General features: G+C 64.2%; 49 protein-coding genes (2 of these 49 cut by a window edge). 27 read left to right on the top strand and 22 right to left on the bottom strand.

The genetic code is table 11. The features are described 5' to 3' along the window. The 3 genes in view from PI93_RS15710 to PI93_RS15720 are tightly spaced (each overlapping or abutting the next) and all read left to right on the top strand, a layout consistent with a single transcriptional unit that may run on beyond the window. Positions 1-1,525, top strand: the 3' portion of a protein-coding gene (locus PI93_RS15710) for an FAD-dependent oxidoreductase (protein ID WP_039366029.1). The gene continues 155 nt to the left of window position 1, outside the view; the window shows 1,525 of its 1,680 coding nt (coding positions 156-1,680); the start codon falls outside the window, past its left edge; the stop codon is at positions 1,523-1,525. Then, positions 1,522-1,851 (top strand): 4Fe-4S dicluster domain-containing protein, encoded by a 330-nt coding sequence (locus tag PI93_RS15715; protein ID WP_039365594.1) that lies wholly within the window; start codon positions 1,522-1,524, stop codon positions 1,849-1,851. The genes PI93_RS15710 and PI93_RS15715 overlap by 4 nt, the downstream gene beginning before the upstream one ends. Beyond that, positions 1,851-2,831: an ABC transporter substrate-binding protein gene (locus PI93_RS15720; protein ID WP_039365592.1), complete on the top strand. Its 981-nt coding sequence runs from the start codon at positions 1,851-1,853 to the stop codon at positions 2,829-2,831. Before PI93_RS15715 ends, PI93_RS15720 begins: the two co-directional genes overlap by 1 nt. A gap of 63 nt (positions 2,832-2,894) precedes the next feature. Here the strand turns inward: PI93_RS15720 and PI93_RS15725 are convergent, their stop codons facing one another. Beyond that, positions 2,895-3,920: an alpha/beta fold hydrolase gene (locus tag PI93_RS15725; protein WP_039365590.1), complete on the bottom strand. Its 1,026-nt coding sequence runs from the start codon at positions 3,918-3,920 to the stop codon at positions 2,895-2,897. Positions 3,921-4,250: 330 nt separating this feature from the next. Between PI93_RS15725 and PI93_RS15730 the strand changes: the two genes are divergently transcribed. Beyond that, complete coding sequence (locus PI93_RS15730; RefSeq protein ID WP_052240344.1) at positions 4,251-4,679, top strand: DUF2946 domain-containing protein; 429 nt, start codon at positions 4,251-4,253, stop codon at positions 4,677-4,679. An 8-nt stretch (positions 4,680-4,687) separates the two neighbouring features. Here PI93_RS15730 and PI93_RS15735 read toward each other — a convergent pair whose 3' ends face one another. Beyond that, positions 4,688-4,843, bottom strand: coding sequence for a hypothetical protein (locus PI93_RS15735; RefSeq protein WP_158453313.1), 156 nt, complete (start codon positions 4,841-4,843; stop codon positions 4,688-4,690). Here PI93_RS15735 and PI93_RS15740 point away from each other — a divergent pair. Continuing rightward, positions 4,842-6,395, top strand: a complete 1,554-nt coding sequence (locus tag PI93_RS15740; protein WP_039365588.1) for a PepSY-associated TM helix domain-containing protein — start codon at positions 4,842-4,844, stop codon at positions 6,393-6,395. The genes PI93_RS15735 and PI93_RS15740 overlap by 2 nt on opposite strands. A 43-nt stretch (positions 6,396-6,438) precedes the next feature. On the opposite strand, the gene PI93_RS15745 is transcribed toward PI93_RS15740, so the two are convergent. After that, the gene (locus PI93_RS15745) at positions 6,439-7,644 is read right to left on the bottom strand and encodes a citrate synthase family protein (RefSeq protein ID WP_039365586.1); all 1,206 of its coding nucleotides are present in this window, start codon (positions 7,642-7,644) and stop codon (positions 6,439-6,441) included. 157 nt (positions 7,645-7,801) lie between these two features. Between PI93_RS15745 and PI93_RS15750 the strand changes: the two genes are divergently transcribed. Continuing rightward, positions 7,802-9,277, top strand: coding sequence for a CoA transferase (locus PI93_RS15750; protein WP_236105810.1), 1,476 nt, complete (start codon positions 7,802-7,804; stop codon positions 9,275-9,277). A 7-nt stretch (positions 9,278-9,284) separates the two neighbouring features. On the opposite strand, the gene PI93_RS15755 is transcribed toward PI93_RS15750, so the two are convergent. Both PI93_RS15755 and PI93_RS15760 read right to left on the bottom strand, forming a co-directional pair. Then, on the bottom strand, positions 9,285-11,060 hold the full coding sequence (locus PI93_RS15755; RefSeq protein ID WP_052240343.1) for a GGDEF domain-containing protein: 1,776 nt from the start codon (positions 11,058-11,060) through the stop codon (positions 9,285-9,287). 213 nt (positions 11,061-11,273) lie between these two features. Then, a complete protein-coding gene (locus PI93_RS15760) occupies positions 11,274-13,295 on the bottom strand; it encodes an NADPH-dependent 2,4-dienoyl-CoA reductase (protein ID WP_039365584.1) in 2,022 nt (673 codons plus the stop codon). 185 nt (positions 13,296-13,480) lie between these two features. On the opposite strand from PI93_RS15760, the gene PI93_RS15765 reads away from it, so the two are divergent. From PI93_RS15765 to PI93_RS15775, 3 genes are all read left to right on the top strand, one after another. Next, positions 13,481-14,050: a PadR family transcriptional regulator gene (locus PI93_RS15765; protein ID WP_039365582.1), complete on the top strand. Its 570-nt coding sequence runs from the start codon at positions 13,481-13,483 to the stop codon at positions 14,048-14,050. A 175-nt stretch (positions 14,051-14,225) separates the two neighbouring features. Then, entirely contained in the window at positions 14,226-15,257 is a 1,032-nt protein-coding gene (locus tag PI93_RS15770) for a YVTN family beta-propeller repeat protein (RefSeq protein WP_052240342.1), read from the top strand. A gap of 12 nt (positions 15,258-15,269) precedes the next feature. Continuing rightward, complete coding sequence (locus tag PI93_RS15775) at positions 15,270-16,262, top strand: sterol desaturase family protein (RefSeq protein WP_039365580.1); 993 nt, start codon at positions 15,270-15,272, stop codon at positions 16,260-16,262. Positions 16,263-16,333: 71 nt separating this feature from the next. On the opposite strand, the gene PI93_RS15780 is transcribed toward PI93_RS15775, so the two are convergent. Continuing rightward, the gene (locus tag PI93_RS15780) at positions 16,334-17,035 is read right to left on the bottom strand and encodes a hypothetical protein (protein ID WP_236105809.1); all 702 of its coding nucleotides are present in this window, start codon (positions 17,033-17,035) and stop codon (positions 16,334-16,336) included. 250 nt (positions 17,036-17,285) lie between these two features. Between PI93_RS15780 and PI93_RS15785 the strand changes: the two genes are divergently transcribed. After that, positions 17,286-18,359, top strand: coding sequence for an Lnb N-terminal periplasmic domain-containing protein (locus PI93_RS15785; protein ID WP_052240398.1), 1,074 nt, complete (start codon positions 17,286-17,288; stop codon positions 18,357-18,359). Next, complete coding sequence (locus PI93_RS24725) at positions 18,356-20,551, top strand: lipase family alpha/beta hydrolase (RefSeq protein ID WP_236105808.1); 2,196 nt, start codon at positions 18,356-18,358, stop codon at positions 20,549-20,551. Before PI93_RS15785 ends, PI93_RS24725 begins: the two co-directional genes overlap by 4 nt. A gap of 70 nt (positions 20,552-20,621) precedes the next feature. Here the strand turns inward: PI93_RS24725 and PI93_RS15795 are convergent, their stop codons facing one another. Both PI93_RS15795 and PI93_RS15800 read right to left on the bottom strand, forming a co-directional pair. Further along, positions 20,622-22,055 carry a DEAD/DEAH box helicase gene (locus tag PI93_RS15795; protein WP_039365578.1) on the bottom strand — a complete coding sequence of 478 codons (1,434 nt, stop codon included), beginning with the start codon at positions 22,053-22,055 and terminating at the stop codon, positions 20,622-20,624. A gap of 96 nt (positions 22,056-22,151) precedes the next feature. Continuing rightward, the gene (locus PI93_RS15800) at positions 22,152-22,742 is read right to left on the bottom strand and encodes a molybdopterin-dependent oxidoreductase (protein ID WP_039365576.1); all 591 of its coding nucleotides are present in this window, start codon (positions 22,740-22,742) and stop codon (positions 22,152-22,154) included. Between the two features lie 359 nt (positions 22,743-23,101). Here PI93_RS15800 and PI93_RS15805 point away from each other — a divergent pair, with 359 nt between their 5' ends. The 3 genes from PI93_RS15805 to PI93_RS15815 are packed head-to-tail and all read left to right on the top strand — an operon-like array spanning position 23,102 to position 26,895. Further along, entirely contained in the window at positions 23,102-23,761 is a 660-nt protein-coding gene (locus PI93_RS15805) for a response regulator transcription factor (RefSeq protein ID WP_039365574.1), read from the top strand. Next, positions 23,758-25,119, top strand: coding sequence for a sensor histidine kinase (locus tag PI93_RS15810; RefSeq protein ID WP_052240341.1), 1,362 nt, complete (start codon positions 23,758-23,760; stop codon positions 25,117-25,119). The genes PI93_RS15805 and PI93_RS15810 overlap by 4 nt, the downstream gene beginning before the upstream one ends. Before the next feature lie 60 nt (positions 25,120-25,179). After that, positions 25,180-26,895, top strand: coding sequence for a glycosyltransferase family 39 protein (locus PI93_RS15815; RefSeq protein ID WP_039365569.1), 1,716 nt, complete (start codon positions 25,180-25,182; stop codon positions 26,893-26,895). Between the two features lie 94 nt (positions 26,896-26,989). Here PI93_RS15815 and PI93_RS15820 read toward each other — a convergent pair whose 3' ends face one another. Together PI93_RS15820 and PI93_RS15825 are read right to left on the bottom strand one after the other, a co-directional pair. Then, positions 26,990-27,820 (bottom strand): family 1 encapsulin nanocompartment shell protein, encoded by an 831-nt coding sequence (locus PI93_RS15820; RefSeq protein WP_039375700.1) that lies wholly within the window; start codon positions 27,818-27,820, stop codon positions 26,990-26,992. Next, the gene (locus PI93_RS15825; protein WP_039375698.1) at positions 27,817-28,938 is read right to left on the bottom strand and encodes a Dyp-type peroxidase; all 1,122 of its coding nucleotides are present in this window, start codon (positions 28,936-28,938) and stop codon (positions 27,817-27,819) included. Before PI93_RS15825 ends, PI93_RS15820 begins: the two co-directional genes overlap by 4 nt. A gap of 345 nt (positions 28,939-29,283) precedes the next feature. On the opposite strand from PI93_RS15825, the gene PI93_RS15830 reads away from it, so the two are divergent. The 5 genes from PI93_RS15830 to PI93_RS15850 all read left to right on the top strand — a co-directional run bounded on the left by PI93_RS15830 (position 29,284) and on the right by PI93_RS15850 (position 37,411). Next, complete coding sequence (locus tag PI93_RS15830; RefSeq protein ID WP_039375696.1) at positions 29,284-32,466, top strand: efflux RND transporter permease subunit; 3,183 nt, start codon at positions 29,284-29,286, stop codon at positions 32,464-32,466. A gap of 65 nt (positions 32,467-32,531) precedes the next feature. Next, a complete protein-coding gene (locus PI93_RS15835) occupies positions 32,532-33,779 on the top strand; it encodes an efflux RND transporter periplasmic adaptor subunit (protein WP_039375695.1) in 1,248 nt (415 codons plus the stop codon). Continuing rightward, positions 33,776-35,245: an efflux transporter outer membrane subunit gene (locus PI93_RS15840; RefSeq protein WP_039375693.1), complete on the top strand. Its 1,470-nt coding sequence runs from the start codon at positions 33,776-33,778 to the stop codon at positions 35,243-35,245. Before PI93_RS15835 ends, PI93_RS15840 begins: the two co-directional genes overlap by 4 nt. Positions 35,246-35,254: 9 nt before the next feature. After that, positions 35,255-35,929 (top strand): heavy metal response regulator transcription factor, encoded by a 675-nt coding sequence (locus PI93_RS15845; RefSeq protein ID WP_039375692.1) that lies wholly within the window; start codon positions 35,255-35,257, stop codon positions 35,927-35,929. Between the two features lie 21 nt (positions 35,930-35,950). After that, on the top strand, positions 35,951-37,411 hold the full coding sequence (locus PI93_RS15850) for a heavy metal sensor histidine kinase (protein WP_080759518.1): 1,461 nt from the start codon (positions 35,951-35,953) through the stop codon (positions 37,409-37,411). Here the strand turns inward: PI93_RS15850 and PI93_RS15855 are convergent. Beyond that, the gene (locus PI93_RS15855; RefSeq protein WP_052241137.1) at positions 37,399-37,986 is read right to left on the bottom strand and encodes a hypothetical protein; all 588 of its coding nucleotides are present in this window, start codon (positions 37,984-37,986) and stop codon (positions 37,399-37,401) included. The two genes, PI93_RS15850 and PI93_RS15855, sit on opposite strands and share 13 nt — an antisense overlap. Positions 37,987-38,103: 117 nt before the next feature. After that, positions 38,104-38,715 (bottom strand): hypothetical protein, encoded by a 612-nt coding sequence (locus PI93_RS15860; protein WP_052245655.1) that lies wholly within the window; start codon positions 38,713-38,715, stop codon positions 38,104-38,106. Between the two features lie 592 nt (positions 38,716-39,307). Here PI93_RS15860 and PI93_RS15865 point away from each other — a divergent pair. From PI93_RS15865 to PI93_RS15895, 7 genes are all read left to right on the top strand, one after another. Then, positions 39,308-40,093, top strand: coding sequence for a DUF2092 domain-containing protein (locus tag PI93_RS15865; protein WP_052241135.1), 786 nt, complete (start codon positions 39,308-39,310; stop codon positions 40,091-40,093). A gap of 569 nt (positions 40,094-40,662) precedes the next feature. Further along, entirely contained in the window at positions 40,663-40,848 is a 186-nt protein-coding gene (locus PI93_RS15870; protein ID WP_039375691.1) for a hypothetical protein, read from the top strand. 101 nt (positions 40,849-40,949) lie between these two features. Next, on the top strand, positions 40,950-41,366 hold the full coding sequence (arfB, locus tag PI93_RS15875; protein WP_039375690.1) for an alternative ribosome rescue aminoacyl-tRNA hydrolase ArfB: 417 nt from the start codon (positions 40,950-40,952) through the stop codon (positions 41,364-41,366). A gap of 114 nt (positions 41,367-41,480) precedes the next feature. Then, complete coding sequence (locus tag PI93_RS15880) at positions 41,481-41,777, top strand: helix-turn-helix transcriptional regulator (RefSeq protein ID WP_039375688.1); 297 nt, start codon at positions 41,481-41,483, stop codon at positions 41,775-41,777. A gap of 35 nt (positions 41,778-41,812) precedes the next feature. Further along, positions 41,813-43,108: a type II toxin-antitoxin system HipA family toxin gene (locus PI93_RS15885; protein WP_039375686.1), complete on the top strand. Its 1,296-nt coding sequence runs from the start codon at positions 41,813-41,815 to the stop codon at positions 43,106-43,108. Between the two features lie 159 nt (positions 43,109-43,267). Then, entirely contained in the window at positions 43,268-43,834 is a 567-nt protein-coding gene (locus tag PI93_RS15890; protein ID WP_052241006.1) for a DUF2239 family protein, read from the top strand. Positions 43,835-44,024: 190 nt separating this feature from the next. Next, on the top strand, positions 44,025-45,455 hold the full coding sequence (locus PI93_RS15895; RefSeq protein WP_080759425.1) for an MATE family efflux transporter: 1,431 nt from the start codon (positions 44,025-44,027) through the stop codon (positions 45,453-45,455). On the opposite strand, the gene PI93_RS15900 is transcribed toward PI93_RS15895, so the two are convergent. The 9 genes from PI93_RS15900 to PI93_RS15940 form a co-directional block, all read right to left on the bottom strand. Then, positions 45,353-46,567 carry an MFS transporter gene (locus PI93_RS15900; protein ID WP_039374452.1) on the bottom strand — a complete coding sequence of 405 codons (1,215 nt, stop codon included), beginning with the start codon at positions 46,565-46,567 and terminating at the stop codon, positions 45,353-45,355. The genes PI93_RS15895 and PI93_RS15900 overlap by 103 nt on opposite strands. Positions 46,568-47,023: 456 nt before the next feature. Further along, entirely contained in the window at positions 47,024-47,266 is a 243-nt protein-coding gene (locus tag PI93_RS15905; protein WP_039374451.1) for a ChaB family protein, read from the bottom strand. Between the two features lie 98 nt (positions 47,267-47,364). Beyond that, entirely contained in the window at positions 47,365-47,520 is a 156-nt protein-coding gene (locus PI93_RS15910; RefSeq protein ID WP_039374450.1) for a DUF3309 family protein, read from the bottom strand. A 312-nt stretch (positions 47,521-47,832) separates the two neighbouring features. Next, entirely contained in the window at positions 47,833-48,264 is a 432-nt protein-coding gene (locus PI93_RS15915; protein WP_039374449.1) for a PRC-barrel domain-containing protein, read from the bottom strand. A 67-nt stretch (positions 48,265-48,331) separates the two neighbouring features. Then, a complete protein-coding gene (locus tag PI93_RS15920) occupies positions 48,332-48,691 on the bottom strand; it encodes a BON domain-containing protein (RefSeq protein ID WP_039374448.1) in 360 nt (119 codons plus the stop codon). Positions 48,692-48,916: 225 nt separating this feature from the next. Continuing rightward, positions 48,917-49,873 (bottom strand): BON domain-containing protein, encoded by a 957-nt coding sequence (locus PI93_RS15925; RefSeq protein ID WP_158453295.1) that lies wholly within the window; start codon positions 49,871-49,873, stop codon positions 48,917-48,919. Positions 49,874-50,159: 286 nt separating this feature from the next. Continuing rightward, complete coding sequence (locus tag PI93_RS15930; protein ID WP_052241005.1) at positions 50,160-51,704, bottom strand: sensor domain-containing diguanylate cyclase; 1,545 nt, start codon at positions 51,702-51,704, stop codon at positions 50,160-50,162. 47 nt (positions 51,705-51,751) lie between these two features. After that, positions 51,752-53,248, bottom strand: coding sequence for a DUF2252 domain-containing protein (locus tag PI93_RS15935; protein ID WP_080759423.1), 1,497 nt, complete (start codon positions 53,246-53,248; stop codon positions 51,752-51,754). After that, complete coding sequence (locus tag PI93_RS15940; RefSeq protein ID WP_052241004.1) at positions 53,238-55,001, bottom strand: mechanosensitive ion channel family protein; 1,764 nt, start codon at positions 54,999-55,001, stop codon at positions 53,238-53,240. The genes PI93_RS15935 and PI93_RS15940 overlap by 11 nt, the downstream gene beginning before the upstream one ends. A gap of 405 nt (positions 55,002-55,406) precedes the next feature. Here PI93_RS15940 and PI93_RS15945 point away from each other — a divergent pair, with 405 nt between their 5' ends. Next, on the top strand, positions 55,407-57,527 hold the full coding sequence (locus PI93_RS15945) for a putative bifunctional diguanylate cyclase/phosphodiesterase (RefSeq protein ID WP_039374446.1): 2,121 nt from the start codon (positions 55,407-55,409) through the stop codon (positions 57,525-57,527). A gap of 47 nt (positions 57,528-57,574) precedes the next feature. Here the strand turns inward: PI93_RS15945 and PI93_RS15950 are convergent, their stop codons facing one another. Further along, positions 57,575-57,671 carry the final stretch of a winged helix-turn-helix transcriptional regulator gene (locus PI93_RS15950; RefSeq protein ID WP_039374445.1) on the bottom strand. It continues 476 nt past the right edge of the window, so 97 of the gene's 573 nt are visible here — the last part of the coding sequence; its start codon lies off the right edge, out of view; it ends in the stop codon at positions 57,575-57,577.

Raw genomic sequence — 57,671 nt, forward strand, 5'->3', positions numbered from 1 at the left:
GGGGTACTGCGGCACTTCGGGGGCGACCGCGCCCTCGGGCACGGCCGTCTGGTACGTGCCGGACGACGGCGACACGCGCGAACGCGCCAAGGCAAGCCGTTTCGAGATGGGTGGCCGTCTGGCCGAACACGAATGGATGGACCGCGTGCTGGCGCAGACATGGGACAACGTTCAACAATTGGCCGATTGGGGCTATCCGTTCCCGGTCGACGAGTTCGGGCAATCGCAGCGCACCTCGGTTCAGGGGCCGGAGTACATGCGCCTGATGCGCAAGCGCGTCAAGGAAAGCGGCGCGCGCATTCTCGATCACAGTCCGGCGCTCGAACTGCTCGTCGATGGTGACGGTGCGGTGGCAGGCGCGGCCGGGGTGAATCGTCAGACGGGCGAGACTTGGCAGGTGCGTGCGAACGCCGTGGTGATCGCCACGGGCGGCTGCGCCTTCCTCAGCCGCGCACTCGGCTGCAACGTGCTCACGGGCGACGGGCAACTCATGGCCGCCGAGGTCGGTGCGGAATTGTCCGGCATGGAGTTCTCGAACGCTTACGGACTCGGGCCGGCATTCGCGTCCGTGACCAAGTCGATGTTCTACAAATGGGCCACCTTTTACGACGAAGACGGCCAGAAGATCGAGGGCGCCGGATCGGCTCGCGGACGCGGCGTGATCGCGCGTGAACTGGCATCGCGCAAGGTTTTCGGCTGCCTCGATCTGGCAGACGACCAGATCCGCGCCTGGATGCGCACGGCGCAGCCGAACTTCTTCCTGCCATTCGACCGGCTTGGCATCGACCCCTTCACGCAGCACTTCCCCGTCACCTTGCGCCTGGAAGGGACCGTGCGCGGTACGGGCGGGCTAAACGTGACTGGGCGCGACTGCGCGACATCGGTGCACGGCCTCTATGCGGCAGGCGACGCCGCCACGCGCGAATTGATTTGCGGCGGCTTTACCGGCGGTGGCAGCCACAACGCCGCGTGGGCAATGTCGACGGGATTCTGGGCAGGCGCCGGTGCCGCCACGTTCGCGCGCGCCAATCGGCGCGCGGCATCGGCGGCGCGATATCACACGGGAGGCGTGGCGTTGCAGGAGGCTGCGACCCACGACGGTATCGACAGCGCACAGATCGTTCGCGCCGTTCAGGACGAGGTGTTTCCTTACGAGCGCAACTGGTGGCGCAGTGCGGATCTGCTGGCAGATTCGCTCGGCCGTCTCGACGCCCTATGGGGACAACTGCGCGCGAGCGCCCCCACACGGAACGCGCAGGAGGCAGTACGTGCACGCGAAGCGGCGGCGATGCTCGCCACGGCCCGCTGGATGTATCGCAGCGCACAGGCCCGCACGGAAACGCGCGGCATGCATCGCCGGGTCGAGTACACCACGACCGACGACTCGCAGCATCACCGGCTGCTCAGCGGCGGGCTCGATGACATCTGGGTGCGTCGCCATCCGGTCGCCGCACGTGTGCCGCACGCCGCTCCCGAGCGCGTGCCGGCAGCCGCCAACCTCGCAGTGACCGGAGCCCTCGCATGATCGAGATCGTGAACGATGCTCGCTGCACGGGTTGCAACATCTGTGTGAGGGCGTGCCCAACCAACGTGTTCGAAGCGGTGGACGGCGGTGCGCCACGTATTGCCCGGCAGGACGACTGCCAGACCTGCTTCATGTGCGAACTCTATTGCCCGGAGGACGCCCTGTTTGTCGCCCCGCAGGCCGACAGACCCGCGACTGCGGATGACGCGCAAATCTTGCGCGATGCCATGTGGGGCAGCTATCGCGACGCCGTGGGCTGGGGCCCCGGGCGCCGCTCCACCGCCGCACTCGATGCCAGTTATGTTTTATTGACGAAGGCCCATTGATGACGAAAGACACACGATTCGAGGTTTCCTCCACCCGCCGCGCATTGCTCAAGAGGGCCGCCGCCGGCGGTCTGTGGCTCGCGGGCAGCGGCGTGCGTGCCGCGAGCGGCAATGGCAAGACGTTGCGCTTTGGCGTGATCGGCCCGGCGCGGGCACCGGCCGCCCCGACCGGTTATGCGCTCTCACGCGGCTATCTGTTGCGCGAACTGGCGCCGCTCGGGTTCAAGGACGTTCGCTTCGACATGTTCCTGAACGGCCCCGACCTGAACGAAGCCTTCTTCTCGGGAACATTGGACGTCGGCATTTATGGCGACACCCCGGCGGTCGTGGCGCGTTCGCAAGGACTCAAGGGCCGTCTGATCGGCTTTGAAGAAATCGGTCTGGCTGCCTGGTTGCTGACGCCACGCGGCGGTGTTCGCAGCGTGAAGGAACTCGACGGCAAGACCGTGGGCGTGCCGCTCGGCTCGTACATCCATCGCTACCTGCTCGGTGTGCTCGACGGCGCGGGCCTCACGGGACGCACGAGGGTCGTCCATATGCTCGGGCGCGACGCGGGCGCCGCGCTCGAACATGGCGCCGTCGGCGCTTATGCCGCGCAATCGGATCTCGCGCCAACGCTGGCGGCATTGGGCTATCCCGTCATCGATCGAGCGACGCAACACCCCGAACTCCTCGGCTCGTCGGTCATCGTGGCGTCGGCGGATGTGCTGGCTCGGGCCCCGGACTTGCCGGCCGCATGGAACCGGGCACGCCGGGCCGCGTTGGCGGACATCGACCGCGACCCGGTGGCGTACTTCGACTTTCACCAACGCACGAGCGGTGTGACGCTCGACGCCATCAAGATCGCCCATCCGATCTCGAACTATCCGGCCGAGGCGCTGCCGCCGTCGGGCATTCAACTGCTCGACGGCGTGAAGCGCTTCCTGCTGAACGGACGCCTCATTCGCAACGACTTTGCCGTGCAGCAGTGGCAAACGTAGGCCGGGGCCACTCGCCCTCCCGATGCCGGTGGGCAAGTGGCCGCGCACGGCGCCCCGGCAGCGTCAGAGCGTCACGACTTCGAGAATGGCATCGGCAAACGCCTTCGGCGCCTCCTGCGGCAAGTTGTGCCCGATGCCGCCACCGATATCGCGATGCAGATACTTCCCGATGAACTTCTTCGCGTAAGCGGCCGGTGCGGGATGAGGTGCACCGTTCGCGTCGCCTTCCATCGTGATGGTCGGCACGGAGATCGCTGGCGCGCTCGCCAGACGTTGCTCCAGCGCATCGAAGCGCGACTCGCCTTGCGCCAGCCCCAGACGCCAGCGGTAATTGTGAATCACGATGGCCACGTGATCGGGGTTGTGGAACGCCCCGGCCGAGCGCGCGTAAGTCGCGTCGTCGAAATGCCACTGCGGCGAGGCAAGTTGCCAGATGAGCTTGTTGAAGGCGTCGGTGTTGGCGGCATAGCCTTTCGCCCCGCGCTCCGTCGCAAAGTAGAACTGATACCACCACTGCAACTCGGCCTGCGGCGGCAGCGGCTGACGATTCGCCTCCTGACTGCCGATGAGATAGCCGCTCACGCTGACCAGCGCCTTCACGCGCTCCGGCCAGATTGCCGCGAGAATATTCGCCGTGCGTGCCCCCCAATCGTAGCCGCCGAGAATCGCCTGATCGATCTTCAGCGCGTCCATCAGCGCGATGATGTCGGCCGCCACCACGGCCTGTTGACCGTTGCGCGGCGTCGCGGCCGAAAGCAAGCGGGTCGTACCGTAACCGCGCAGATAGGGCACGATGACCCGATAACCCGCCGCCGCCAGTTGCGGCGCCACGTCGACATAGCTGTAGATGTCGTAAGGCCAGCCGTGCAACAGAATGACCACCTCTCCGTCTTTCGGGCCAGCTTCGGCGTACCCGACATTCAGGTCGCCGGCCTCGATCTGACGAAGGGCTTCGAACGACGTGTGCCCGCCCACGGACGATGGCGAGGCGGCATGCGCCAGTTGCGACAGCCCGAGTTCGATAAGGGTAGCGCCCGCGAGTGTAGTACCAAGCAGGCGACGGCGACGAAGATTGACCGGTTCCGACATGACTGAGTCCTCTCTGAGTGATGTTCCGGCGCAGGTGCCGGGACGTTGTACCTGCACGCCCGAGGCCAATTCAGTGCCGACCGGACGCTTACCCAGCGTTATATCTGCGTGCTCGCTGCCGTTTATGTCCGAATGTATCCGCCCTGATAAATGACACATACGGATTCAAAAATCCTGTCTCGGCCAGTGCGTGCGGTTGGCCGCACCGGCCGCTCCGGCCCCTGCGCCTTATGTATCCCGGCGGGTTTGGTTATCTGAAATCCGTGATCTGCACGACCGGGCCGCGTGATAGCATTCCGGCTTGCCTCGCACGACTCTCGCCCCCGACACATGTCTTTCACCGCACGCAAACGCTTATTCGCATGGCTCGGCCTCGCCGCCATGTGGCTCGCGATTTGCATGCCGGCTGTCAGCCAGGTAATCGCTGCACATCGCGCGGAACAAGCGCGCGTGCTGGACGTGGCCTTCTGCACCGTCGACGGACTGACGTCTGCGACCGCGCTCGCCGCCTCGGCCTCGACCCACGACGCCCGCGATAGGCACGGCGCGTCCATGTCCCATGCCGCACATGACAGTCAGGGCGACGTCTGCGGCTACTGTTCGCTGCTTGCCAATCATCCGCCGCTCGTCATGCCCGCGCTCGCCGGTGCAGTGTCGTTCGCGTGGATTGCCCGTGCGGGGCCGGGCATCGAGACCCGCCCCACCAATACCGCCCTCGCCTTCACGCCGCCCGCGCGCGCGCCACCTGCCGTTTCCTGATCTCGCGTTCAGTCCGATGCCTCGCCGTTGCCGGTGAGCGCGTCGTCCATCACTCGCGCCTGATGCCCCCCACGGTTCACCATGACGGCATTCACGCGCTGTCGCTGCGATGGCTGCAATGCCTTGCATCCCAGCGGCAACACGAGACGGAATTGTTGTTCCATGCAGATCCCTTATTCGCAAACGCGCGACGCGCAACCTGCCACCACCGCCGGGCAGTATCGAACCCTCTGGCGCTGGCACTTCTACGCCGGGCTTTTCGTCATGCCGTGGCTCATGGTGCTCGCGATCACCGGCACGCTCTACGTCTTCCAGCCGCAAATCGAACCGTGGCTGTATCACGACCGGATGGTCGTCGCCGCGTCGACGTCGCCCCGGCTGAGCGATCAGGCCTTGATGGAACGCGCCGCGGCGTCGCTGCCCGCCGGGTCGCAGATCAGTTCCGTCGAAGTCAATCGTGACCCCGGGCGCAGCGCCGAATTCATCTTCCGTCTGCCCGATGGCGAGCGCGAAAGCGTCTACGTGAATCCATACACAGGCACAGTGCTTGGCACCCTGAGTGTCGAGCATCGCCTGATGAAGCAAGCCCGCGCCCTGCACCGCTCGCTCATGCTGGGCAAACCGGGCGAATGGCTCATGGAGCTGGCCGGTTGCTGGACACTCGTGATGCTCGCGACGGGGCTCGCCTTGTGGTGGCCACGTGCCGGCGCCACGTGGGCGGCGGCTTGGCGCCCGCGTCTGCAATTGCGCGGGCGCCCACTGCTGCGCAATCTGCACGGCGTGGCAGGCCTCTGGCTGGCCGCCGGCGGGCTGGCCTTCGTACTGACGGGATTGCCGTGGTCCGGTTTGTGGGGCACACAGTTCAAGGCGCTGGCGACGAAAGCCGGCATGGGATCGCCCGCCGGGGTTTGGGGGGAAGCCCCCGTGCGCTCGCAAATTCCGGCCAGGCCCATGAAGATGGACGACCTGCCCATCGCGCAGATTCCCTGGGCCGTCGGAAATACGACGGTGCCCGTCTCGACCCCGCCGGCATCGAACGCGCACGCCTCGCATGGAATGTCAGGCATGGCGGGGATGGAAAGCATGACGTCGATGCCCGGCACGACGCATGGCGGTGCCGGCGAACACAGCGAGCACGAGGGGCATGAAGGACACGAAGGCATGGGTAGCACGGGCATGTCTCCTGCCAGCCTGCGCGCCGGTGGGGCTCTGCCGGTCGACGACGTCATCGCCATTGCCGCGAAGCATGGCGTCGAGAGCGGCTACAGCCTTGTCGTGCCGTCGCGGCCGGACGGCGTCTACACGGTCTCATACTTCCCGGCAGATCCGCGCGACGAACGGACATTGCACATCGACCAGTACAGCGGCAAGGTCTTGCGCGACATCGACTACAGCGCTTACGGCGTGGTTGCGCAGGCGATTTCATACGGCACCTCGTTGCATATGGGCAAGTACTTCGGTGTCGCCAATCAGTGGCTGTGTGCGCTGATTTCGATGGGACTATTCGCGATGGCCACGACCGGTGCCGTCATGTGGTGGATGCGTCGTCCTGCACGTTCGCTCGGCGCCCCGACCCGACCGCAAGCTCGACCGCCGATGCGCGGCTGGACGATCGGCATGTTCGCGCTTGGCTGCTTCTTCCCGCTGATGGGTGCGACGATGGCACTCGTCTGGGCGGGCGACCGCCTCGTTTTCGGACAACGCGCGCGCGGATAACGATGTCGCGTATCGGGCGAGGATCGGGCGAGGATCGGGCGGGTCACGCCGGCGGGAATGCCGTCGGCTGCACGCCGACATACGCTGCGCGGGGGCGAATCAACTGCGTGCTGTCGCGCTGCTCCATCGCGTGCGCGATCCAGCCGATGGTGCGGCCCAGCGCAAACAGACCGAATGCCGCACCCACTGGCAAATTGAGGTGACGCCGCACCGCCACGAGTGCGAAATCGAGTGATGGCCGTTGTCCGACGAGGGCATCGGCAGCGTCGATCATCGTCTGCCACGCCGGATGCGCGGGCAACACCCGCGCAAGCATCGCGCTTGCACGCACATCTCCCGCCGGATACAGGTGATGCCCGAACCCAGGCAGCTTCTCGCCGCGCGCCAGTCGCTCTCGCATGTGCGCCGCGATGTCCGTTTCACCGACTTCGTCCCACATCGCCTCATTGCGGGCCGTGGTGCCACCGTGACGGCCGCCGGTCAAGGCGGAGAGTCCGGCGATGACCGCGGCGCGCAGACTCGCACCTGTCGACGCAACGCACCGTGCCGTAAAACTCGATGCATTCAACTCGTGATCGGCACATAGCACGAGTGCCATGCGAATCAGATCGGCACCATCGGCGCCTCGCACGCCCCAGGCTTGCGCACATTGATCGTGGATCGGCGCGTCGCTGGGCGACGTTCCCAGCAAACAGGCGGTCATCAACCGTAGCAGGGCCGCACTTCCCTGCGCCACTCGCACCGGATCGCGTTGCCAGATCGCGGTGGATGCGTCGTCGCTCGCCACAGTGAACGTGGGCAACAAAGCCTCTTCCGCGCGTCGGCCGCGGTAGCGTTCGAGCAACAGCACCGGCCAATCGGCCAGTGCATGACTGCGCCCGTCGAGCGTCGCGAACGCCGACGCCTCATCGCATTGCCACAGCCACGCCGCCGTCGCCTCGACCGAGGCAGTCTCGGCCATCGTGAGCGCATCGCGTCCGCGGTAGTAGCAACGGCCGTCTTCGATCAACGTAATCGAAGACTCCATCACCGGCATCCCCCAATCCAGGGCAGCCTTTGCCACCTCTTTCGGCTTGCGCCCTCGCGTGCGCTGAACGGCCAGTCGTTCCACGTCCGCCACCCGATAACGACGCTCGCGATGTGTTTTGCCGGGCTCCGCACGCAGCAACCCACGGCTCACATAGGCATAAAGGGTTTGCAGCGACACGCCGAGGTGCTCGGCAGCCTGCGCGGCAGTGAAGTAATCCATCGTATTCCGTGCCAATGGCCAAGGAGATATGGCTCAACAACTTGATTAAGTTAATCAATATTGACAATAAAATCCATCAGCATAAGCTTCAATGCGCCGGCAGTCTCGCATCGCGACGCATTGCGATGCACCGTATCGAATCGTCTAAGGATTTCTTATGCATTCCTCCGTTCCCGGGCAAGTCGTGCCGCTCGCCGAGGCTCCCGATTTTGTCGCCCCCTATTGGCACGATATGCGTCTGGCGATCACCGGGCAGGACGCCAGGCGCCAGACCGCCCCCGCCAACCTGACGGTCAGCGGCCATGGCGCGTTAGCGTGCGCCTTTCCCTTTACCGACTTCGCCACGGCAGCGATTGCCAGCGCAACGCTCGCCGTTGCCGGACTCACGACCGGCGCGGCCGGCGACTACGGGCTTGAGGATCATGCCGCGATCCCCGCGGTGAATGTCGACCGGCGGCTCGCGTCGTTCTGGTTTCTCTCGTCGTTGCGCCCTCAGGGATGGGCGTTGCCACCGATGTGGGACCCGTTGGCGGGTGACTACCGAACGGCCGACGGCTGGATTCGCTTGCATACGAATTCGCCGTCTCATCGCGCCGCCGCGCTTACCGTGCTTGATGTGCAAGCCGATCGCGACGCCATCGCACGTGTTGTCGCCAACTGGCAGGCGGATGCGCTGGAAACGGCCGTCGTGGCGAATGGAGGATGTGCCGCCGCCATGCGCACGCTCGCCCAATGGGACGCCCATCCGCAGGGCGAAGCCGTGGCCCGCGAACCTCTGTTGCATTGGGAGACGTTCGAGGTGGGATCGGCGGCTGGCGCGCGGCGCGACGTCGCCGAGTGGAAACCGATGCGCGAACGCCCCCTGAACGGCATTCGCGTGCTCGATCTCACGCGCATTCTCGCGGGACCGACGGCAACACGTTTTCTGGCCGGGTTCGGCGCACAAGTGCTGCGTATCGATCCGCCCGGCTGGGACGAACCCGGCACCGTGCCGGAAGTCGTACTCGGCAAGCGCTGTGCACGCCTCGATCTGAAACAGGCCGATGGCCGCGCAACCCTCGAAGCCCTGCTGCGCGACGCCGACATCGTTGTGCACGGCTACCGCCCCGATGCACTCGAACATCTCGGCCTCGGCACGGCGCGGCGCCGCGAACTCAATCCGATGCTGATCGATATCTCGCTCGACGCCTACGGGTGGCAAGGTCCGTGGCAGGCAAGACGCGGATACGACAGTCTTCTGCAGATGAGTACCGGGATCGCCGACGCCGGCATGCGGGCATTCGGTGCGCAGCGCCCGACGCCGCTACCAGGGCAAGGCATCGACTACGCCACGGGATATCTGATGGCGGCGGCGGCGGTTCATGCGCTGGCGCGTCGCCAGACGCAGCACGTGGGAAGCACCGTGCGGGCGTCGCTGGCCCGGACCGCCCGCCTGCTCGCGACGCATCGCACGCCTGAGCACGCCCCGCCGCCGCTCGCGGCCGAAACGCCTGACGATCTGTCCGCCCGAATCGAAGACACCTCGTGGGGACCGGTGCGGCGCGTGGCAACGCCGATGTCGATTGCGGGCACCCCCGTCGATTGGGCCTTGCCGGCAATGGCGCTGGGTACGGCCACGCCGCAGTGGCCCTGATCCCCGCTTACTCGATGACGTGACGCCGCGCCTGCCGCGCGGCGTTGAGTTGGCGTTCCGCCTGACTCAGGAGTGCCGACACGTCGGGCGGCTCGCCGGTCGTCTTGTCATTCGCGTCGAATGTCACGGCATCACCGATCGCAATACCGAAGCTCGCCGTGAGTGGCAATACGGTGCCCTGCGACAAGGTCAAGTCCGTGGCTTCGATGCGCCCGCGCAGCAGTTCCGCGAATTGCCGCGCGCGCGAGGCGTCGAGCACCCGGGCGAGGATCACGAATGCGTCTGCGCCCAGTCGCGCCACCACGTCGCCGGGCTGGCAGGTATTCAGGCAAACAGTCCCGACGCGACGCAGCACCTCGTCGCCCGCCGCATGCCCCCACGTCGCATTGATCTGGGAAAAGTTGTCGATGTCGAACTTGATCAGCGCCACCCGTCCCGGCGAGGGCATCGCGCACAGCACGCGCGCCTGTCGCTCGAATGCCCGCCAGTTCATCAGACGTGTCAACGGGTCGGTGTCGGCGCATATCTCCAGCTCGCCGACCAGACGCGTGCGCTCGCGTCGCAATTGCACCAACTCGATGGCATTCTGCTTGAGCACGTGCAACGCATCGAACACGGCACGCACCTGCGCACGCCGCATCGGCAATCCTTCGCCGGGCAACGGTGCGTTGAGCTCGCCTTGAGCGAGCGCATCGACGAAGCGCGTTGCCTCCTCGAATGGCTGCACCACGCTGCGACGGAAATTGCGTAATGCGAAGAAGATCAGTAGCACTAGCGCGACCTCGGTCAATGCGATGAAGATCAGCAACCTGAGCGCACTCGTGCGGCGCTCGTCGACCTGATGTGCTGCCAGCCGCAGCATGGTGTCGCGAAAGTCCGTGATCGCCCTCATCGTCGGCACATAGTTGCGCGCGAATTCGGCGGTCGTCACCGAGGTCGGCCGAGGTTGGCTTGCCAGCGTGCGCACGGTCGCCACGTAGTGCAGTCCGGCGGCGAAGTACTGTGCGTTGAGCGCCTTGAGCGTTTCAGGGCCAAGCTCCGGCGGCATGATCATGCGCGAGGCGATCATCTCGCGCAGTTGGTCGATGCGGCCGAGCGTGCGTTCCATGGTGCGCTGGTCCGCTTCCGTGAGGGTCCTGCCGGTCGTCAGCGGGGCGGTGAAGTTCGACCCCAGTTGGCCCGCGAACTCCCGTAAATCGGCTGCCAGACGCGCCAGAATGATGTAGTGCAGCGCGGCGGGTGCACCTCGCGAAATCACATCGATACGCGACGATGCCACGGGACTGAAATCGGCGATCACACGGACCATCCGGTCCACGGCGTCGCGCACGGCCGCGTCGCTGCGCATGTCGCGCGGGCGTTGCACCAGCAGATCGACGTTGGCACTCGCGGCAGCCAGATCGAGACGCGCACGTTCGACGGCACGCAAACCGCCCGCACATTGATCGCATGCGTTGACTGAGAGCGCGGAAAGCAATTCCTGGAGACGTGCGTTGGTCGCCTCGCGCGCATCGCGTAACGCCATGACGGCATCGTTCGGCAGGGGAAGATCGGCGCCCAGCACCGCATTGGCCGGGCCGCGTTCGGCAGACGCCTTCTCCATCGCCAGCAAGGTGGCACGCAGCGCATCGAGCGCCACAGACGCGTCATCGGCGCGCCGATAACTTCCCCAGGCCCAGGTCAGCAGACTGGTGCAAAGGATGACAACGACGGAGACGACGGCGAGGTTCTGCAACCGCAGACGGCCGTTGAGCGAAATGGCCGAGAGTAACTTGTGCTTCATTGACGATGACACCGTCGGCCACACGGTACAGGCTCCCACAACAGCCGCAACGGGTGCCGCCGCGATGGCAGCACGCCGCAGCGCGCTCCGACAAACGTTGTGCCCGGCACAAGACACGCACGCTTTGGCTTCGCTTCGGCGCGAGCAGGCTGTCCGGGCCGAAGCGGCGCCATTGTCGCACACCGCCTCGCCCGCCCATCACGCGCCGCATGCTCACAGGTCGATCGCCAGTTCCGTGCCCTGCTTGATCGCGCGCTTGGCGTCGAGTTCGGCCGCGACATCGGCTCCGCCGATCACATGCACACGCACGCCCGCGGCCTGCAACCCGTCGGCCAGTTCCCGCAACGGTTCCTGTCCGGTACACAAGACGATGTTATCGACCGGCAGCACGTGCGGCTGATCGTCGATGGTGACGTGCAGGCCGTCGTCGTCGATCCGGCGATACGTCACGCCGGGAATCATTTCCACGCCGCGATGCTTGAGCGAAGTCCGGTGAATCCAGCCGGTGGTCTTGCCCAGCCCGTCGCCGACCTTGGAGGTCTTGCGCTGCATCAGGTATACCTTGCGCGGCGATGTCTCGGGCACAGGCGCGCGCAGACCACCCGCGTGCGCATATGCCGGATCGATGCCCCACTCCGCATAAAACTTCTCGGGAACGAGCGTGGCGCTCTCGCCCGCCTGCGTCAGGAATTCGGCCACATCGAAGCCGATCCCGCCCGCGCCGATCACGGCCACGGTCTTGCCCACCGACGCTCCGCCGCGCAGCACATCGATGTAGCTGAGGACCTTGGGATGATCGATGCCGTCGATGGCCGGTGTGCGCGGGATCACGCCGGTGGCCAGCACGACATCGTCGTAGCCGCCTTCGACCAGCGACGCCACCGTGGCACGCTGATTCAGTTGCACATCGACGCCGGTGGCTTCGAGTTCATGACGGAAGTACCGCAGGGTCTCAAAAAACTCTTCCTTGCCCGGAATGCGCTTGGCCATGTTGAACTGGCCGCCGATCTCGGTATCCGCCTCGATGAGGGTGACGGTGTGTCCACGGCGTGCCGCCACAGTCGCCGCCGCCAGACCCGCCGGACCTGCACCGACGACCGCCACGCGACGCACGCGTCCTGCCGCTTCGATGCGCAATTCCGTCTCGTGACACGCGCGAGGGTTGACCAGGCAGGACGTGATCTTGCCGCTGAACGTGTGATCGAGACACGCCTGATTGCAGCCGATACAGGTGTTGATGGCGTCGGCACGCCCGGCAGCCGCCTTGTTCACGAAATCGGGGTCGGCCAGGAGCGGGCGGGCCATCGACACCATGTCGGCTTCGCCGTTGGCGAGAATGCGTTCGGCGACGTCCGGCATATTGATGCGATTCGTCGTGATGAGCGGAATGCCGACATGCCCTTTGAGTTTGCCGGTGACCCAGGCGAATGCGGCGCGCGGCACGCTGGTGGCAATCGTGGGAATGCGTGCTTCGTGCCAGCCGATGCCGGTATTGATGAGGGTTGCGCCCGCCGCCTCGATCGCGCGGGCCAGTTGGGCCACTTCGTCGAACGTGGAGCCGCCTTCGACCAGATCGAGCATTGACAGCCGATAGATGATGATGAACTCGCGCCCCACGCGCTCGCGCACACGCCGTACGATCTCCACCGGAAAACGCATGCGGTTCTCGTAGCTGCCTCCCCATGCGTCGGTGCGATGGTTGGTCCGGGCGGCGATGAATTCGTTGATCAGGTAGCCCTCGGAACCCATGATCTCGACGCCGTCATAACCGGCCCGCTGCGCCAGCGCGGCGCAGTTCACGAAGTCGCCGATGGTCGCCTCGACCTCGTCACTGGTCAGTTCGCGTGGCTTGGCCGGCGTGATGGGGGCCTGCAACGCACTGGGGGCGACGAGATCGGGATGGTAGGCGTAGCGTCCGAAATGCAGGATCTGCATGGCGATCTTGCCGCCCGCCGCATGCACGGCCTGCGTCACGACCCGATGCTTATCCGCCTCTTCCTCGGTGCTGAGCTTAGCCCCGCCGGCATAAGGCCGGCCGGCATCGTTCGGCGCGATGCCCCCCGTCACCATCAGCGCCACACCACCGCGCGCCCGTTCCGCATAAAACTCCGCCATGCGGGCGAAGCCATTGCGCGCCTCTTCAAGCCCAACGTGCATTGAACCCATCAGCACGCGGTTGCGCAACGTCGTAAAGCCCAGATCCAGGGGCTGCATCAGGTGGGGATAGCCGCTCATCGTTGTCTCTCTCATCGTTCGGCGCAGGCCGTGGGGTTTTGGGGGCGTTCCGGCAAAGCATAGAACACGTCGCTGCGTGTCTTCACGTTATGCAACTCGTTGCATAGTTGTCGGCGATTTTATGTGCCCGATGCGAACTATGCAACGGGTTGCATAGTGGAATTAGAGTCCCTACACTGCCCGTCATGCCGCTCGCTCACGCCCTCATGACCTCGCTGCTGGAGAAATCCTCCTCGGGGTACGATCTCGCCCGCCGATTCGACAAGTCGATCGGCTTCTTCTGGCACGCCACACATCAACAGATCTATCGCGAATTGGCACGCATGGAGGCGTCTGGCTGGATCGACTCGATGGCCGCGCCCGACGGGGGACGCACCCGCAAGCGGGTGTATCGCGTGCTCGACGCCGGCCGGGACGAGTTACTTGCCTGGGCCGCCACCCCGACAGCCCCATCCGATCTTCGCGATGACCTCATGGTCCGGCTGCGCGCCGACGCCGCCATCGGCCCGCTCGGGCTACAGCCCGAGTTGCGACGCCGGGCGGCGCTGCACGCGCAAAAGCTCGCGGCCTATCGCGCCATCGAGGCCCGCGATTTTCCGTCAGGCGAAACCCTCACGCGGGAGGCGTCGCTGCAACGGCACATCCTTCTGCTGGGCGTGCGCTATGAACAGGGGTGGCTGGACTGGACGCGCGATGCCCTGACCCTGCTGGAACGCTGGGATGGCGCGGCTCTCGACGAGGATGCATCGGCCTGAGACGCCTGATATACCGGCCTGAGGTCTGGCCCGGACCGAAGCCGGCCCTATCGTCGTGACCACCAAATCGTCCCATTTTCTTGTCAACGGATGGGGCACATGGCGCGTTTAACGAAGGAATCGATGTCGGGCTTACCGGCCCGCGTTACCGTTTTTCGCCCCACCCTAGGCATTCATGGTGTTTTCTTCCAAGCTCTCTCAGCTTTCCCGGCTGACCGGCCGTGTTCGCACCCTCGCAACACTGTCCGCCCTGGTCGCCACCGTCCTCCCGTTTTCCTCCGCCCACGCGGGTACGGTCATCGTGCTCGACTCCGGTGCCGCCCAGCTTTCGCTCATCGATCAGGCCACCCATAAGGTCGTTGGGACGATGCCGACGGGCAAAGAGCCGCATCACCTGATGATTACGCCCGACAAGCGTTCGCTGATTGTGGCGAATTCGGTGTCGAACAGCCTGATGTTCCTCGACCCGAACACCGGCAAGCTGCAACGCCAGGTCGCCGACATCGACGACCCCTACCAGCTCGGCTTCTCGCCCGACCGCAAATGGTTCGTGACGGCAGCGCTGCGTCTGGACCGGGTCGACCTCTATCGCTACGACGGTGAGAACGTTGTCGTCGCCAAACGTATTCCGCTGGCCAAAACGCCCAGCCACATGACGTTCTCGTCCGATAGCAAGACGGTATTCGTCACGTTGCAGGATTCGGGTGAACTGGCGGCCATCGACCTCGCTACGCAAACGATCAAATGGCGCATGCCGGTGGGCAAGACCCCCGCCGGCCTGTGGATGACGCCGGGCGACAAGTATCTGCTGGTTGGCATGACCGGCGAAGACGACGTCGCCGTGGTCGACTGGCGTGCACAGAAGGTGATCAAACGTATCCAGACGGGTCGCGGCGCACACAACTTCCGTTCGCTCTCCGACGGCCGTCATATCGCCGTGAGCAATCGTGTCGAGAGCACGATCAGCATCCTGGACTACGAGTCGCTCACCAAGGTCGCCGACATCACCGGCCTCATGCCGGGGCCCGATGACATGGAATTGTCCGCGGACAAGCGCTATCTTTGGGTGACGTTCCGGTTTGCACGCCACGTGGGCGTGATCGACCTGACGACGCGTCAACTGGTCGACCGCATTGCTGTCAACCGGTCGCCGCACGGCATCTTCTTCGCCGACCGAGCCCCAGTACTTTCGCCGAATCCGGACTGATAAGGCCGCAAGATGATTCAGGAAGCCCTCAACGTCGTCGACAGCGCAATCTCCGCCGTACAAACGCTCATCTACGTTGATGTGGTGCAGCCGCTGCTGTTTCACTTCAACCTGATGGGCTACGACGATGACATCTATGACGCGCTGTACTGGGTGCTCATCGGTGTGTTGCAGATTGGCGTGACGTACGCACTGCTGCGTCCGCTCGAGGCGCTGCGCCCGGTCGAACAGTGGCAGGACCGCCGTCAGGTGCGCGCCGACGTGATCTACACGTGGATCGCCAAGCTCGGCATTCTGAATCTGCTGTTCTTTGTGGTGTTGCAACCGGTCTTCAACGAATTGCAGAGCCAGATGGTGATTCACGGCTTGCCGAGCGTCGATCTCGATGGCCTGTATCCGGGCGTGACGGATCAGCCGCTGGTGTCGTTCCTGATGTATCTGATCGTGCTTGACTTCGCCGGTTACTGGTATCACCGCTGGCAGCATCGCTTCGGCGTGTGGTGGGAGCTTCACGCGGTGCATCACAGCCAGCAGCAGATGTCGCTGTGGTCGGATGACCGCAACCACTTCCTCGACGACATCGTGCAGGCTGGGTTCTTCGCCGCGATTGCGCTCTTCATCGGCGTGCAGCCGGCGCAGTACGTCGTGCTCGTGGCCGTGGGTAACTTCCTGCAAAGCGTGCAGCATGTCAACGCCCGCCTGCCTTTCGGCCCGGTGCTCGAGCGTCTGATCGTCAGTCCGATCTTCCATCGCCGCCATCACGCGATCGGCTACGGCCACGAAGGCACGCGCTACGGGTGCAACTTCGGCGTGCTGTTCCCGTGGTGGGACATGCTGTTCCGCACGGCGTCATGGGAACGTACCGTGGAGCCGACCGGCATTCGCGACCAACTCCCTGCCCCGCAGGGCCGGTCGCGCCGATACGGTATGGGCGTGCTCGCCCAGCAGGTGCGTGCATTCGGGCGCATCGTCCGTCGCCTCGCCCCACGCCGTCGGGCGATTTGACTTCGCCGAGGCGTTCGGCCAACGTTTGGGCGACGGCTCGCGCATTGCGAAGCCAGCGCAGTCAACGCTGGTCACTTCGCGCCGGCGGGCCTGGCTGGCGTGCAGCAATGCTGCGTGTCGATGGACTTCCCGCGACACGCCGGCAATGACGGCTGGGTCTTGCAAAGCAGCGCCTGATACGGCCAGCCATATTGGAACCCCTTGTCGAGCATGCAGAGCTGAGCGGCGGCGATGTCGTTCAGCATCATGACGTCCGAGGGCGTAGACAATTCCGTATAGCCGCAAGCGGTCATCTCGCGCTTCACGGTATCGACGTCTTCCCCCGGTCGGCGCCAATACGTATAGGCCGGTGGTAACGGCTCGCGAGCCTTCACAGCCTTGGGGTCGAAATCCGGCGCCGTCCCGAACGTCTTCCCGCGCGGCACATTGGCGCATGCCGGCAAACGCGGCTGGGTGGCGCACAAAATCCGCTGGTCCTGATACGCGAAGCCCCGATCGATCATGCACAACTCGCCCGCGGCATAGGCGTTGGTGGTCATGTCTTCACTGCCCACATAGGCCGAATCGGGGAATCCGCAAGCGAGCAAGGCACTGCGCACGCCCGACTCGGCCACGCCCGGCTTCGCCCACAGTTGGAAAAGCGGCGGCGCAGGCTGGAATGGTCGCGTGGTGCAAGCCGCCAGCCCGATCGCACAGGCGAGCGAGGCAGTCAACGCAGCCATCCCGGTAGTTTTGGCGCGGCGCAAGGCCAGGATCGATCGACGCGTCAGCATTCCCACCTCATGAAATCTCCTGATAGTCCCCCGCGCCATCCGCAATGACGCACTCGCGCGCGAGAAGGTCCGCATTGTACCGTTTTGCATCCCTTCCCTCGGATGCCTAAACTTGTGCCATTCCTCCCGGCCCAGGCTGCGAGCAGGGCAAGCGGCTCATCGGTACCGGAGCCAGTCTGCTGGTATGCTTTCGCGCTGAACGTGAACAATGGCCGTACACTCCGCCGGCCGTGCCGAGCGGCTGACAATCATGGTGCAACTGCAATCTCACGCCGGCGACGCGCTCGCCGGCCCTCACATCGCGTGGTACGTCTATGGACTGCGCTCGTTTCTTGCGCTCGTCGTGCTCGGCGCTTGCGCGTGGGGGGGCATGGCCCTCGCCTACCGCTGCCCTGGCCCAGCGGTTGTCCGGTATCCCGTTGTCGCCCTGTGGGTCGTACTCGGCGTTGCGGCGATCGTCGCCTTGCTGCGCGTGCGAGCAGGGGTGCCGCTCAGGGGCTGGCCGCTTGGCTTTCTGGTCGCGACGATCCTGCTGCTCAGCTGGTGGCACACGCTTAAGCCTTCCAACGACCGCAACTGGGCTGCCGACGTCGCGCAACTGCTCGCCCCTGAGCAGGACGGTTCGCGCATCACCCTGCACAACGTGCGCAACTTCGAATGGCGCACCGAGACCGACTTCACGCCGCGCTGGGAAACGCGCGAGTACGACCTTGACAAACTCGTAAGCGCCGATCTCGTGCTCTCGTACTGGATGGGCCCTGCCATTGCCCACACGCTGGTGTCGTTCGGTTTTTCGGACGGCAAGCGTGTCGTGTTCTCCATCGAGATTCGCAAGAAGCAAGGGCAGAAGTTCTCGGCGGTCGGCGGCTTTTTCAAGGACTTCGAAGCCACGCTGGTCGCCGCCGACGAGCGTGACATTCTGCGCGTGCGCAGCAATGTGCGCGGCGAAACGGTCTATCTGTATCGGCTCAACATTCCGCCCAAGGCGCTACGCGAAGTCTTCCTCGGCTACCTCGAACGGGCACGCGAACTGCGCCGCGAACCCGCCTGGTACAACACGCTCACCAGCAATTGCACGACCATCGTGTTCGAACTGGCACGCATCATCGCGCCGGGCCTGCCGCTCGACTACCGCCTGCTGCTGTCGGGCTACTTTGCCGAATACGCCTACGATCAGGGGGGGCTCACGCCAGGCTTCACCTACGCGCAACTGCATGAGCGCGGCAACATCGTCGCACGTGCGCTGGCGGCAGGCGACGCCCCCGACTTCTCGACGCTGATACGCCAAGGCGTGCCCGGTGACGACCCCAAGGTGAGGCCATGACGCGCACGACGGTCGCCCCGTCCATGCCAACCCACTGGCAACGCCAATGCCGGAAAGCCACCAGGCTCGGCGCGATGCTTTGGTTAGCGGCCCTGTCGGGTTGCGCCATGGTCGAAGTTCGCTCGCTCGGCCCGGAGCAGTACATCGCCATGAAGCGCGGCGACATTCTGTCCACGGGCAAGCTCAGCACATCGACCGACGATGTGATTCGCGTCGCGGGGCTCGACGGAACGATTTGCGCCAAGCCGTCGCTCGACTGTATCGATGCGCTGGGCCGCGCCAAGGAAATCGACGTCGACCGGCGTCTGGCCGCCATGGCCGAGATGTCGATGCAGCTTGCCATTGCCCAGACGCCAACGGGCGAAAAGCAATGGAACGACGCTCAGTTCGACCTCTGGCTGCGCTCCGCGCGCTATGCGTATGCCTATCTTTTCTACGGCGACCGGCCATCGAGCGAACGCGCCTTTGAAGACCGTCAGACGCAGGTACGGGACTACTACAACTTTGCCGTGCAGACGTTCTCCGTCGCGCTCTTTCGTCGCGTGCAGCAAACGGGCAAGGACCAGATCGCCGGGTGGACGTTGCCGGTCGACGCCAGCAGCGTGCGCTTCGCCGACGAGCGCATCCAGCCACGCGAGGTGTTGCCTGCATCCACCCTCTCGTTTGCGGGCTTGCGCAGCCCATACCGTCGCGACGGTTTCGGTGCGGAACTGGTCGCGGTGCTCGATGAAAAATCGGCCGCCGACGCCCTGTCGTCGGTCGGCCGTACCCCGGCACCGCGTGGCGACGCGTCGACCGGGCCCGATAACGACAACGTCTATTCGTCGCCCGACGAACAGCACAGCGGCGCGCACAACCATCGCGAGAGCCGTGCGTCGCGCGACTTTCGCCGCGCCACCGATCCCAATGCAGGGCCGGTATATAGCGAAATGCCGTCGCCATCGCTCACGCTGCTGCTTCGCTTCGACGGCACCACACTCGACGAAGTCCTGACCACGCATGTCGCCACGCTCGTCGTCTATGACCCGTACCGTCAGGCGTCGGTCGAGTTGAATCGTCAGACGGTGCCGCTGGCAGGCAACTTCACCGCCGGGTATGGCCTGTGGCTCGCGCGTTCGGGCTTTGCCGAGCAATCGTTACGCACGTTGTTTGGCCGCGACCGGGGGATCGTGCGTCCGCATATCTACCTGATGCAGCCCTTCGATCCGGGGCGCCGCGTCATTTTGATGCTGCACGGATTGGCGAGCAGTCCGGAAGCGTGGGTGAATCTCGCCAACGAAATTCAGGGCGACGCCACGCTGCGCGAACACTTTCAGGTCTGGCAGGTGTATTACCCGACGAATTCGCCGATTCTCGTGAATGCCATGGCGATCCGCAATGCGTTCGACGCGACCCTGAAGCACTTCGATCCGGACGGACTGTCTGCGGCGTCGCACGACGCCGTGGTCATCGGTCACAGCATGGGGGGCGTGATTGCCCGGCTGATGGTATCGAGTGCGCACGACGAGTTGTGGTCCGCCTTCCAGACCGACTACCACCTCGATGACGATCAGATCGACCGGGCGCGCGACCGACTCGATCCGTTGTTCCAGTTCAAGCCAGTGCCGCAATTCGAGCGCGCCATTTTCATCGCCGCACCGCACCGCGGCACGCCCTTTGCGCGCAATCGCCTGGGACGCTGGGTTTCCAACCTCATCAAGCTCCCCGTCACGCTGCTCTCGGGGATCGACGACGTGCTGCACTTCGCGACCGGCTCCGAAGACTCACCGTCCGAAGGCAAGACACGCTACGTGCCGAACAGCGTCGATCAGTTACGGGATACCGATCCCTATGTGGTGGCGGCCGCCGGGCTGAAGATCTCGCCGTCGGTGCAATATCACTCGATCATTGCGCGACGCGACCCCAAGGGGCCGCTGGAGACATCGAGCGACGGCGTGGTGCCCTACATGAGCGCCCATCTGGCCGGCGCGGCGTCGGAGCGCGTGATTGTCTCGGGCCATAGCGTGCAGGAAACCCCGCAGGCGATTCTCGAAATCCGCCGCATCCTGCATGAGGATGTCGACGAACTCGATCCGATCAAGCATCCGGGCCGTCCGGGACCGTTTCAGGCTATCGATCCCCCGCCCCTCGCCATTCCGGCGAAGCCCGGGACGCCAGCGAATCCCACGGCCGGTCGCCCCACGTCGCGTTGAGGGGGATCCGCGTCCTTAAGTAAGCATGGTGAGGAGCGCGTCTACGTCCGACCTGACGCACGCCCACCCGTCACGGCTGGCGTTTTCCGCGACCACCCAATGGCTTTGCCGCAGGCTTACGTGAACCCGAAGGAGGCTTGCCGGCGGGTTTGCCATGGGGCTTGGGCGCGCCAAACGGGTTACCGCTGGACACGCTTGCGTCTTTTCCCGGGCGCGTTACCGGCTTGCGCTTGTTCTCGCCACCTTGCGTGTGCGGCTGTTGACGCCGCACCTGAACAGCACCCGGCGTAACTTGCAACCCCTTGGGCTTCTTCGGCTTTTTGGGTTTCTTGATGATCTGCCCAGTCGCGCTCGTTTGCGGCACACGATGTTCGGCCTCAAAGCCCGGCTCCTCTTCCCGGGGCAACGTTTGCCGGATCAGCGCTTCGATCGCTGCGAGTTGCGGCGCTTCGTCGGCACACACGAGGGATACCGCCACCCCGCTCGCCCCGGCGCGACCCGTGCGGCCGATCCGGTGCACATAGTCTTGCGCCACGATCGGCAGATCGACGTTGATCACCAGTGGCAGGTCGTCGATATCCAGCCCGCGCGCAGCCACGTCGGTGGCCACAAGCATCGAGACTTCGCCCGTCTTGAAACGCTCCAGTGCGCGCAGGCGCGCGGGTTGCGGTTTGTCACCGTGGATGGTGTCGACCGCGTAGCCCGCTTCATCGAGGATGGCCGCCAGATACTCCACCCCGTTGCGCGTTTTGACGAACACCAGAGCATGCTCCCAGCGGTTTTCGGCCACCAGATGCATGAAGAGGTCGGGCTTGTTCTTTTTGTCCACCGGCACCACCCACTGCTTGACCTTGCTCGCGGTCGCATTGGGCGCGCTGACGCTGATGTCGACCGGGTCGCGCAGAATACTCGCCGCCAGGGTGCGGATTTCGTCGGAAAACGTGGCAGAGAACAGCAGGGTCTGGCGCTTCGCGGGCAAGGCAGCAAAGACGGCGTTCAGTTCGCGCGCAAAACCCAGATCCAGCATGCGGTCGGCTTCGTCCAGCACGAGCGCTTGTATCTGATCGAACTGCACGGCGTTCTGACGATGCAGGTCGAGCAAACGGCCCGGCGTGGCAACGAGAACATCCACGCCTTTGCGCAACTTCATCATTTGGGGATTGATACTGACGCCGCCATAGGCCGCCAGAAATCGCAGGTCCAGGCCTTTGCCGTAATCGATAAAGCTCTGTAGCACCTGTTCGGCCAGTTCGCGCGTCGGCACCAGCACCAGAACGCGTGCGCGGTTGCTCGACACGGCGGGCCCGTGCTGCACCAGCCGCTGCAACAGTGGCAGCGCAAAACCCGCCGTCTTGCCTGTGCCCGTCTGCGCCGCAGCCATGACGTCCTTACCGCTGAGCACAGCAGGAATCGCCTTGGCCTGTACCGGCGTGGGTGTCTGGTAGTTGAGATCCTGCAGATTGCGCTGCAAGGGATCCATCAGGCCAAGTGAGGCAAAAGACATGGGGGTATTCCGGGCTAAAACCGCAATTCTAGCGGTTACCACCCGCCCACAGCACGTCGCAGCGCCTCCCGGGCCCGAAATCCGATGCTCGTCGACTCAGGCAACGGCGTTGATCTGAATGTGATAAACGCCCCACGGGCAAAGCGAGAACCGCTCCTTGAGCGGTTTGCCCGCGAGCAAGGGAATCTGCGCCGGGTCATAGACTGCCCACAACGGCCCCAGACCGCCGAGCGGGAGCGGCTTGTCGTCGAGATGCGTGGCGAGCAGGAACCGATAGTTGCGAACCTGCTCAAGCGTGGTCGAAACGATATACCCGTCGATGGCGCGCAGCAGCACCTGCGTTTGGGCGTTACCGGGGACACCCGCTTGCGCGAGCACATCGATCAGATGCGGACCTCGCAGCGTATGTGGCTTGGCATCGTATTCCAGCGTGGGGCGGATCGTCTGCGTGGGCAGGCGCGCGAGCATACCGAAATCGAAGGCATAGGCGGCATCGAAGCGCACCAGTTGCTTATGAAAAAGCTGATCGAGTGCCGGATCGACAGGCCCTCGATTGCGCTGCCGGATGGCGCCACTGATCGTGACGAGCGGCGTAGTGGGCGATCCCGACGAACCGGCTGCCTTGGCGAACGCCGGCACCGACGCGCCGAGTGCGGCTGCACCAGCCAGAAATTCTCTTTTTTTCATGAGGGTTGCCGAAGGTGATGACGCATGACGGCACCCGCGCCGCAGCGTCGCCCGAGCGTATCACGAAGGCGCTACAGTCCTTCACCCAGACAAAAGCTGGCGGCAGTGAATGTGCTCGCCCACGGGCATCCGCCCAAAAGGCCTGCGGCGCGCGCCCCTACATCGGCATCACATGAAAAATCCTCGCTAAGTCATTGATTCACAGTGGCTTTGCATGGCATAGTCGCGCGGGCGTACATCGTCGCAACCTAAGTGTCTCCTAAGTTTCGCGCGCTATCGTGCGCCCGTGCCATCCTCGGTGACTGGCGGAATATCGGGCGCGGGCCGTGGTGGCCGGGCCGGAACGTGTTTGGAAAACCATGCGGATATTGCTCGTAGAAGACGACACCATGATCGGTGAGGCCATGATGCAGGCGCTCAAGGACGCCTCGTATGCGGCCGACTGGTGCCGCGACGGCGATGCCGCGCTGGCGGCACTCGCCGCCCATGCCTACGATCTCATGCTGCTCGACCTGGGCCTGCCCGGCCGTGACGGCTGGGAAGTGCTGCGCGCCCACCGCGGCGCAGGCGGGCACACGCCGATCATCGTCGTGACGGCCCGCGACGGTGCGGAGGACATCATTCAGGGGCTCGATCTCGGGGCCGACGACTTCGTCGTGAAACCGTTCGAAGTCGGTGAGTTGCTCGCGCGCATGCGCGCGGTGATCCGTCGCCAGGCAGGCGTGGCCGTGCCGGTACTGACCAACGGCGCCCTCGCGCTCGATCCCGCGACCCATCAGGCAAGCTACGGCGAAAACAGCTGCGTGCTCTCGGCGCGCGAATACGCGTTGCTCCACGCGCTGATGCTGCGCCCCGGCACGATCCTCTCGCGCGACGCGCTGGAACACCGCTTGTACGGCTGGGGGGAAGAGATCGAGAGCAACATGATCGACTTTCTGATCCACTCGATTCGTAAAAAGCTCGGTGCGGATGTCATCCGCAATATCCGTGGCGCAGGCTGGCTGGTGCCCAAGGCATGATGCGCTCGTTGCAGTCCCGGCTGGTGGTCACGCTCTCGGCTTGCGCGCTGGGACTGGCCATCGTCGCGGGCTTCGTGTCGTATGGGTCGGCGTTTCGCGAAGCGTACCGATTTCAGGACGATCAACTGCTGCAACTGGCTGCCCTCGTCGATACGCGCAATCTGGCTGCCGCCGACAGCGCCATGCACGGGCTGCCGATTCAGGATCACGATTACCGGCTGACGGTTCAGCGCCTTGGCGGCACCTTCCCGGTCACCCTCGCCGACGGCTTTCACACGGTGAGCACGGGCGACCACACATGGCGGGCGTTCGTGCGCACGATCGCACCGGAATTGCGCATCGTCGTTGCCCAGCCGACGGAAGGCCGTAACGAGATCGCCCGTAACAGTGGCCTGCGCACCGCGCTGCCCTTCGTGGGTTTCGTGCCGTTGCTGATCGGCGCCATTGTCGTGACGGTACGCCGCGCATGGCGGCCGGTACAACGTCTGGCCGACGAAATCGATACGCGGCGAGATATCGACCTGCATGCCATCGATACCCAGGGTGCTCCCACGGAAATCGAGCCGTTCATCGTCTCGATCAATCGCCTGCTGGCCCGGCTGGCCAAGGCGCTCGACGAGCAGCGCCGGTTCGTTGCCGACGCAGCCCACGAATTGCGCTCGCCCGTCACGGCGCTCGTGATCCAGTCCGAGAACCTCGACCGGGCACTCGCGCCAGCGGGGCTCGACACGGAAACGCGCAATCGCCTCACCAAGCTCAAGAGCGGCTTGCAGCGCACGCGTACCCTGATCGAACAACTGCTGACACTCGCCAGAGCGCAAAGCGCCCCGACGGTCGCCGCCGCCCCGCTCACGCTGCTGCCCGCCGTGCATGAGGCGCTCGAAGACGTGTTCGTCCTTGCCGACCGCAAGCAGATCGTGCTCGACCTGATCGATGCGTCGTCGAGCGTGCCCGGCCGCTCCCATCTGCGGGTAACGGGATCGAAACGCGATATTGTCACGCTGCTAAGTAATCTTGTTGGCAACGCCGTGCGTTATACCCCTGCGGGCGGCACCGTCTCGGTCCGTCTGTCGGCGACAGGCGCCGACGTGGTCATCGACGTGATCGACTCGGGCCCCGGGATCGACGCCGACAAACGCGAGCGCGTGTTCGATGCGTTTTACCGGGCGACCGAGCAACGAGACTCGCGCGAGCATGGCGGCGAAGGAACCGGGCTGGGCCTGGCTATCGTGCGCGCCATCGTCGATCGCCTCGGCGGGCAGGTTGTTCTGAAGGACGCCAGCCCGACACCGCCGCGCGGTCTTCATGTCCGCGTCTCGTTACCGAACCCCGACGTCACCTCCAACCCCAGCCCCTGAGCGTCGTTGGCCAGACGCCTCACATTGACCCTATTCATCAAGACCGGAAGCCTCGCATTCATGTCCACACGCCCTCAACGTGACGCCGGGTTAGAACCCTGGCCGATCTCTCCCGCCGCCTTGCTGTGGCTGCTCGCCGTGTTCGCTCTGGTTTGGTTTGGCGTATTGAACCTGCGCCACCTGATCCCGAGCGACGAAGGCCGCTACGCCGAAATGGCGCGCGAAATGCTTGCCACGGGCGACTGGGTCACGCCGCGCTACAACGGCTATCTGTACTTCGAGAAACCGCCCCTTCAAACCTGGATGAACGCGCTGACGTTCATGATCTTCGGCCTGGGCGACTGGCAGGCACGCCTGTGGACCGCCCTGACCGGGTTCGGCGGCGTGCTGCTGGTCGGCTACACCGGGCGCCGCGTGTTCAGCGCGCGCGCGGGCTTCTTCGCCGCGCTCACGCTGGCGAGCGCCCCACTGTGGAGCTTGCTCGGTCACTTCAACGTGCTCGACATGGGCCTGTCGTTCATGATGACGCTGGTGCTGTGCTCGCTGTTGTTGGCGCAGCGCCCGGGGCTCACCGACACGCAGACCCGCTACTGGATGTGGTTGTGCTGGGCCGCGATGGGGCTGTCGATCCTGAGCAAAGGACTGATCGGCGTGGTGTTGCCGGGCGCCGTGCTCGTGATCTACACGCTGATTTCGCGCGACTGGGCGCTGTGGAAGCGTCTGCATATCGTCAGCGGTCTGATCGTTTTGCTCGCCGTGACAGTGCCATGGTTCGCCGCCGTGATGGCGCGTAACCCGTCGTTCTTCGACTTCTTCTTCATCAACGAACACTTCAACCGCTTCCTGAAACCGGATCACCACCGCCCTGGCGCACTGTGGTATTTCGTGCCGGTGCTGATCGTCGGCTTCCTGCCGTGGCTGTCGATGGTCCCGCGCGCCTTCTCCGCGTCGCGCGCCATTCCCCGTCAGGCCAACGGCTTCCGTCCGGTGCTGATGACAACGGTCTGGGCCGTCTTCATCTTCTGCTTCTTCTCGCTGTCGCACTCGAAGCTCATTTCCTACGTGCTGCCGATCGTGCCGGCCATTGCGCTGCTTATCGGGCTGGGCATTGCAGGCATCTCGCGGGAATCGCTGCGCAAGCATCTCATCGTGTCCGCCGTGTTGTTCGTTGCCACGATCGTGACGTGTCTGGTATTCCTTTCCCATCACTCGGACAGCCGTAATCCGGTGGAAGCCTATCGCGCGTTCTCGTATTACCTGTACGCGGCGAGCATCGTCGGCCTGATCGGCATCGGCATCACCCGCTGGCTGAGTCAGCGCAGCACCAAGCAGGCGCTCATCGCCTTCGCGGGAACATGGCTGGCCTTCACGATGATCGGCGGCACCGGCCACGAAGCCTTCGGACGCGCGAGTTCGGGGATCGATCTGGTGCCTGCTGTGCGTGCGGAAATGGATCGTCTGGGACCGGACACGCCGTTCTACTCGGTCGGTACGCTCGATCACACCATGCCGTATTACCTGCGTCAGCCCATGACGATGGTGGCCGTGCAGGACGAACTGGAGTTCGGTATCTCGCAGGCGCCGGATAGCTGGATTCCGACGCTCGCCAAGTTCGCCGATGTCTGGATGGCTGCGCCCAAGGCCCTCGCGCTGGTCGATCCGGAGAAGTTCACGGTGCTCGAAACGCTCGGCCTGCCGATGAAGGTCATTGCCCGCGACAACCGCCGCGTGATCATCGAGAAGCCCTCCGACGCACCGTCTCCCGCAGCCAACTGATTGCGGCAGCGGCCATAAAAAAACGGCTGAGGGCGATATCTTGCCCTCAGCCGTTTTTCTTTTACCGTCAGAGACTTGCCCGTCTTACCTCAAGTCACTTCGACTTCTTCTTGCCGTCCACAGGTTTGGCCGGCCCCACCGAGACACCCGCCTCGGCGGTCAGCATCAGGAACGTGAAGGTCTCTTCGAGGTACAGGCGAACCGTAGTCGCCGTGTGATCGAGGTAGCCGATCGAGACATCCTGACCGATGTGCATCTCGTAATCGCCGCCGCGCGTCGACAGGATGCAGCCGCCGTCGATGGCCGGGGCCCAGATGATCTCGCCGCTCACGATGTGTCCGATGTGCTCGAGAATCGGGTAGCCCTGATCGTTGGCTTCGGTCACTGCCGTGTAGGCATCGGCCCCCAGCAACACGCTGTACGGACCGTCGACCCCTTCCAGACGCAACTGCTCCAGCGCCTTGGCGATCACGGTCGGATAGTCGGCGATGTTGGCCGGCAGCGGCAACACCGGGTTCGAAGTGCCTTCGCGCACGCCCGTGATGTGTGCGGCTTTGTAACCGTCGAAAATCGCGCGGTCTTCCGCGTAAGCCAGCTTGATGGCCGCATCTTTGGCGGGTTGCCAGTCGGAGTCGTTGGCGCCGCGCTCGACATCGTCGATGGCCTCGCGCGACAGCTCGAACGGGACACGCAAGGCCACAAGCGGCATCACTTCGCGCTGACGCGCGCCCACGCCGTCGAGCGGCGCGTCGATGGCCTTTTGATGGCCGGTGCCAACGCCCGCGAGCGCCAGGCCGCCCGGCCCCTTGACGTCGACCACACGACGGCCGGCGACCGTGCGCTTGAACGTGCGAGCCACCTCTTCTTCGATCTGCGCCCAGGCGGCGTTCGAAATGGGGGCCAGTTCGCGATGCAGGTTATTCATGCCTGAGAAACTCCTTTAAGCGATCCGATTTGCAACGAGCCGTCCGCGGGGGCGGCGCTCGGTGGGGTGAGAGACGATACCGTGACGTCGACCACAGGCGTTGCCGTCGACGTCGCATCGATCAGAGTCTTGATTGCCGTCGATTCCGTGGCGGCCGCCACCGGCGCCTCGCGCTCGGCGAGCGCTTCGAGCAACGGTGCCGACGGCACGAAGAACAGCCCGCCCGTGACAGCGCTGCTGAAGTCGAGCAAGCGATCGTAATTGCCGGGCGGACGCCCCACGAACATGTTCTCGAGCATCTGCTCGATAGGTGCCGGGGAGCGGGCGTAACCAATGAAGTAGGTGCCGAATTCGGCCGAACCTGGGCGGCCGAACGGCATGTTGTCGCGCAGGATCTTGATTTCCTTGCCATCTTCCTCGAGCGTGGTCAACGCGCTGTGCGACCAACTGGGCTTCACGCCCTCATCGAGTTCGACGTCGGAGAGTTTGGTCCGCCCGATGATGCGCTCCTGCGCCTCGACCGGCAGTGCGTTCCAGCCCGTCATGTCATGCAGATACTTCTGCACGAGCACGTAGCTGCCGCCCTCGAATTCGGGATCCTCGTCGCCCATCACCGTGAATTCGAGCGCTTCCTTGCCCTCGGGGTTCTCGGTGCCATCGACGAAACCGACCATACTTCGCATATCGAAATAGCGGAAGCCATGCACCTCGTCGACCACGGTCACGGCGTCGCCCAGCTTGTTCAGCATGAGCGTCGCGAGATCGAAACAGAGATCCATCTGATCGGCGCGGATGTGCAACAGCAGATCGCCGGGCGTGGCCGGCGCATGGCGCTTGCCCGAGCCAAATTCACGGAACGGATGCAGCTCGGCCGGACGCGGATCGCCGAACAGGCGGTCCCAGGCGTTGTCGCTGAAGCCCACCACACACGACAAATTGCCGGACGGCACGCGTTTGCCGACCGAGCGGACGTAGGCGGCAGCATCCGCACACCAGCCCCGCACGTTCGCGTGAGCCGCGTCGTCATCACGAATGGTCGCAACAAGGAAGATGGCGCTGCGGGTCACGGTGCCGGACACCGGCTGGGGTTCTGGAGGAGATGTCGGACGTTCGGTCATTGCTTTCCTGCGTGGGACTGGGGTTCTCGACGCCGGTACCGTCACTTCGGCCGGAACAGCGGGCCATAGGCTATCGGGCGGCGACTTTTGGTATGTCAACTTTATAACGCAACACACCGTAATATGCCACTCCCATCGGCAGATCGGCGAGCAAAGCCTTGTGCGATGCGGCTTTGCAAGGGATGACGTCATTTATGGCAATTTCGCCATTTTGGCGCCATTTTGGCGTTGGGGGTGCGCCCCTACCATGGCGGCGTTCCTTCCGGTACCGGCACGACGCGGCTGCGCGCGTGCCGGACGGCCCTTGTCCGTACGCCTGCGACTGCGCCCGAGCGCGTCTGAATCATGTGGATTGTCAACGTTGCGCTCAAACGGCCCTACACGTTCATCGTGATGGCCATCCTGATCCTGCTCGCCACACCGCTCGCGCTCATGCGTACCCCGGTCGACGTGCTGCCGGAAATCAACATCCCGGTGATCAGCGTCATCTGGACCTACAACGGCCTGTCCGCACAGGACATCGCCGACCGGATGATCTCCGGCAACGAACGCGGGCTGACGACCACCGTCAACAACATCGAGCACATCGAGTCGCAATCGTTGCCCGGCATCGGCATCATCAAGATCTTCCTGCAACCCACGGCCAACATCCAGACGGCCATTGCGCAAGTCGTCGCCGTCGAACAGGCACAGGTCAAGCAGATGCCGCCGGGGGCCACGCCGCCGCTCGTCATCAGTTACTCCGCGTCGTCGATCCCGGTAATGCAGCTCGGCCTGTCGAGCCCGAGCCTCTCGGAGCCGGCGCTTAACGACACGGCGCTCAACTTCCTGCGCCCGCAACTGGTGACGATTCCCGGGGCCGCCGTGCCTTATCCGTATGGTGGCAAGACGCGGTTGATTTCGGTCGACATCGACACGCGTGCCCTGCTCGCCAAGGGATTGACGGCGCAGGACGTGGTGGCCGCCGTGAACGCTCAGAACCTGATTCTGCCCACCGGCACGGCGAAGATCGGGCCGCGCGAGTACACCGTCGACATGAACGGTTCGCCACCGACAGTCGAAGGGTTGAACAACATCCCGGTGCGCACGGTCGCCGGCGCCACCACCTATTTGCGTGAAGTCGCGCACGTGCGCACGGGCTTCTCGCCGCAGACGAACATCGTGCGCCAGAACGGCCAGCGCGGCGTGCTGATGTCGATCATGAAGACGGGCGACGCGTCGACCCTGTCGGTGGTCGACTCGCTCAAGGCCTTGCTGCCCGAGGCGCGTGCCGCCCTGCCGTCGGACCTGCATATCTCGGCGCTGTTCGACCAGTCGGTCTTCGTGAAGGCGGCCGTGCAGGGCGTGATTCACGAAGCGCTGATCGCCGCTGCGCTCACCGCCGCCATGATTCTGCTGTTCCTCGGCAACTGGCGCAGCACCTGCATCATCGCCATCTCCATCCCGCTCTCGATTCTCTCGTCGCTGCTCGCGCTGCATGCGTTGGGCCAGACGATCAACATCATGACGCTCGGCGGGCTGGCGCTCGCAGTGGGGATTCTGGTCGACGATGCGACCGTGACCATCGAGAACATCGAGCGCCATCTTCATATGGGGACACCGCTGCACAAGGCGATTCTCGACGGCGCGGGCGAAATCGCCGTGCCGGCGCTCGTCTCCACGCTGTGTATCTGTATCGTGTTCGTGCCGATGTTCTTCCTCACGGGGGTGGCACGTTACCTGTTCGTGCCGCTCGCCGAGGCCGTGGTGTTCGCCATGCTGGCGTCGTACATCCTCTCGCGCACGCTGGTGCCTACGCTCGCGATGCTGCTCATGGGACACGCGCATCAGGCCGATCCGAACGCGAAGCCCGGGGCGTTTCGCCGCATTTACCTGCGCTTCGACGCCGGCTTCGAGCGCATGCGCGCCGCGTACATCGTCGTGCTCTCGATGCTGCTGGTACGCCGACGCGTCTTCGCCACCGGCTTCCTGGCCTTCTGCATTCTGTCGATGGGACTGGTGTTCGCGCTGGGCGCCGACTTCTTCCCGAGCGTGGATGCCGGCGACATTCGCATGCATATGCGTGCGCCGACCGGCACTCGCATCGAGGAAACGGCGCGTCTGGCCGACGAGGTCGAGAAAGTGGTGCGAGAGGTCGTGCCCGCCAGCGAACTGGAGACGATACTAGACAATCTTGGCTTGCCCTACAGCGGCATCAACCTCTCGTACAGCAACGCCGGCACCATCGGCACACTCGATGGCGAGATCCAGATCGCACTGACGCCGGATCATCGCCCCAGTGCGACTTACATCGACAAGCTGCGTGCCCTGCTACCGCAGCGTTTCCCCGGCGTGGAGTTTTTCTTCCAGCCAGCGGACATCGTCACGCAGATTCTCAACTTCGGTCTGCCCGCCGCGATCGACATTCAGATCAGCGGCAACCAGCAACTGGCGAATTTCGATGCCGCCACCAAGCTGCTCAAGCAGGTGCGTCAGGTGCCGGGCACCGTCGACACGCACATCCAGCAACGAGTGAACGCACCGACGCTTCACCTGAATATGGACCGCACCCGGTTGCAGCAACTCAATCTGAACGCCAACGCCGTCGCCCAGAACGTGCTGATCTCGCTCTCGGGCAGTTCGCAGACGTCGCCGGGCTTCTGGTTCAACAGCCAGAACGGTGTGGAGTACAGCCTGTCGGTGCAGTCGCCGCAGTACCGCATCAGCTCGATCGACGATCTGCTTCGTCTGCCGGTCGCGGGCACCGCCAACAACGGTCAGCCCCAACTGCTCGCCAACTTCGTGAAGGTTGAACCGAAGCAGCAGTTCGCCGTGGTCAGCCACTACAACATCCGTCCGGTGATCGACATCTTCGTGAGCGTGGAAGGCCGGGATCTGGGCAGCGTGGCGGGCGACATCGACAAGCTGGTCGCGCAGGCCCGCAAGGATCTGCCGCGGGGTAGCCAGATCACCGTGCGCGGTCAGGTCAGCACGATGCAAAGCTCGTATCTCGGGCTGGGCGTCGGGGTGGCGATGGCCATCGTGCTCGTCTATCTGCTGATCGTGGTGAACTTCCAGTCGTGGGTCGATCCGCTCATCATCGTGAGCGCCCTGCCCGCTGCCCTCGCCGGCATCGTCTGGATGCTCTTTCTCTCCGGCACCCGACTGTCGGTGCCGGCACTCACGGGGGCCATCATGACGATGGGCGTGGCAACGGCCAACAGTATTCTCGTGGTCGCGTTTGCACGACAGCGCATGGAAGCCGGCATGGCGCCGCTCAAGGCCGCCCTGGAAGCCGGGGCCAGCCGGATACGCCCGGTACTGATGACAGCGCTCGCGATGATCATCGGCATGGTGCCCATGGCGCTTGGACTGGGCGAAGGCGCCGAGCAAAACGCGCCGTTGGGCCGCGCGGTGATCGGTGGCCTGCTGTTCGCCACGGTCTCGACGCTGTTCTTCGTGCCGCTGGTGTTTGCCGGTATTCATACGCGGCTCGTGCAGAGAAAGGCGCGCAAGGCAGAACGGAACGGCGGCAATCCGCATGCATAACGCCAAGCACACGCCACGACCGGCTTTCCCCACACCAGATACCAAGTTTTAACGGGCTGAACGACATGACCGAGAAACATCACGCCGAACTGGCCATTCCCGAGCACGATCCTGCCGATGGCCGGCAACTGCCGCCGCGTCGCGGCGAATTCCGGCGCGCAAAGATCGTGCTCATCGTGGTGGCGGTGTTGCTGGTGGCGGGCGCCGCACGTACCACGCTCTCCAACGCACTGCAACGCCGCGAGGTCGCCCGTGTGACGACCGAGAACGCCCGGCAATACGTGAGCGTCGTCACGCCGCAGGCGACCGAAGCGAGCGAAACGCTGCTGCCCGCCACGTTGCGCGGCGCGGTTGAGTCGCCCATCTACGCCCGGGCGACCGGCTATCTGCTGCATCGATATGTGGACATCGGTGCCCGCGTGAAGCAAGGTCAGTTGCTGGCCGACCTCGACACGCCGGAAATCGATCAGGAACTGGCGCAAGCCGTGGCGCAGCGCAACCAGATCAGCGCCAGCCTCGGGCTCGCGAAATCCTCGCTCGAGCGTTGGCAGCAACTGCGTCAGCGCGACGCGGTCTCTCAGCAGGAACTCGATGAGCGTCAGAGCACCTACACGCAGGGCACCGCCAATTTGGCGGCCGCCGACGCCAACGTCAAACGACTTCAGCAACTCGAGTCGTTCAAGCGGATCGTCGCCCCCTTCGATGGGGTGATCACCCAGCGCAATGTCGACGTCGGCGACCTGATCGATGCCGGCAGCGGCAACAGCCGCGCGTTGTTCTCGCTCGCGCAGACAGACCCGCTGCGGGTGTACGTTCAGGTGCCGCAGGCCTATGCGCAAGGCGTGAGCGTGGGGCAACCCGTCGTGGTAACGCAAGCCGAACTGCCCGGCGAGCACTTTCAGGGCAAGATCACGCATGTGTCCGGCGCCATCGACGTGGCGACCCGCTCGCTGCAAATCGAAGCCGCGCTGCCGAATCCCGACGGCAAACTCCGCCCCGGCGCCTACGTGCAACTCGCACTGCCCAGTGCCGTGCAGGCGCACCTGAGCGTGCCCGCCAACGCCCTGCTGTTCCGCGCCGAAGGCCCGCGCGTCGCGGTGGTCGACGATCAGGGCATCGTTCATCTGCACAAGATCGTGATCGCGCAGGACCTCGGACAGGCGCTTGAGCTGGCCGATGGCGTATCGGCGACCGACCGCGTGATCGTCAATCCCAGCGACTCCATCGACGACGGCGATCACGTTCAGGCCAAGGCGCTTGAAGTCAAGGGCGGCGCCAAGGCCGGTGCCAAGCCGCAGGGAGCGCAATCGTGAGCGCGCCTGTGCGCAGCACGCGCCTCGGCGTGACGCTGCTCGCCGCCACGGCGCTGCTCAGTGCCTGCGCCGTCGGCCCCGACTACCAACGTCCCGAGGTTTCGACCCCGCCGGACTGGAAAACCGACGGGTACTGGCGACTCGCGCAACCGTCGCGCGCGCCATTACAGCCCGATTGGTGGAAGGCGTTCCGGGAGCCGGCCCTCGACGCCCTGGAGACGCAGGCACTCGCCCAGAACCAGACGCTCGCCGCAGCCGTGGCGCACTACGATCAGGCACAGGCAACACTGTCCGGCATCTCGGCGCAGCGGTTGCCGGAAGTCGATGCGTCGTTCGGTCTGGCGCGTCAGCGAATCTCGGCGAACCGACCGGTCACAAGCTACTCGTCGAGCAGCATGTCCACCGTGCAGAACAACGTGCAGGTCGGCCTTGGCGTGAACTACGACACCGATCTGTTCGGCCGTATCCGGCGTCAGGTCGAAGGCGCGCGCGCCTCCGCCGAACAAGCCGGTGACGATCTGGCCAACGCACGGCTCGTGTTGACCACACAACTCGCCACCGCCTACTTTCAGTTGCGCGCGCTCGACGCCGAGATCAAGGTGCTCGACGAATCCGTGACGCTGCAACAGAAGGCACTCGACTATGTGAGCGCACAGCATGACTTAGGCGCCGTCTCGGGGCTGGATGTCCTTCAGCAACAATCGGAACTCGACACCACGCGAGTGCAGGCACGGCTGCTGCATCAGCAGCGCGACCAATATGAGCATTCGATTGCCGCGCTTGTCGGGGTGCCGGCGCCGGCATTCTCGGTGGCGACCGGCGCGTTGCCGGGAACCCTGCCGCCGATCCCGCTTGGTGTCCCGAGCGACATCTTGCAGCGCCGTCCCGATGTGGCATCGGCCGAGCGCAGCATGGCAGCAGCCAACGCGCAGATCGGGGTGGCGAAGGCGGCATTCTTTCCCAGCCTGACGCTTAACCCCGGGATTGGCTGGCAGAGTACCGAGTTCGCCAATCTGCTCTCGGCGCCGAGTCTGCTGTGGACCGTGGGCACGCTCGCCACGCAAGCGATCTTCGATGGCGGACGACGTCAGGCGGGCGTGGACTTCGCCAGCGCGGGCTACCGCGCCGTGGAGGCGAACTATCGTCAGACGGTGCTCACTGCGTTCCAGCAAGTGCAGGACGGCGTGGCCGGTCTGTCGGTGCTCGACGCCGCCGCGCACGAATCGCATGCCGCCGTCGTCGACGCGCAACGGCTTCTGAGTCTGGCTAACGACCGCTATTCAGGCGGTCTCACGGCGTATCTGAGTGTGATTACGGCGCAGCAGGGATTGTTGGCGAGCGAGCGTCAGGATGTTCAGATTCGCGCCCAGCAACTGGTCCTGTCGGTCGCGCTGATCAAAGCGCTGGGCGGCGGCTGGCAAGCGTCATCGGACACATCCTCTGACTCGTATAATGCGCAAAGATGAGGTGGCGACATGAAAGTACTGATCGTTGAAGACGAACACAAGGTAGTGGACTATCTGCGCTCCGGGCTGACCGAGCAAGGCTGGGTCGTCGATGTGGCGCTCGATGGCGAGGAAGGCACGCATCTGGCGCTGGAGTTCGACTACGACGTGATCGTGCTCGATGTCATGCTGCCCAAGCGCGACGGCTTCGCCGTGCTCGGCTCGCTGCGCGAACGCAAATCGACGCCAGTCATCATGCTCACGGCCCGCGATCATGTGAATGACCGTGTGCGCGGTCTGCGCGAAGGCGCCGACGACTATCTGACCAAGCCCTTCTCGTTCATCGAACTGGTGGAGCGTCTGCACGCCCTCGCCCGTCGCACGCGCGTGCAGGAATCGACGCTGATTTCGGTCGGCGACCTTTACGTCGACCTGATCGGCCGCCGTGCTACGCGCGATGGCCAGCGGCTCGATCTCACGGCCAAGGAATTCCAGTTGCTCTCGGTGCTCGCGCGCCGTCAGGGCGACATTCTGTCGAAGACAGCCATTACCGAACTGGTCTGGGACGTCAATTTCGACAGCCATACCAACGTGGTGGAGACAGCGATCAAGCGGCTGCGCGCCAAGCTCGACGGGCCGTTCCACACCAAGCTGCTGCACACGGTGCGCGGCATGGGCTACGTGCTGGAGGTGCGCGAGGCCTGACGGCCGCGCGCGAGCCGCGCCATGAAACACTCGATCTCCCGCCGACTTGCCGCCATGTTCGCCGTTGTGGCGCTGTCGGTGTTCGCGCTGGTGGGAGCCGCGCTCTACATGATGCTGCGCGTGCAACTGGAGCGGCATCTGCGCGAATCGCTCGACGACCGCGCACAGATCGCGCACATCATCGTCTATCACGGCGGCACCCCGGAGAAGTGGCAGATCGCTCGCGAAAAGCTCAGCGACATGACCCCGCGCGACGGCACCACGACTTATGCAGTGACGAGCGACGATCCGAAATACACCTTCGGCACGCCGGTGAGCGGCATGTTCGTCAAACGGCTGTCCAATGGTTACGTGCGACTCAAGCCCGACGGCGGCGGCGACGACATGCTGACGACGCGCGAAATCCTGCCGCCCTACGGCTCGCGGCCGGCCGTCGCCCTACAGGTGGCGGCCAGCTATTCGCCGAACGAGCGGACACTGCGCGCCTTCGGCCTGGGACTCGCAGCGCTCTCCGCGCTCGGGAGTCTTGGGGTGCTGCTGCTGAGTTATTCCGTCACACGTCTGGGCCTCGCGCCACTCACGCGTCTCACGCGCGAAGCCTCCGAAATCAGCCCGGATAATCGTTCGCAGCGACTCGACACCCGTTCGCTGCCCGTCGAACTCGACGATCTGACCCACTCGTTCAACGGCGCGCTGGCACGGCTCGACAGCGCGTATGAGCGGCTGGAATCGTTCAACGCCGACGTCGCGCACGAATTGCGCACGCCGGTCACGATCCTGATCGGGCAGACCGAAGTGGCGCTCACGCGCGATCGGCCAGTTGAGGATTTACGTGCGCTACTGCAATCGAATCTGGAAGAGCTGGGCCGCATGCGCACGATCATCAACGACATGCTGTTCCTCTCGCGCGCCGATCAGGGCGAACGTGCGACCGGGCTCACGGCGGTGTCGCTCTCGAGCGAAGCCGCGCACACGCTGGAGTTTCTGGAGATCCCGCTGGAAGAAGCCCAGACCACGGCTCGCCTGCATGGCAGCGCCGTCGCGCAAGTGAACAAAGCGCTTTTCGGGCGCGCGCTGGCGAATCTGGTGATGAATGCCGTCGAGCATTGTGCACCGGGCGCCAATATCGATGTCCGGATCAAGGCCAACGCCGACGATGTCCGACAGGTGAGCGTCGAGGTCTCCAACCCCGGCGCACCGATTCCGCCCGACGTGCTGCGCCATCTGTTCGACCGCTTTTACCGGGCCGAACCGTCGCGCACCAACAGTCGGGAGAATCACGGATTGGGATTGGCGATCGTCAAGGCGATTGCCGAAATGCACGGGGGCATGGTCTGGGCCCGCAGCGAGAGCGGACTCAACACCTTTGGATTCTCGGTGTCCACAGGGAGGGAAATCGGCACGCCATTTCTCGACACCGGGCTGCCCCACAGCCACGACGGCGTAACGTCCCAGTCTCCCCTCGTCCGTCAAATGCCCTGACGGCCGCCTTGCAGGCCGGCCATGTGCTGCATGGCATGGGGAGCGAAAACCGTCAGCGTCTCGCCCAACGCCTCACGGGCATAAGCGGCCGCGACCGTCATCCGCGCAAGCCGCGCGCGTAACTCCAGATTCTCCCGCTCCAGGTACTGCACGCGCTGCATGGCGTCTGCCACATCGGTGAGGGCATCGCCCGCCGGGTTGTGAGCGTCGGGCATGCCATCGAGCAGCGTCATGGCGCGCGCCAGGTTATGTTCCAATTGCTGCGCCCAGACAGACTGGCCGCCCGAGAGCGACGAGCCGAATGTCGGGGCCGCCGGAACTTCATACGCCGCACGCGCGCGCACGATGGCCTTCTGCACCGTACCGGCACTGGGACGGCGGGTCACGCCGGACTGTGCGATAAAGCGCAGATAAGTCTGTGCGCCGTAAATGCGATGCGCGGCCTTACATGCGTCTGCGAGAAACGCGTCGAGAAAGGCGGGGTTGTTGTGCGGATGTGCCGCATCGGCGTCACGTGCGGCGGCGAGCAAGGCAGCGTAGGTTGCATCGTCGAACTTCAAGGCGGAACGTGCCATCGCGATCTCCGGGTGCTTGCCGTATTCGGGGGGCTATGCGCGCCGATGGGCCATCGCTGGCGACATCGGCAACACCACAGTCGCGGGGACTACGGCAGGTAGTCCCCTTACACAACGTCAGGGCTTCGGGGCCGGTGCAGGCACCGGCGGCGTCCACTTACGCTTGGCGTTTGGGTCCTGCGTGACCGCAACGGCAACGGCCTCGGTGTAGTTCACCGTCACGGCATCGCCGACTTTCACGCCTTCGAGCAACTTCGGATCGTCCACGGCCACGTCGACGGTGCGCGACGGTCCACGCAGTGTCACGACATTCGCATTACGGTCGATCCGCTGTACGGTGGCCACGACTTTCAGGTTTCGTGCTGCATCGGCCGCCGGGCGCTGGCCCGGTGCAGCGCGATCGGCGCCTTCCGTCACGACACGGCTGCGAATACCATCGCCCGGCGCGACGGAAATGGCCACGGAGCGCTGATATGCCACGACCACTTTGTCACCCTTGCGCATCTGCTCGAAGTTCTGCACCTCCGGGCCGACGACGAACGTCACCGGTTTGCCGTGGTCGTCGGCCACTTGAATCGTGCGATTCTTGGCATCGACATTGAGCAGCGTGGTACGGAATTCGACCACACCGCCGCGCACGATAGGCGCCGGACGCGCTGCGTCCTGAGCATGCACCACCGTACCAAGCGACAACAGTCCGGCCAAAATCATGGCTTGCATAAGCTTCATGGTGAGTCCCTTTGTTATCGACGATATGCAATTCCCGCACGGGGATCGCAATTAGTTAATTGTCCGAAGAAAACAACGGGCTTGCAGTGACTTCGTGAAAACCCGAATGTTTCCGTTGGATGGTAACAAAATAATTCAAAGCTGCAATGTTATTTTGAGTTGCATGCGAAATATCTGCGAGATCGCGCGCTATTTAAATTACTCGCGAATCTCCATATGACGCCCCCTACCTCTCTATATATATGGGGAAACAAAGCATCGTCATTTGATATAGATCAACCCGTTTCTCGCCTCGACGCAGGAATCAAATCGCTTTTCCCGACAAAACGGATACAAGTTGTTACAAAATTACTCATGATGTTCAAGTAATTCTTAATCCGTTCGGATGATGTATTTGCGGCTTGACGATTTGCAATCCGAATTACTATTCTGAATCCTCATCGTTCTGGCGGCGCCGCACTGGCGCCGCGTTTGCACGTTGTCGTCGTCCCGTTCAATGCCGGTTTACGAATGAGGTCACACAGTGCCACTTCCACCCGCCCACCATGTCTTCCGACGACGCCCGCCCCGCCGGGCTGTACTGCCCCTCCTGATGAGTGTTCTGCTTGCCGCCGCCCCTGCCCTGGCGCAGGCCCCCGCCTCGGATAGCACACCGCCGGTGCAGGCCATGCCGGAGATGCAGCAAGTCGCCGTCGACGCTCTGACGTCCATGAGCCGGTATCTGCGTTCTCTGAAACGTTTTCACGTCGATGCCGATACGGTCACCGATGCCGTGTTGAGCACCGGCCAGAACGTAGGCTTTCTGCATCACACCGAAATGTCCGTTCAGCGCCCCGACAAGGTACGCGCCGTGGTGACAGGCCAAGCGCGCAATCGCGGGTTCGTCTACGACGGCAAGACTTTTACGCTGTATGACCAAACGCAGGGCAAGCGCTTCTACAGTCAGGCGAGTGCGCCCCCCACCGTCGACGCGTTAATTCGCGATATCGACGAAAAATACGGCGTAGGTCTGCCGTTGGCGGATCTCTTCTATTGGGGAATGGATGCAGACGACGCCGCACAACTGCGTTCGGCGCTCTTTATCGGACTGGATCGGGTCGGCGGCGAATGGTGCAACCATTACGCCTTTCAACAACCCGACGTCGATTGGGAATTATGGATTCGGGTCGGGTCGCGGCCACTACCGTGCCGTTTCGTGATCACGGATACTTCACAGCCTTCGCGCCCACGCCATTCGGTGAATTACCGCTGGGATGTGAATCCGACGTTCCCGGCGGGAACGTTCACCTATCGCGCCCCCGCTGGCGCGCAGCGCATCGAAATACGTCCGCCAGCCGCCATGCAGGACAGTGCGCCCGCCTCGGGAGGTTCGCAATGACTCGAGCAACCTCCCGCCTATCGAGCGGCAAGACGCCCAACAGATCCGGCGTTTCCACGCTAGCCCGTGCGACCTGCATCGCGGCGGCAACCCTAATTGCCCTGACGTCCACTGCCAGTCACGGATTCGGTTTCCGGGGCGGCGCGCGCACCAGCCTGCATGGTGGCGGCGCGGGTGGCGGCTTCCACGGCGGAGGCGCGCCCCACGAAGGCAACTTCGGCGCGGGCGGTGCACGAAGTGGCGCCCCCACACATGCCAACGCGGGCGGGCCTTCGGGTGGACCGCCACACAGTGGGGGGCAGCCTCCGGGCCCTCACCCCGGCCCCAATCCCTCACCGCCGTCACCCAATCCGGGTCCCCATCCGCCTGGCCCTGGCCCCAGTCCCGAGCCTCCGGGGCCGGGGCCGCACCCCCCACCGCCGCCTCCCGGACCGGGACCTGGGCCGGGCCCCCATCCTCCGCCGCCCCCGCCTGGACCGGGGCCGGGGCCCGGACCTCACCCGCCACCGCCGCCACCACCACCGCCCCCTCCACCACCACCTTACTGGGGCGGAGGATGGTATGACCCCGTGGCAGCGGCAGTCACCATCGGTGTCTCGGCCGCGATCATCGGCTCGACGGTTGCCTCGATACCGCCCAGTTGCGTGAGCACCGTGGTCAATAACGTCGCTTATCAACACTGCGGCGGGACGTGGTATCAGCCCGTCTACTCAGGCACGACCGTCCAGTTCGTTGTGGTTGCCGCACCGCGCTGACACGTAGGGCACGCCTTGTTCTGATGGCGCCGGAGATGAATTCCGGCGCCATCGGTCCAGCATGCTTGTAGGCAGGACAGCGAGAACGTTATCCTTGCCTCATGAACCGTCGCATTCTTATCGCTCCCGAAGACGTCGAACTCACAGCCATGCGCGCGCAAGGCGCCGGTGGTCAGAACGTCAACAAAGTTTCCAGCGCCATCCATCTCCGCTTCGACGTGATGCGCTCGTCCTTACCCGACGACGTCAAATTCCGGCTGCTGTCGCGCCTGGATCATCGCATCACTCAGGACGGCATCATCGTCATCAAGGCACAGCAGCATCGCTCTCAGGAACTCAACCGGGCCGATGCGCTTGCACGCCTGCAAGCGCTGGTCGATGCCGCTGCCGTATCGCCGCGCCGCCGCGTGCCGACACGCCCCACCCTCGGTAGCCAGATGCGTCGCCGGGATGCCAAGCAAGGCCGCTCCCGCGTCAAAGCGTCGCGAGGCAAGGTTCAGGCTGGCCGGGAAGATTGATGCTAATAACTATTATCTTTTATTGACGAAAGATATTTATTGTTATCTTTTTCGTGAAATGTGCCAAATGAAATGCTAAGATAAAGCATCATTTCCTGACAAAAGCATATCATCATGAGCTTCATGGAATCACTGGTGGTGGCCCGCAAAGATGCCGCCATGACACAAGCGGAACTCGCCGATCGGGCCGGATTGTCGCGCATGACCGTACAGAAAATGGAGTCCGGCGCGCTCGACCCGCGCATGTCGACCGTGCTGGAAATGGCGCGCGCTCTTGGGCTCGAACCCATGCTCGTACCGGCCAGCCTGCGTCAGGAAGTCGAAGCCTTTCTTCGCTCTGGCGGTAAATACCTCGCACAGCCCAGCGGCGTTTCCGCACCGCCTTCCATCGTCGAGACGCTCGCTCGCTAATCCGCTTTCCCGCGCTGGCTCCCGGATCTCTTCTTATGAACATCAAATATCTGCGCGCCTATCTGCACATGCCCGACGGGACACGTCGGGCCATCGGCTATCTGTCGCAATACGGCGACATACTGCGCATGTCGTTCGACGAGGACTACATTGCCGATGCGCAACGGCCGGTGCTCTCGCTGGCGTATCGCGGTGCCAATGAGACCGCGACGCGGGAGATTCTCGCGTCGCCACAAGATGCGCGTCTGGTGCGCACCGACGGCCGCTGGCCCGTATATTTCGAAAATCTGCTGCCAGAGGGTCATAACCGCGAACGCCTGGCAGCCGAGCGCCGCTGCAGTCCGGACGACGAATTCGAGTTGCTCGCCGCCGCCGGTCACGATCTGATGGGCGCGCTCGAAGTCGAGCCTGTGCCCGCGCGCGAGGGCGTGCCGGATGTCGTACACCGCTGGCATACGGCCCTCGGCCTCGAAATGGTGGAGCCGGGTTTCGTCGACACCCCGGTGGAAGACGCCGCCTCATTACCCGGTGTGGTGACCAAGTTCTCCGCGATTCGCGACGGACGTCGCTACATCGTCAAACGCCAGGGGCGCGCGGGCTCGGTCATTCTCAAGCTGCCGACGACACGTCATCCGGATCTCGTCGAGAACGAGTTCACGGGGTATCGGCTGTGCGAAGCCCTCGAGCTGGATTGCGCGAAGGCCGAGATCATTTCGCGACGCGATGCCGACTTGCCGGAGCAGGTGCCGTTCGAGCATATTCTCGCCGTGCCTCGATTCGACCGGCTGCCCGACGGGCGGCGCGTACACATGGAGGAATTCGCGCAGGTGCTGCAATATCCGCCACGCAGCAAGTACGGTCGCGGGCTCGATATCGACTACTCGACGATGTTGCGGGTGCTCGACCAACTGTCCGGCGAACCTGTGCGCGATGTGCGCGAGTTCCTGCGACGCCTGATTGCCTTCATCCTGCTCGGCAACACCGACGCCCATCTCAAGAACTGGGCGCTGACCTATCCCGACGCCCACACGCCGCAATTGGCACCGGTCTACGACCCGGTCTGCGTTGCCGCTTTTTTCCACGATGTCCCCGAATCTCACTACGGTGTGAATCGGGCCATCGACAAGACGTTGCGGGCCTTCGACTGGAACGCGCTGGAAGGTCTGCTCCGAGGTGCCGGGCTGCTGCGCGTCAGCCGGTTGACGGCCATTGCACGTGAAACCGTGCGCGAAGCGCAGGCCAAATGGCCCGCGCTGCTCGACGACGCGCCGAGCGCCGTGCGCGCCACCGTGCTCGAACGTCTGAGCGGCGGCGTTGCCCTGACGGCCTGACATACCGTCTCAACAGCTTTCCCACCTCTCAAAAATATTACCCGGGTGATATTGCAATTCAAATAACACCCGGGTAATATTCGCCGGTACCGACAATTGCTATCGCTACCGGAGTCTTCTGTGCCCGCCCATTCCCTCGGATATACCGTCTTTCGCGACATGCGTCGTATCGCGTCGGGCTCGCTCGCCGATGCGGCCATTGCCTTTCAACAGGCGATGATTGCCGATCCTCACGCTTGCGTCCTGATCTTCGACAACCTGACCGGAGACACGCGCGATGTCGACGTGCGCGGCTCGGCGGCCGACATTCGGGCGCGGTATCCCACGCCGACAGTAAGCGCGGCACCGGCCGTACCCGATGAGGCGCCGGCCAAAGGGCGAGGCCGCCCCAAGCTCGGCGTGGTCGCGCGCGAAATCACGTTGTTGCCGCGCCACTGGGATTGGCTGTCGGAGCAACCGGGCGGGGCGTCCGTCGTGTTGCGCAAGTTGGTGGACGAGGCACGTCGCAAGCACGCTGGGCGAGACCTGCTGCGGCGCGCACAGGAGCGGGCCTACAGCTTCATGTCCACCATCGCGGGCGATTTGCCCGACTTCGAAGAAGCGTCGCGTGCGCTCTTCGCTCACGACATCGACGCGTTGGGCACTCGCATCGCCGGCTGGCCTGAGGACGTCCGCACCCACTTGCTGCGACTCGCGTCCACGGACGATCTTGTCGACGCCGCCTAAGGCGGCTTGAGGCAACATGAGGCGGCTTTGACTTAAGCCGATCTCAAGCCGACCGACCAGGGGCGTGCATCACGCCCCGACTCCCTGATTTCACTGCTCACCGGGCGGCCCGCCGCCCCGGATAGGGCACCGCTTTGCCTGTCGTTTGTATCCCCTTTCCGTTCATGACATGACTCAGGAAACTCAGACCATGACGCAACAAATCTCCACACCTCCAGCGCCGCCGCGGCCACTCTGGCGCACGTGGCTCATGATCGCCGTGCCGATGATGCTGACCAATGCGCTCCAATCCATTGCGGGCACGGTCGACGGCATCTACCTCGGCCACCTGATCGGCATCGACGCGATCGCTGCGGTCTCGGCGTTCTTCCCCGTCTTTTTCTTTCTGCTGGCTATCGTGATCGGCCTGTCGGCCGGTGCGACGGTCATGATCGGACAGGCGTGGGGCGCACGCGACCTGGCCCGGGCGAGAAACATCGCCGGCACCGCGCTTGTGATGATGTGCGTGGCAGGTGCCGTCATCAGTGTCGCCGGCGGCCTGTTCGCCACACCGCTCATGCGGGCCCTCGGCACGCCCGCCAGCGTGTTCGACGCCGCAACCGACTACGCGCGCTGGATGCTCATCGGCATGCCGATCGTGTTCTTGCTCTGGCTGACGACCTCCATGAGTCGCGGCACGGGCGACGCGATCTCGCCGCTCTTCACCTTGTTGATTGCGACGATGCTCTCGCTCGGCTTCACGCCAGCGTTCATCTACGGGTGGGGCCCCTTCCCCCGGCTCGGCGTTGCCAGCGCCGCGGCGTCGACACTGCTTGCCTTCGCCATTGCGCTGTTGTGGATGGCGACTGACTGGCGTCGCAAATCACACCCGCTCGCGCCCAATCGGGATCTGTGGCGCGCCGTTCGCTGGAATCCGGCACTGGCACGCGGCATGTTGCGCATCGGAGTGCCGGCAGCCCTGCAGATGTTCACGATGGCCATCGCCGAAATGGCACTCCTCGGCATGGTCAATCGCCATGGCGCGAACGCCACCGCCGCCTACGGCGCCGTCACCCAGGTGATGAGCTGGTTACAACTCCCCGTCATGACGCTGGGCATTACCGCATCGATTCTCTGCGCACACGCCATTGGCGCAGGTCGCAGCGAACGCATCGGCGCCATCGTGCGCACCGGCTTTCTCTGCAACCTCGTCTTGACGGGAAGTCTGATCGTGCTGGTCTGTCTTGCCGCCCCCACCATCATGCGCGGCTTTCTGACGGACCCGACGGTACTCGCGCTCGCCACGCACCTGCTCTATATCGTGGCGTGGAGCGTCATGCTGATGGGCATGACGGCGATCATGGTCGGCGCCATGCGGGCGAGTGGAAAGGTGTGGATACCGATGTTGCTTGGCGTCGTCGGGCTACTGGGGATCGAAGTGCCCGCCGCGCTGGTTTTCGAGCGGATCGCCGGACTCACCGGGATCTGGTGGGCGTATCCGCTCGCTTTCGTCGCGATGTTCGCGATGCAGGGCCTGTGTTATCGCGCCTTCCGGCGGGCATCGTGCCGCGCCCAGAAGAACATCAGCATGCCGGCACAGGACAGCAAGACACCGACCCAACCGGTCGACGTCCAGCCGTAACCGGCAGAAATCGCCACGCCACCGAGCCACGCACCGGCGGCGTTGGCCATATTGAATGCCGAATGATTGAGCGCCGCCGCCAGTGTCTGGGCTTCCCCCGCGACATCCATCAGACGAATCTGCAAGGCCGGTCCGATGATGATGATGGTGCCGATGGCCAGCACGTTGACACCCGCCAGCCACGGACTTGCCGACGTGAAGGTAAACGCGCCGAGCAGGAGCGCCGACCAGATCAGTGTGCCGCCGATCGCGCGCATCAGCGATGCCGCTGCCACCAGACGCGGCCCCACGACGGTGCCCGCCACCATCCCCACGCCAAACAGCGCGAGATAGAACGGCACCCAGGTTTCGGGGACACCCGCCACCTGCATGAGCGTCGGCTTGATATAGCTGAACACGGCGAACATGCCGCCGAAACCGATGGCGCCGATGCCCAACGTAAGCCACACCTGCGAGTTGCGCAGGGCATTCAACTCGCGCAACGGGCTCGCCCCGTGCGGTGCCGGAGCATTCGGCACCCAGCGCCAGACCATCACTGTCGTGATGGCGCCAATGATGCCGACCAGCACGAACGCGGCACGCCATCCGAGCCACTGACCGAGGCCGGCGGCCAACGGCACACCGAAGAGCGTCGCCAGCGTCAGACCGAGCATGACCTGCCCCACGGCGTGAACACGGCGATGCGGCGGCACCAGCGACGCCCCGACCAGTGCCGCGACACCGAAATAGGTGCCGTGCGGCAAACCGCTGAGAAAGCGCAGCACGATCAGCGCGAGATAGTTCGGCGCCAGCGCGCTCGCTAGATTGCCGACGGCAAACATCGCCATGAGCGCAATCAGAAACGCGCGACGCGGCAAGCGCACCCCCAACACGGCGAGTAATGGCGCACCGATCACGACACCCAGCGCATAGGTGCTGATCGCATGTCCGGCTTGCGGGATGGTGATGTTCAGACCGTGGGCTACATCGGGCAACAGACCCATGATGACGAATTCGCCCGTTCCGATACCGAAGCCGCCCATGGCGAGCGCCACGAACGAAAGCCAGACGGGAATGGACGACTGAGGCACTGCTTCGGCAGCCTCAGCAGGCAGAATTTGGGGGGCACTCATCGGGATTCGGGATGACAGCCACTGCGGGACGGCGGGTGCCCGCAACGGCAAAGGAAACGGCATCGGGTACTGCACCGGCTACCAATGTCGATCGATGTCGAACCATCGGAGCAGCCCCGTTCAAGGATGCCGATTTTACGCCAGACGAACCAATCCTGCAGCGAGCGCGCTGCAACGCAACATCATCAAAACTTCACACTGACGCGCAACTCTCCTCGAAATGGCAAATTTCACCTTGCAACGCAATAGACATGCCGCCTCGACCCAATCCTGCCCGGTAGATCCGCCGTGCCCATAAAAAAACCGGCCCAGTGGGTGGGCCGGTAAGCTACGGTTGCGCTCCGGCTGCGGGAACCGGAGGCAACCGTATTGGGGGGCAACGGTGAACGGCCTATTTCTGCATGCGACGGGCAGCCGATGACGCCATGGCATGTGCGCCGTTCCCGGAAATGCCGATCAGTGATGCGACTTCTTCGCGTGCCACTGACCGGACTTTTCGTCCTTTTCGTAGGTCGACTTCACCGCGGTCCAGGCCACTTTGTGTGCCGTTTCTTCGCGCGATTCATGACCACGACGCTCGCCGGGATCGCGGTACTCGTCCCAGGCGGAATTGAACGCCTTGAGGTAAATCTCCTGGGCATGCGCCGGCAAGTGATCCTTGACGCTTGCCGGCAGATCGTGAGTCTGACGATAAGGCATGGCGGTGTCTCCTTGCATACGGCCCCCGAGGTCAGGCGGAGGCCGTTGGTGAAACTTCGGTCATACCGGCGAATCGCATCAGGCGAGTATCGCCGGCGTCAGATGTGCCCCATGAGCACCAGTACCAGCACGATCACAACGACAAGCCCCAGACCGCCGGACGGGTAGTAGCCCCACCCTCGGCTGTGCGGCCACGCAGGTATCGCGCCGATCAACAACAGAATCAGAACAATCAACAAGATGGTGCCAAGCATGACTTTCCTCCCTTGCCGATCCGACCATTAGCAGTGCGTGCGCACCAGAGCCGTTATGCCCCGCACTCCCCACTTTCCACGGCAACGTATTTACCAGGAGGCCGAAGCGGCGGCTCTTCCACTGGAGGATCCAGCGGTCTGTCAGGCGGGGGCATCGGCGTCGGTTCGTCCTCGTCGGGAGGGGTCTTCGGCGGCGGTGTCCCCGGCGGCTTGCCTGGGTCGTAAGGCTCAGGCAAATGTGCATACAGGCCGGGGGCCTGCGTCAGCCGGCAGATTTCAATGGGTCTCGGCATGAGCAAAATTTCTCGCGGCTCAATGCCAATACGGGTCGACGGTGTAATACGTGTGCACCTGCTCGGCCCAATGCAGGTCGGCCATGCTCGGCCAGTGATCTTTGTCGAAGCCCGGCGCCTTCTTGAGCGCTTCCTTGTCGATGTCGAGAATGAAGCGCTTGTTTTCGACGTCGAGCTGCAACGCGTGCCACGGAATGGCGAACAGCTTGTCGCCCATGCCGAGAAAGCCGCCGAACGACAGCACGGCGTAAGCCACCGTACCGCGTTGCACATCGAGCATGATGTGCTTGACCTTGCCAAGGCTCTCGCCGGCAGGGTTCACAACGTCTTCGGCGTCGAGCGTGTCGGCGGCCATCACCGACGGCCCGGGGCCGTCAGGCAGCTTATGGGACGCACCTACGATGCGCGCGCCTGGTTGGGCCATCGGGCCTCGACCGGTTTGCATAGTCATGATTGTCTCCTTCGTCCAGTGAAGTCGAGGCGCGGGAATTCGCGCCATCGACGTGGCGAAATCCGCGTTACTTCATTACCTTGATGTCGTCCTTGACGTCGACCACACCGTCAACCCCCTTGACCGTGTCGACCACGAGGGTACGTTGCGCCGACTGCGGTACCGAGCCGGTCAGATGCACGACGCCCTGATGCGTGGTCACGTGAACCTTCGTCGACGGCACGTCCTTCTTGGCGAGCAGCTCGGCCTTGACCTTTGCAGTCAGCGCCGAATCGTCGATCTTGCGGCCGGTGTCGCTCATGACGCCGCTGGCGCCGGAGTTATCGGCGATCTTGATGATGCCGCCCTGATCGAGGGCATGGGCAGCGATACCCGTCGTTGCAAGTGCGCCCGCCATGATGAGTTTGAGCAGATTCGATTGTTTCATTGTTGACCTCCCGAAATTGAGTCGTCACATCGGTGGCATTGCTGCCTTGGGTGTCACCTCCTGCACGCGAGCGTGCGGCACCCTGCGACGACCGAGTCATTGGTGAACCCTCTTCTCACCCGGAGATACCCGGTCCTGCCTTGCTTCGGAATCCAGTGCGCGAGTCATGCGAAACCACGCTCCCGCGCCCCGGATCTCCGGATGTCCTAAACCGCGTGCTGTCCGTCAGATCTTGTGACCTTCCTGGCTCTCGCCCGGACGGCTCATCGCCTTGTCGCGCCGCTCGTGCAGCCGGTTGTCCACGCCACTTACACCGGCGACTTTCGAGACCACCGTCTGCACCACATGCTGCATCCAGCGCTCGGGGACATGGCCCGTGAGCAACACCAGTCCGGATGCCACCGAGATATCGACGTGCGAGACGTCGAGATCGCGGGCCTGCGATAACGCAAGGCGAACGGCGTCGCGAACTGCGATGTCGGTGGACGACGGGCCACGCGAGCGGGCGTGAACGGTGGCATTTGCCATCTCTTGCGGCTTGCCCCTCACGCTCGTCTTCGCGTGCCCTGCTTCGTCGCCACCACGGCCCTTGCTCCCTGTGGCCTGCCCGGCCTCGCCTGACATTGCTTTGCGTTCACTATCGTTGCGCTCAGGTGACGCTTCAGCCCCCTGCGTACCCTCTGGCCAGTCGACGTGTCGCGATTGCGACGGACTCCTGACGGGTGAGACGGCGTCCAAAGCGTCGCGGCCAGTACCTGCGTAGTCGTCATGCGGGCCGTATGCGCTTTGCCGGCCAAAGCGGGGATGTGCGCCCGGCGCAGCATTCGCCGGCCCGTAACCGCTCTCCTCGCCGTGCGCGATCTCCGGGGCATACCCGTGACCACCGCCAACCTGCGTGTCGCCCTTGCCCATCTTGCGTTGCTTCGCATCGGAGGCGCCCAGCCATGCCGGATCGTTCTGCGTCTGAGCATGCGCCGTCTGCGCATCGCGAGCCGCCGACTGCCGGGCTTCGTGCGTTTGTGCATCCGCAGCGCTTTCCGATGACGACGGCGCCGACGCTTGCGCGCCGTTCGTCTCGGCGTCACCGTCTTCATGCGTCAGTGCGTGCTGCTCGTGCTGCGCCCCTGCGTCCACCGTCCTGTCCTGAGACGACTTCCGCGCTGGGGGGATACGCTTCGCCATGACAACCTCCTCGACTGCCGTCCGTGCTGTGGTAACTGGCACCGAACTTGTTGAAATCGATTGTAGATAGCCGGTTTCATCCGGCGAATCGGCGATATCTGAAAGATGTGTAGGCGGACGCTGGCAAGCGAGGCAGCATCGCATTGACGGTGATCTTCAGGCGGAAAATTCGACTAAAAATCAATGACTTGAAAAATCCAGCGAAGGGAGTTTGGAAGGAAAGAAATTTGGCATCGGCGAGAAATACGTACGGATGCCGTCAGCACCATCGGACAATTCCTATGAATTAGCCATTCGGCGCGGTGTCGTCCTTCGGGGCCACGATGACCCGGTTGCGGCCGGTTGCCTTGGCGCGATAGAGCGCCTCGTCCGCGGCCTTGACGAGAACGTCGACGGCTTCCTTGCCTTGCGGCGAGCGGCAAGCCACGCCGACACTCACCGTGACATGCCCGAAGTCGCTCGACGCATGCTCGAGGTTGAGCCGGTCGACAGCCAGACGAATGCTCTCCGCCACTTTCTGCGCCCCGAGCGTGTCGGTGTCCGGCATGACGGCGATGAACTCTTCTCCGCCATATCGCCCTGCGGCATCGGACGGGCGTTGCAGCGCCGCCGCAATCGCACCGGCCACTGCGGCAAGCGCGGCATCGCCCGCCTGATGCCCATGCGTGTCGTTGTAGCGCTTGAACCAGTCGATGTCGACGAACGCCACCGCCATCGCCCGACCCGACCGACGCATGCGGCGCCACTCGTTGGCGAGAATCCTGTCGAGCGAACGCCGGTTCGACAACCCGGTCAGCCCGTCCGTGCGGGCCAGCAGACGCAATTCCTGCTCTGCCCGCAGGCGGCGCCGCAACTGGGCCGCCAGCAGCATCGAGGCGCCGACGAACCCCGCATTGAGCAAGAGAAACAGACCACCGAACTCGATCACCCGCTGATGCCAGGGCGCAAGAATCTCTTCGCTCGACGTCACGACGATCAGGGTGAGCGGCACGTTGTTCAAGAACCGGCGCGACATCAGGCTGTCCCGGCCGAGGAAGCGAATGGGAAAGATACGCCGCTCGTCTCGCCCAGGGGGGATGGCTTCATAGCGCCCGGTCTGCGCCATGGTGAGCCCGATCACGGAAGCGTCGTAAGGCTTACGCATCAGAATGGCGCCATCCTTGCCCAGCAGCAGAATGACCCCTTGCCGCCCGACTTCGATGTGATTGAACAGATTGCGGAAATATTCGATATCGACGGACAACGACACCACGCCCCCGAACGAGCCATCCGGGCGCGTAATGCGTCGGCTGAGCACCATGGTCGGGGCGTTGTCTCGCAGGCGAGACTGGATGAACCCGCTCACGAACAGCCCGGCATGCGGATCGTCGCGGTGCACCGTGAAGTAATCCCGGTCCGAAAAATTGAAATTCCGGGGCATCTCGCTGGACGCATCGATGACGATATTCCCATTTTCATCGAGGACCACGAGCGAGCCGATGTAGCGCGATGCCCCCGCCCGCTCGAAGATCAGCTCACGGCGCAGCGCAGAGGGAAGCGCCTCAACGTCGGCGCGCGCGAGCAGCTTCACCACGGCATCGAGCGAGGCCTCGTAGAGTTGGAAATTCAACTCCAGATCGCGCTCCATCACCTCGACGATGTTGCGCTGGTTGTCCGACGCGCGGGCGAGCACGAGCAAGCGTCCCTCGTACAGCAGGGCCACCGCGACCGCCAGGACCATGACCGAGATCCCGACGCCACTCCAGACAATCAATGTCGGCGTCCGGGATAGCCAACGCACCACCGCAGCCAACGCCAGTGCCGTGCGTGCTCGCCACCGCTGAATCGACATGCGCCCAAACTCCCTTCTCAATCTCCGGCATTTGCGCACGGCGCCGCTTATGCCATGAAGTCGGCAGCCATGTCGGCGTCGGTGCGGGCCTCGAGCCGTCCGTCGCGACACGCCTTGCGGAACACCTCGTAATCGCGTTCGACCTGATCGGCATAATCCGTCGCGTAATGGATCAACGCCTCCCCCAGACGGATGCCCTTGCCCACATAACCGACCAGTTCCGCCGCACACCCACCGGCCTTGGCGTGGGCACGCGCCAGCACCCACCCGCAAAGGCCCGCATATTCCCGAAAACCATCGGCCCGGAACAACTCGAACTGGGCCGAGATCTTCATGTCGCGTAACTGGCGTCCGTAAATGCAACGCCCGAACGGGCCGGAGCCCCAGCCGAGAAAGGCGTCCGAGGCGGCCTGCATGAGACGCTGGCCCTCGACCACACGGCGTCCGTCGTGCTTGGGGGTGACGTTCCTGAAGAAGCGCGAGACGACCGACTTCGACGCCTCCTTGAACTGCAGAAACAACGGCTGCTCGTGGGCATCCATCATGAGCAGCACCAGACATCGCGTGCCGACGCTACCCACGCCGACGACCTTGAATGCCAGATCCTCCTGCGTGTAGTTCGCCAGCATGCGGGCGCGATCCGGCGATAGCGAGCTCACGTAGCTCTTATAAACAGGGGCAAACAGCGTGCGCCAGTCGCCCAGACCAAGCCAATCGTCTTCCGGGCCGAACAATGTCGTCGCGCCGTGAACGTGAAAAACGGTAGGAGGTGCGTCGCGAATCTGCCAGTGATCGCCGACTTGCTGAGCGAACTTGGGCAACACGTTTTCGTGCGTGCGCCCGGTGGCCCTGGCAATGCCGCGTTTGACGCCCTCACGCACCCGCTCGGTCTGCGCCAGACCCAGCATGCGCTCGAACGTCACCTGCTCGTGCCAGAGTGCGATGGTCGGCATGTGAGCATATTCGTCCAGACGCCGCGCATAGGTGTCCACCGCCGCGCGCACCATCTCGACGCCCAGCGTGTCGCCGAAGCCGAATTGACGCGCGGCCAGCACCAGACTGGCGCACAGCCGCTTCAGATCCCACTCCCAGGGGCCGGGCGCGGTCTCGTCGAAATCGTTCAGATCGAAAATCAGCGCGCGCTCGGGGGTGGCGAATCCACCGAAGTTGGCCAAATGGCAGTCACCGCAGATCTGCATGGTGAGTCCGGTATTCGGCGTGCCCGCCAGATCGTGAGCCTGCACGATGGCGCTGCCCCGGTAGAACGCGAAGGGCGACGCCAGCATACGGCCATAGCGCAACGGCACAAGCGCGCTGACACGCCCGTCGCTGCTCGCGCGCAGCAGTTCCACGATGTCCCGGTCGACGTTGCCGAGGTGAGCATGGCTGCTGCGGGGCGTCTTCTCGCGCAGCTTGCGTCCGACCGCGACACGGGTCTCGAACGGCACCACCGGTACCGGCGGTGTTTCGGTGATGGCGGTCTCGGCAGGTGCCGGTGAAGCGGCGGCGCTTCCCTTGGACGCATGCAACGATTTAGCGGGCATGACCAGCTCCTTGTTCTTGCGATGCGACGCACGGCACTGATGACGGCGGCGCCCCGTCTGCGGGCGCGCGCGCGGGAGCCGGATACCAATGCTCCGGACGAATGGTGAGTGGCGATTGGGGCTGTTCTTCGAAGTGCGGCGACATGATCTGAACACCGTAACGATTGAAGACATCCTGAATGTTCTCGAGCAACGCCGAGATCGTCGCAAAGCGGGTGGACGGATCGCGCAACGTGCCGAAAACCTCGTACTCGACGTAGAAATCCGACAGCGCGCGCTGCAGGACATACGGCGCGGGCTGGTCGGCAATCTGCGGCGTCTGCTTTGCCGCCTCGATCAACATCGCGTGCACCTGTCGCCACGGCGTGTCGTACCCGATGGTGAGCGTTGTACTGATCGCAGCGGCGTGCCCCTGCGCGGAGAAGTTGCGCACTGTCGACGCGACGACAACGGCGTTCGGAATCGTCAGCGTCTCCTGCGCCAGATTGAGGATCTTGACCGAGAGCGCGTCGACACTGACCACCACTCCCGTCGCATCGCCGATCGAGACGAGATCGCCCATCTTCAGCGCCCGGCTATAGATCACCACCATGCCGCTCATCAACTGGTTCACGATGCCGCTCGAGCCCAATGTCACCATCAGACCGAGCAACACGGACAGCCCCTTGAAGACATCGCTCTGCGCGCCCGGCATGTAGGGATAGGCAAAGGTGATCGCCAGCCCCCACACCACGACAGAGACCAGGCGACGCGTGGCCCCCGCCGTCTCGGGGTGCATGCCCGGAATCGTCAGACGTCCGCTTTGTACCGCATCGAACACATTATTGATGAGGCTTTGCAGCGCCCGTGTCAGCAGGACGATGACGATGACCGTCATGACGCCCGGGATGGCCGCGGCGACCCCGATGCCGAAGCGGTCAACCAGCGTCCAGAGGAACGCCGACAATCGACTGGCCGTCGGCTGACTGGCGGGGAACTGCATCAACGCGAAGATCAGATAGAGATAGGCGAACGCCAACGCCAGACACACGGCACCGATCTGCACGACCTGATGGACGAGATGCACGGCCGAGCCGGTCCAGTCGAAAGTGCGCGCCGTGCGTTGCAGGATGCGCTTCTCGAACGCACTTTGCAGACGCGCCTCCAGTCGTGTGCGCATGCGTCCGACACTCACGAGGAGCACCGCGAGCACCACCAGCGCGAGCGCACTGAGCGCGACACCGCGCAGAATCGTCGGCCAGTGCAATTGCTCACGGCGGGCGGCAAAGGCGACTTGCAGGTGCTTCTGAACGTCGTCGACAACGGCATCCAGCGTGCGGGGGTCGCCCGGGGCCAGATCGTCGGTCGTCAGCGCAAACAGAATCCGGTCTTGCACCCGGAAGGCCACGCCAGAGACACCGCCGAGCGTGGCTCGGAGCACGTCGACCGGCGCTTCGAAAGCGCTGCCCGGCAGGCTATCGAGCACTGCGCGGGCTCGTGCCGCTCGCACAGCAGGCGTCGCCCCGGCCAGCACCCCGCGAAACGTCACGACGGGACGGTCCATGAAACGAAGCTCGACGCCGTCCTGTGCTTCACTGGCCGAGGCGTCGTCGCCCGGTGCGATTGCCCCGCGCGCGCGACTATCGTCGCTTACCGTGTCTGCGCCTTGCGCAGCGGCAGACGCCGCAGACATTGCCGCAACAGCCGGAAGCCCCGGCGCCACAGCCACACCCCACACCACCAGCACTTGCAACAGCCACATGCGAATGCGCATAGCACGGCTCCCGCGGGCAAGTTGGCCACCAAGATTGACACAGTGCGAGGAAATCCCACGGAAATCAGGCAAAATCGAGGGCTGCCGTATTCTGCCCCCGCCTGTTCCCGGATTCGTGCCCTCGATTTCGTGGTTCCGACGGGTTTCCGCCGACACGTCGCTCACGAGCCGCCACATGGGCCGGGCTCGCCGAGAACGTCGGCCGGGGCGAGTATGGACGGATTATTCACTATGGCATCGGCACTGTCGAGCATCGGCGCGAAGCGCGCGGACATCGGCCGATGGCGGCTCCCGTCGCCTGGACGCAGCAGGCAATGCGTTGTCGGAAAAATTCCGACACCACCCTCAACTATTGGCCACCCTTGCCGATAACCAGTTAAGCGGGACTTTTCGGTCGGTTTTCATATGTCCAGTTCGTACAGTGGTTGGCTCGTTGCGTTATCACTTGCCGTTGCAGTGCTCGCGTCGTTCACGGCGCTTGATCTTTCGGGTCGCATCTACCTCCTGACGCATCGTGCCCTGCGCCACGCCTGGCTTGCCGTGGGCGCTACCGCCATGGGCATCGGCATCTGGTCGATGCACTTCATCGGCATGCTGGCGCTGTCGCTGTCGCCCTCGTGGTCGCCGCTGACCTCGACCGCCAACATCGCGCTGGGCTACGACCCCGCTATCACGGCGGGCTCGCTCGGCATTGCCATCGTGATCTCCTGGGCCGCCCTGTGGCTGATTGCCAACGAACGGTTTACGAGATGGCGCCTGGGGGGCGCCGGCGTCACGCTCGGTCTGGGCATCGCCGCCATGCACTACAGCGGCATGGCGGCCATGAAGATGAATCCGGATATCGAATACGATCCGGGCCTCTTCGCGTTGTCGATCCTGATCGCGATTACCGCCGCCACGGCTGCGCTGTGGATCGCAAGGACGTTGCGCGACGGCAGCCTGCGCTACGTCATGGCCAAGCGCATCGGCGCCGCCGTGGTCATGGGGGTGGCCATCACGGCGATGCACTTCACCGGCATGGCAGCCGCCAACTTTGCACCGGGCGCCATTTGCGGCGCGGCCAGCGGTGTCAGCTCGCCATGGCTGGTCACGACCGTGAGCCTGTTCACCTTCCTGATTCTTGTCACGACGATGCTCGTCTCGCGTCTGGACGCCCGCACCAGCTTCCTTGCCAACTCGGTGCTGCAACTGAACACGCAGATCGCCCGCATGGCGACATACGATGCACTGACCGATCTGCCCAACCGCCGTGCGCTGCACGACGCCGCGGCCCGCATGCTCATCAACTCGCGTCGCGACCAGCGCCGTTTCGCGGTGCTGTTCATGGATCTGGACGGCTTCAAAACCATCAACGATTCGCTCGGCCACAACGTGGGCGACGACGTCCTGCGCGCGTTCGCCAAGCGCCTTCGCAAGAACGTGAACGGCGACGACGTGGTCGCCCGACTGGGTGGCGACGAGTTCGTGGTACTGCTGGGGTCCCTGTCGTCGCCGGAAGTCGCGGGACGCGTGGCCCAACGTCTGCTCGACGATATGCGCGACGGCTTGCGCGTTGGCGACCAGTCGCTGCATGTCGTACCCAGCATCGGCGTGGCGCTATTCCCGGACGACGGCGACAGCATCGACTTGCTGCTCAAGCACGCCGACACCGCCATGTACGAAGCCAAGCGCGCGGGACGCGGCATCTACCGCTACTTCGAGCCGCGCATGAACGCCGCCGCCCAACGCACCTGGGAAATCCAGCAGGCGCTGCACGACGCGGAGAACGAACAGTATTTCTCGCTGCATTTCCAGCCGAAATACCGGGGCGATACTGAAGCGCTGGCCGGCGCCGAAGCCCTGCTGCGCCTGACGCATCCGACCTTCGGGGAGTTGCAGCCGGTCGACTTCATTCCGGTCGCCGAACGCACCGGCCAGATCGTCCAGATCGGCTATTGGGTGGTGCGCGCCACTTGCCGACACATTCAGGAATGGGACGCCGCAGGACTTCCGCCGGTGAAGGTCGCGATCAATCTCTCGCCGCGCCAGATGGCGCAGGCGTCGCTAGTGGAGAACATCGTCGAGATCGTGAACGAAGCCGGTATCGACTGCCACCGGCTCATGTTCGAAATTACCGAGACGGTGGCGATGTTCGACGCCCAGCACACCATCGACGTGATCCGCGCGTTTCAGGACCATGGCTTCGAAGTGGCCATCGACGATTTCGGCACGGGATATTCGAGTCTGGCGTACTTGCAGCGCTTCCGCGTCAAGCAGTTGAAGATGGATCGCTTCTTCACCAACGGCCTGGACACTTGCGGCCGCGAAGGGAGCGCCGTCGTGTCGGCGATCATTGCACTGGCGCACTCGCTCGATATGGACGTGGTAGCCGAAGGCGTCGAGACGGCCTCGCAGCGCGAAGCGCTCAAGACACTCGATTGCGACGAACTGCAAGGTTTCCTGCTTGGCAAACCGCTCACGGGCGATGCGTTCGCCCGGCTGCTTGCCTCATTGCCGGGCGTGCCCGACACACCGGCGATGGCCTGAATCGCCGGCGTCAGGCAACCTGCCGTTTGTCGTTCGTCGCCACCGCCTCAGCGACCGGCAGTCTCGGCGGTGGTCTCGACATCGGCTTCCGGCACGTCTGGCGCAGCGCCCTCGTCAAACGGTTCCCCGGTCGCAAAGGCCGCC

Origin of the sequence: Pandoraea fibrosis, assembly GCF_000807775.2 — a bacterium.
Lineage (GTDB): Bacteria > Pseudomonadota > Gammaproteobacteria > Burkholderiales > Burkholderiaceae > Pandoraea > Pandoraea fibrosis.

Bases quoted from the DNA above. Each gene is read 5' to 3' on its own strand.
- PI93_RS15715 (WP_039365594.1), top strand. From the start codon at position 1,522: ATGATCGAGATCGTGAACGATGCTCGCTGCACGGGTTGCAACATCTGT.
- PI93_RS15720 (WP_039365592.1), top strand. From the start codon at position 1,851: ATGACGAAAGACACACGATTCGAGGTTTCCTCCACCCGCCGCGCATTG.
- PI93_RS15725 (WP_039365590.1), bottom strand. From the start codon at position 3,920: ATGTCGGAACCGGTCAATCTTCGTCGCCGTCGCCTGCTTGGTACTACA.
- PI93_RS15730 (WP_052240344.1), top strand. From the start codon at position 4,251: ATGTCTTTCACCGCACGCAAACGCTTATTCGCATGGCTCGGCCTCGCC.
- PI93_RS15740 (WP_039365588.1), top strand. From the start codon at position 4,842: ATGCAGATCCCTTATTCGCAAACGCGCGACGCGCAACCTGCCACCACC.
- PI93_RS15735 (WP_158453313.1), bottom strand. From the start codon at position 4,843: ATGGAACAACAATTCCGTCTCGTGTTGCCGCTGGGATGCAAGGCATTG.
- PI93_RS15745 (WP_039365586.1), bottom strand. From the start codon at position 7,644: ATGGATTACTTCACTGCCGCGCAGGCTGCCGAGCACCTCGGCGTGTCG.
- PI93_RS15750 (WP_236105810.1), top strand. From the start codon at position 7,802: ATGCATTCCTCCGTTCCCGGGCAAGTCGTGCCGCTCGCCGAGGCTCCC.
- PI93_RS15755 (WP_052240343.1), bottom strand. From the start codon at position 11,060: ATGAAGCACAAGTTACTCTCGGCCATTTCGCTCAACGGCCGTCTGCGG.
- PI93_RS15760 (WP_039365584.1), bottom strand. From the start codon at position 13,295: ATGAGCGGCTATCCCCACCTGATGCAGCCCCTGGATCTGGGCTTTACG.
- PI93_RS15765 (WP_039365582.1), top strand. From the start codon at position 13,481: ATGCCGCTCGCTCACGCCCTCATGACCTCGCTGCTGGAGAAATCCTCC.
- PI93_RS15770 (WP_052240342.1), top strand. From the start codon at position 14,226: ATGGTGTTTTCTTCCAAGCTCTCTCAGCTTTCCCGGCTGACCGGCCGT.
- PI93_RS15775 (WP_039365580.1), top strand. From the start codon at position 15,270: ATGATTCAGGAAGCCCTCAACGTCGTCGACAGCGCAATCTCCGCCGTA.
- PI93_RS15780 (WP_236105809.1), bottom strand. From the start codon at position 17,035: ATGCTGACGCGTCGATCGATCCTGGCCTTGCGCCGCGCCAAAACTACC.
- PI93_RS15785 (WP_052240398.1), top strand. From the start codon at position 17,286: ATGGTGCAACTGCAATCTCACGCCGGCGACGCGCTCGCCGGCCCTCAC.
- PI93_RS24725 (WP_236105808.1), top strand. From the start codon at position 18,356: ATGACGCGCACGACGGTCGCCCCGTCCATGCCAACCCACTGGCAACGC.
- PI93_RS15795 (WP_039365578.1), bottom strand. From the start codon at position 22,055: ATGTCTTTTGCCTCACTTGGCCTGATGGATCCCTTGCAGCGCAATCTG.
- PI93_RS15800 (WP_039365576.1), bottom strand. From the start codon at position 22,742: ATGAAAAAAAGAGAATTTCTGGCTGGTGCAGCCGCACTCGGCGCGTCG.
- PI93_RS15805 (WP_039365574.1), top strand. From the start codon at position 23,102: ATGCGGATATTGCTCGTAGAAGACGACACCATGATCGGTGAGGCCATG.
- PI93_RS15810 (WP_052240341.1), top strand. From the start codon at position 23,758: ATGATGCGCTCGTTGCAGTCCCGGCTGGTGGTCACGCTCTCGGCTTGC.
- PI93_RS15815 (WP_039365569.1), top strand. From the start codon at position 25,180: ATGTCCACACGCCCTCAACGTGACGCCGGGTTAGAACCCTGGCCGATC.
- PI93_RS15820 (WP_039375700.1), bottom strand. From the start codon at position 27,820: ATGAATAACCTGCATCGCGAACTGGCCCCCATTTCGAACGCCGCCTGG.
- PI93_RS15825 (WP_039375698.1), bottom strand. From the start codon at position 28,938: ATGACCGAACGTCCGACATCTCCTCCAGAACCCCAGCCGGTGTCCGGC.
- PI93_RS15830 (WP_039375696.1), top strand. From the start codon at position 29,284: ATGTGGATTGTCAACGTTGCGCTCAAACGGCCCTACACGTTCATCGTG.
- PI93_RS15835 (WP_039375695.1), top strand. From the start codon at position 32,532: ATGACCGAGAAACATCACGCCGAACTGGCCATTCCCGAGCACGATCCT.
- PI93_RS15845 (WP_039375692.1), top strand. From the start codon at position 35,255: ATGAAAGTACTGATCGTTGAAGACGAACACAAGGTAGTGGACTATCTG.
- PI93_RS15850 (WP_080759518.1), top strand. From the start codon at position 35,951: ATGAAACACTCGATCTCCCGCCGACTTGCCGCCATGTTCGCCGTTGTG.
- PI93_RS15855 (WP_052241137.1), bottom strand. From the start codon at position 37,986: ATGGCACGTTCCGCCTTGAAGTTCGACGATGCAACCTACGCTGCCTTG.
- PI93_RS15860 (WP_052245655.1), bottom strand. From the start codon at position 38,715: ATGAAGCTTATGCAAGCCATGATTTTGGCCGGACTGTTGTCGCTTGGT.
- PI93_RS15865 (WP_052241135.1), top strand. From the start codon at position 39,308: ATGAGTGTTCTGCTTGCCGCCGCCCCTGCCCTGGCGCAGGCCCCCGCC.
- arfB (WP_039375690.1), top strand. From the start codon at position 40,950: ATGAACCGTCGCATTCTTATCGCTCCCGAAGACGTCGAACTCACAGCC.
- PI93_RS15880 (WP_039375688.1), top strand. From the start codon at position 41,481: ATGAGCTTCATGGAATCACTGGTGGTGGCCCGCAAAGATGCCGCCATG.
- PI93_RS15885 (WP_039375686.1), top strand. From the start codon at position 41,813: ATGAACATCAAATATCTGCGCGCCTATCTGCACATGCCCGACGGGACA.
- PI93_RS15890 (WP_052241006.1), top strand. From the start codon at position 43,268: ATGCGTCGTATCGCGTCGGGCTCGCTCGCCGATGCGGCCATTGCCTTT.
- PI93_RS15895 (WP_080759425.1), top strand. From the start codon at position 44,025: ATGACGCAACAAATCTCCACACCTCCAGCGCCGCCGCGGCCACTCTGG.
- PI93_RS15900 (WP_039374452.1), bottom strand. From the start codon at position 46,567: ATGAGTGCCCCCCAAATTCTGCCTGCTGAGGCTGCCGAAGCAGTGCCT.
- PI93_RS15905 (WP_039374451.1), bottom strand. From the start codon at position 47,266: ATGCCTTATCGTCAGACTCACGATCTGCCGGCAAGCGTCAAGGATCAC.
- PI93_RS15910 (WP_039374450.1), bottom strand. From the start codon at position 47,520: ATGCTTGGCACCATCTTGTTGATTGTTCTGATTCTGTTGTTGATCGGC.
- PI93_RS15915 (WP_039374449.1), bottom strand. From the start codon at position 48,264: ATGACTATGCAAACCGGTCGAGGCCCGATGGCCCAACCAGGCGCGCGC.
- PI93_RS15920 (WP_039374448.1), bottom strand. From the start codon at position 48,691: ATGAAACAATCGAATCTGCTCAAACTCATCATGGCGGGCGCACTTGCA.
- PI93_RS15925 (WP_158453295.1), bottom strand. From the start codon at position 49,873: ATGGCGAAGCGTATCCCCCCAGCGCGGAAGTCGTCTCAGGACAGGACG.
- PI93_RS15930 (WP_052241005.1), bottom strand. From the start codon at position 51,704: ATGTCGATTCAGCGGTGGCGAGCACGCACGGCACTGGCGTTGGCTGCG.
- PI93_RS15935 (WP_080759423.1), bottom strand. From the start codon at position 53,248: ATGCCCGCTAAATCGTTGCATGCGTCCAAGGGAAGCGCCGCCGCTTCA.
- PI93_RS15940 (WP_052241004.1), bottom strand. From the start codon at position 55,001: ATGCGCATTCGCATGTGGCTGTTGCAAGTGCTGGTGGTGTGGGGTGTG.
- PI93_RS15945 (WP_039374446.1), top strand. From the start codon at position 55,407: ATGTCCAGTTCGTACAGTGGTTGGCTCGTTGCGTTATCACTTGCCGTT.